The sequence below is a fragment of the Cohnella mopanensis genome (assembly GCF_022352055.1).
GTDB lineage: Bacteria > Bacillota > Bacilli > Paenibacillales > Paenibacillaceae > Cohnella > Cohnella mopanensis.
Genome location: NZ_JAKRWM010000002.1, coordinates 1 through 57,671, shown reverse-complemented (window position 1 = coordinate 57,671; position 57,671 = coordinate 1). Strand labels below are relative to the sequence as shown.

Sequence of the window (57,671 nt, the reverse complement as noted above, 5' to 3'; positions counted from 1 at the left end):
GATGAACGATCATGCCCGTCTCCCAAGCGGCCAACACCTGCTTGCCCATGCGGATCGTTCTGCTGGTCAACTCCTCCAGGTTCCGCGGAGCGGGAAATCCTTTAATCGGCGGACTGACGACTACCGAATCCCCTACGGGCCGTACCCACTTGTCCGGAAGACCTTCGGGTCCGCCGATCATTCCGAGGATCGCGCCTAACGTCGCCGCCGTGCAATCCGTATCGTAGCCGCAATTGACCGCCTTCAATACGGCGTCCTCGAAATCAGCTCCGTATAACCAGCCGAGAATGGTGAAGGCGATATTTTGCGGAGCGTCCGTGAAATTCTCGCTGCCGTGATCCCGCAAGATCAACCTGCGCGCTTCGAGCCAGTCCTTGCCCTCGGCATGCCATGCCAGCAAATCCTTTAAAGCCTTCGCTGTGCGGCTCGTCTCAGGAATATAGGTCAACCCGATTCGGATAAGCTCATCCCGATCCTTCTCGACGAAGATCGCGCTCTGAATCGCGGCGAAAAACATCTCTCCGTAGACGCCTTCTCCTCCCGCGTGATCGACGATCGCATCCTCGTAAGCATAACGCGCCGCGATATGCGGGGCTCCCGGGGCGACCATCGCCCAGATTTCCGAACGGATCGGTGCGCCCATGCAGTCAACGAATGGATTGTTGTACGAACCGGCCACCGGCGCGATCAGACCTCTCCGCAAGTTCGTGACCGCGTAACCGTATTCGTCGAAGGGGAAGAAAATATGCTCGACCCACTCCTGTCCCAGCTCCCGGCTAGTCAGCTTCGGGCCGTATTGCTCCAACGCATGCAACCAGACGAGCTGCAAATCCAAGTCGTCGTTCTCGAGCGGACCATCCGGTAACAGAGGATAGAAGTCCAGATTAAGCAGTTCTTTCTTCCCCTCTACCGGAGCCCCTAGCGTGCCGCCGATATTTTTGCCTAACCACCCGCCGTAGATCGTGCGATAATACTCACGTTCGTTAATTACGTTTATGCTCATTTGTTAGCTCCTCCGCAATACCCGTCCAAGCTATTATTTATTTTTCGCCCATTCATCTAGTTGCTTTTGCTTCTCGGCGATAACCTTGTCCAATCCCGCTGCCTTCAAAGCTTCTCGATACTTCGGAATATAGACTTCAGGATCTACGGATCCCGATATGATCGCATCCTCGAATTGCTTCGATACGTTCGTGATTGCCGCGACTTCGTTCTTCACCGGTTCCGAATCCCAAGCGAATCCAAGCGCGATCGACTTCTCGGCTTGCTTGTTGAATTCGCTAAACGCATTCCACTTGTTCGGATCCTCGTTCGGGAACAAGTAAGTGTTCATCTGATTGCCGAACATCCAAGCCTCGTTGCGATATCCGACGGTTTTCGCGTCTACGCCTTCCGGGTAATCGATAGCCGTATCGGACTTTTTGACGAAATGCTTATTCTCGATTCCGAAATCCAGCATGTTGATGAGCTTCTTATCGCTGTATAGCAGGTTCAAGAACATCATCGCTCTCTCCGGATTCTCGGAGGTTTTGGACAATGCGAGCATAATTCCGGCTACCGTTACCGTCGTCGTATATGGAACATCCAATTGCTTCTGTACGACGGGGAATCCCCACGCCGTCGACATCTCGGCATCCTTGCCCGGTTTCAATTCCTGTTGAACCGCGAAAGCTTTACCCGCTTGCATCAAGCCCCAGTCCTTAACGGTGGCCGCATCTTTATTGATGAGTCCGTCCTTATACCATCTATGGGCGATCTTAGCCACTTCCAAATATTCTGGCACTTCCGTTTTGTCGATAACCGTCAGGGCATCGCTGTTCCTGTTCAACACGCCGAACCCGTCGCCTAGCCCGTCGTATTGACCATTCAGAACGAGAGATCCCACGAAACGGTTGTTTCCTTCGAACAAGGGAGTAATACCCGGTTCTTTCTCCTTAATCATTCGCAGAACCGGCTCCAGATCTTCCAAGGTGTTGATTTGATTCAAATCGATGTTGTACTTGTCGACCAATGCCTTATTAAAGAGGAAACCGTTGGCTCCGGCGAATTCCTTGTTCGTTGGCGTTCCGTAAATTTGGCCTTTTACTTTGAGACCGGAGAGGATTTCGTCCCCCAGCACGCCTTGGATATCTCGACCATGTTGTGCGATTAGATCGTCCAACGGGAGATAAGCCCCTTTGGCGACATTACTGTAATAGCCTAACGTCGCGGCGGAAATTACGATATCGAACTTCTCCTTGGACGCGAACATCAAGTTCGTCTTCTCTAGCCAAGATCCCCAATCGATCGGTTTCAGCTCGATCGTGGCGTTGATTTTCTCCGTTAAGTACTCGCTGATGGCGGATTGTACTTCTTGCAGATCCTTAGGCGTATCGCCCGGATAGACAAGAGTGATCTTGTATGGCTTAAGCTCGGATGCTCCGCCTTCCCCGTTGCCTGTCGCCGCCGATGATTGGCTAGCGCTTGGGCTTGCGCTCCCTTTGGACGAATCCGAGTTTTTGTTGCCGCATCCCGCCATGACCAGGCTGATGCATAAAACGAAGACTGCGATCGTGAACATTTTCTTTTTTAGAGCTGACATGTTTACCCCTCCAATGATGAGTTCATTTCTAACCTTTCACTGCCCCGACAGTTAACCCTTTGACTAAATATTTTTGAAAAAACGGGTAAGCCAATACGATCGGGCCTATGCCTATGATCGCCATTGCCATACGAACCGTTTCTGTCGGCATCTCCGTGAGAAGCTTTCCAACGTTCGAGTTCTGCGTATTGCTCTGAAGAAACTGAATGCTGAGCAACGTCTTCGTCATTAAATATTGCAAGGAGATCAAGCGGTTGTCATAAATGAATACCAAGCTATTGAACCAATCGTTCCAGTACCCGAGCGTCGTGAACAACCCGATCGTGGCCAGAACCGGAAGCGATAACGGCAGCACGATCCGAAAGAAAGTCCTCCACTCGCCTGCCCCGTCGATCTGCGCGGATTCGATCAGGGAACCCGGAATCGAAGTCGTGAAGAAAGTTCGCATGATGAGGATGTAGAACCCGTTCATTAGCAGGTTGGGAACGAGCAACGCAAACAACGTGTCCTTGATATGGAACAGATTCGTGTACACCAGATACCAAGGGACTAACCCTCCATTGAAGAGGATCGTAAAAAACACGAAGAAGGCGAGCAAGTTACGTTGCGGAAAATCTTTACGGGAAAGCGGGTAAGCGAGCAACGAAGAAATGAGAAGGCTGGTTACGGTTCCCACCACGGTGACGAGAATGCTGATCCCGTATGCGTTAAGCAGCCTCTGCGCGTCCCCTAGCAAATAACGGTAAGCATCCAAACTGAACTTTTCCGGGAAAAAGGAATAACCGTTCGCTAGAATCGACCGCTCGTCCGTCAAGGAGACGATCGCGACAAGAATGAGCGGGATCAGGCAGGCCGCGCAGGCCAATACGAAAAAGACGTGGATCAAAAACTGCGCGACCGAAGAATTTTCCCGTATCCGCTTGGGACTGGATTGCGACGATGGCAAGGCCGCGTTAGTTGTTGCGTTCATGGGGTTCCCTCCTCGTAGATGATCTAGAATAACGCATTCTCTCTATCGAATTTCCGTATGAGCAAATTGACGGAGAAAACGAGAAGGAACCCTACGACCGATTGGAACAGTCCCGCGGCGGACGACATCCCGATATCCCCCGTTTGAATCAATGCCCGATATACGTACGTGTCGATGACGTTCGTCGTCGGCAGCAGAATGCCCGTGTTCATCGTGACCTGGTAGAACAGGCCGAAATCCGCATAGAAAATTCTACCGATCAAGAGAAGCGTCATGACAATAATGACCGGCCGAATCAACGGCAGCGTAATTCTAGTCATCTGTTTCCAGCGATTGGCTCCGTCGATCCGGGCCGCTTCGTAGTACTCTTGGTTGATTCCGGCCATTGCCGCTAAATAGATAACGCTAGAGTAGCCGATATATTTCCAAGCATTGACGAGCACGAGGATGAAGGGCCAATACTTGGCCTCCATATACCAGGAGACAGGAGGTAGTCCCAGCTTCTGAAGCACGGCCGAATTGATGAAGCCGTAATCCATGCTCAGGAAACTGTATACCAGGTAACCTACGATACTGAAAGAAATCAAATAAGGCAGCAACAACACGCTTTGATAGACGTTCTGCATATATCTTCTCTTGATTTCATTCAGCAACAAGGCCACCGTCAAGGCGAGTACCAGGTTAAATACGATGAACACCGCGTTATATAGCAGCGTGTTTCTCGTAATCACGTAAGCGTCCTGCGTCGAGAACAGAAATTCGAAGTTCTTGAATCCCGCCCAGCCGCTCCCCCACACCCCATCCGTGTAGTTGAAATCTTTGAATGCGATAATCGTTCCGAACATCGGCAAGTAGTTGTTGATTAGCAAATAGATCAATCCCGGCAATACCATGATCCATAAGGACCTGTATTTGACGAACGTTCTGGGCATTCAAGGCTCACACTCCCGTTTTCTCTGTGAACCCATCATAAAGCAGAACGGGTAATACAAATGTCACCACCGCTAGCACTTTTGTTACACGTTAGTATTAATCCGCTTATCCGTCCCAAAGAAAGCAAAAAGCCCCCATTCCCGGGGGCATTCTAGCGCAAATGCGATTCGGTTTGAAACGGCAAGAGCAACACGACTTCCGCCCCTCCTTCAGGCACGTTGCCGAAGAGAAGCTTCGCGCGCTCTCCATAATTCATCCGTAAGCGCTCATACACGTTGCCGATACCCAGGTGCTCGTGATCTTGCTTGAATTGGCCGCTGTCGAACGTTCCGAGCTGCTCTTCCGTAAAACCCGTGCCGTTATCCGAGATTCGGATCGCGATGCCGTTGCCGGGATGTTCCGAATCGTTCTCCACGTCGATACGGACAAGGAACTTCTGGTTGCGGATCAAGAATCCGTGAATGATCGCGTTCTCGACGAACGGTTGAAACAGAACCGGGGGCAACAAAGCGGATTTAAGCGATTCGTCCACGGTTACCTTGAAGTCGAGGAAATTCGGGAATCTCATCTTCTGGATTTCCAAGTAAGTGACGATATGCTCGATCTCTTCCTCCATCCGGACTAGCGGAACCGCCGTTCGGGTCACGAACCGGAAGTAGTTCATAATGTACCGAATCATTCGCTGAGCGAGCTTGATCTCTCGGGATTCGACCAAGTGAAAGACGACATTCAGCGAATTCAGCAGGAAATGTGGATGGATTTGCAACTGCAATTGCTTGATCTCCGCTTTGTTCAGTCGTAGCTGTTCCTCGTACACATTGATTTTCAAATCATTGATCTCGGATGCCATCGCGTTGAAGTTGCTCGTAATGAGATCGAACTCCCTGGACGAAAAGCGATCCAGCCGATAATTCAAATCCCCTTCCTTGATCCGCTTCATTCCGCGAATCAGCTGATAAATCGGCTTCAACACGACTCCTCTCAGGAATATCAGGAGAATCAGGAGCAGCAGCACGGCGGCGAAGGGCGTCATGTTAATAATTCGCTGATAGGTCATGAGTCGTTGAAGCAACTGTTTCTCGGGGATCATGACGACGAGATTGGCGTCGGACTGCTGCGAAGCATTCGTGACGACAAGCATTTTCTCTTGCTCCAGCGTCATCGTCTCGAAAGACTTGTCCGATTGGCTCAAGATGCGGATGCGCTCGGCGACCGAATGAGGGAAGCTAATACCCGTCGTCAACAGTTCTCCCGTATCTGACAGGAGTAGCGCTTCCCCTGCCCCATCCTTCATGACGTTCCGAATCGGGCTCATTAAAGTTTCTATTCTGATAAGAGCGCCTGTAAAGACGTTAAAATCATTTTTTTCCACGCGCATAAGCCATAACTGGCCATTTAGTCGAATGGCTCCCCATTCCTTGACAAACGTGGACTCCGGCGAAAGATTCTTCATCACCGCAGCCAACTCGTCTTTGATGGCTTTGGAAACATTACGGTTATGCTCTGACGTCAATAATTCCTCGTTCCGCGAAGCATAGACGAACAGCATGCCAACTCGGCTATAGTTAACCAAATCCGAATTAAGCTGGTTCAGAACCTGGATCTTCGTCATCATGTACTCGTCGCTATCCGGCGCGTTCAACGTCAGAGAGGTGATACCCGCGTGTTGAAATGCCGAGCTCAGTAAATAATTGTCCACTTGGACAAGATTAGCGTCCATTTCGTTCGAGTGCATTTTCAACAGGCTTTGCTGGGATTCCGCGACTTGGGCTCGGACGACGTTCATAGCATATCCGTTGATGTACACGAGAAATAGAATAAGCGGAACGGCTACCGCGACGAAAGCTACGGTCAACTTGAAGCTAAGCGAACGTTGCGGCATCATGGCGCGTTCCCCTCCGCTTCGCAGGGGTTCTTCCGATAATCTTGAGGGCTCATCTGATAGAATCTCTTAAACATTTTGCCGAAATAAGAAAGGCTATTATACCCGAGCGATCTTGCCACTTTACTGATCGGTTCATCCGAGAAGGTCAAAGCGTTCTTAGCCATTTTCATTCTTTCCCGCAAAATATAATCCGATAGCGACTCTCCCGTCTCCTTCTTGAACAACCTCGACAAATAACCGGGATTTAGGAATACATGATCGGCAATCTGTTCCCTGCTCACTTCTTCCGTAAGATGCTCGTTAATGTATCTCTTCGCTTTATCGATCAAAGAATCGTCTACTTGTCCGGATTGGAGGGCTTTCGCGAATTGTTCCAAGACTTGTTCCGCCCAAGCCTGCAATTCTCTCAGCGAGCGGGTTACGGAATCCTTCTCCAACAGCTTTCCGCCCTGAAGCTCGGGGGAAACCATTTTTTTCTTATGCAAAAGATAATGCACCATTTGTAACATCCCATGGTAAAAGGAATGCAAAGCGTTCATTCGCAAATTTGACTCCTGCTCCAACCTCACGAAGCATTCGCGAACGTGATCGCGCACTTGCTCGATGCCTCCCAATTCCAAAAGTTCGGACCATTGGAAAAAGTCGGGAAGCGCGTCGAAGTCACCTGACGGATCGGCAGGATCCTCGAGATAACATATGACCTTATGGGTACGTCGAACGTTGTTTTGCTCTGAATACCGCAAAGCCCGGTACATCGTCTGCAATTGTCTGACTTCGGTCTCCTTCCCCAAATAACAACATACCGTGCTGAAAAAATAGTTTGAACAAGAATCGACGAACGCATCGCAGCTCTTAATTCTTTCTTGAATCATCCGGTCTCCGCTGCTGTAAAACAAAATCACGATCATGCCGTCGCGATCCTGAAAGACGATCCCCGGATCGTCTGCCATAATGATCTCCTTCGCGGCACTCCGAAGCGCGTATTCCATGATTTCTTCGTCTCGGGTACTTATTTCTTTGTGCCACTGTTCAACGCTGATCAGAATCGGAAAGACGCGAGTATCCGTAGACAGTTTAGTATCGAAGCTTTCCAGCTCTCCGATCATCCAGCTCTCGGTAGGGGTGTTGCGATAATCCAGCAGCTCCTGCCAGAATCGCTCGATCATGAGCGGCTTCTGCGTTTCCCATAGTTGCAGATATTTGTGATATTCCTTCTGGGCATAGGTTGCTTCTTGCTCGCGAGCGATATTGTTAAGCGCTTTCATAACGATGCTCTCTAATTCGTTGAATTCGACGGGTTTGATTAGATAATTAAGACTGCCCAGTTGCAGCGCCTTCTGCGCGTAAGAAAAATTAGAATGGCACGTCAGATAGATCGTCTCGATCGGATACCCCTGCTCGTTGACCCATTCCAATAAATCCAACCCGCTGCTGCCGGGCATCTCAATATCGCATATCATAACGTCTATCGGCGTGGTGCTAATGATAGCTTGGGCCATCGCCCTATCATATGCCTCATGAACGGCGGAGAAGCCCATGACGGACCAATCCAATCCGGCCTTGATGCCATTAACCGCATAAATTTCATCGTCCACGATAAGGAGACTGTACATAAGGTTCACTTCCTCCTGATGCATGCTGATCTGCCGTAAACCCTAAATTAGGTAATCCGAGTCTACTATAACATCCCGATGGAAGTAAACCCTATTAGGTCAGCGCATTGCGCGTCGCCAGAATGTACTTGGACGTGTCCAGCGGGTTAACGCCCCGCCTCGTCCGTTCCGCGTTAACGTCCGGAGGACAGTCCTGATAACCGTCGAAGAAGGTCGTCAGCGTGCCTCTCCCTTTCGTCATCGATCCCAGACGCGCAGGGAATTCTAGCGAAGTCGCGACGGGCAGCCGGCCTTCGATCTCCATGCGGCCTTGGCGCACCTTCGGCGTATCGAACTCGCCGCGCATGACGACGAGCTCGCTCATGATTTTCCCGCCGTATTCTTCCGGAGTAGATAACCGGAATCGAAGCATCGGCTCTAGCAGCCTCGTCTCCGTATTCACGAGTCCGTCCATGATTCCCATCGGCGTCGCGACGACGAAATTCAACGGATGAGTGTGCCATACATGATGTTCGCCTTCCACTAAAGTGACCTTCAGATCGGTGACCGGCCAACCGCGCAGACCTTGCTCGAGCGCTTCCGGCACTCTTCTGGCGACCTCGTTCTGGTAGCGTTCCAGCAGATTTTCCGTTCTTACGTTCGAACGATAAGTCAAACCGCTTCCTCTAACATCCGGCTCGATGACGAAACGAAGAATGGCCCAGCAAGGCTTAGGCATCGTATAAGCAACGAAACCTTCGGCCTTCCTCACGGGCGTTTCCTTGTAGATGACCGACGGCGCACCGAAAGTGACATCCAGGCCGTAACGGCTCATCAACATATGACCCAGCACTTCCACCTGAATTGGGCCCATGACCCTCACATGCAGTTCTCTATCTTCTTGCAGCCACTGAACGTCCAAGTGCGGATCTTCGTCCGCGAGCTCCTGGAACGCCGCCACGACGGCCGGATATTCAGCATCATTGCGCCAGTGAGCCTGAACGGTGAGCAGCGGCTCCGCGATTCGTCTCTCCCCCGGAACGCCTTCTTGATCGCCGATAACATCTCCGATCCTCACCCGGCTCCACCCGCAAACGACGGCGATATCCCCGGCCTTCAGAATGCCGATGTCCTCGCTCCGTTGCCCTTCCATCTTGCGGATCTGCGTGACTTTCTCCTCTATATCGAGCGCATGATTACGAACCGTATCCCGGTTGCGAAGTGCACCGCCATATAGGCGGACATAAGCCAGTCTCCCCATCACGGGGTCTTTGTCCAGCTTAAATACGACGCCGGACAATGGCGCGCTTTCGTCTCCCTCAGGCGATGGCAGCAGATCAATGACGGCATCCATTAATTGTTCGACGCCGATGCCGCGGTTGGAAGCTCCATATAATACCGGAAACAGCTTAGCTTCCCGAATGCTTTCCCGGAATACCGGAAGCAGCTCCGCATCCGAGAGCTCCCCTTGCTCGAAATAACGTTCGAGAAGGGCGTCATCCGTTTCCGCGATTTTTTCTATCAAACTCCCTCGCCCCTCGACTGTTCGTACCGTCGATGGCGATAGAGCAACTTTATCCGGCTCTTCCACTGTCAGCAACTCGACAGAACCCGAGAACCCCCCTTCCAATCCGTCGTAAGCTTGTATTGGAACGGCCCCAGATGACAAGAGACGATGAATCTCACCTAGCACTCTATCTGGCTCCGCTCCGATCCGGTCCATTTTGTTAATATAGATAAGCGTAGGTATGCCTAAATCTCTTAACGCCTGCCAGATAACTTCCGTTTGCGCCTGCACGCCTTCCACCGCCGAGACGATGAGGACGGCACCATCCATCACCCTTAGCGATCGCTCCACCTCGGATAGAAAATCGACGTGTCCTGGCGTATCGACCAGATTCACCTGGACATCCTTCCACTGAAACCTCGTCACCGCAGACCGCACGGAAATGCCGCGAGTCCGTTCGACTTCCAGCCAATCCGTCTGCGCCGTTCCGTCGTCCACGCTGCCAAGCGTGCGAATCCGTCCGCTGCGGAATAAGATCTGTTCCGTTGTCGTCGTTTTGCCTGCATCGACATGGGCGAATATGCCGACGTTTCTAAGTTTGATCCCCTGCTCCGTCACTCTTGATCACCTCTGTGGTCGTCCAACTTAGTTGTTTAATTACTCTATTCGCACGGAGTACGCTTGTCCCGCTTCCGCGGCCCAAGATAAGGCGCCATCGTCAGAGCGAACGGTACGGATCGCCTGGCCTTGGCAGGTTACCCTTACCGGATAAGGTAAACGTAACCGGCATTCCTGCGCAAGAAACGTACTCAAATTTGCTTCCTCTAGCTTACCATCTATCCATCTGATATCAATACTCCAGTCTCCGCGAGCTTTCAATCCTTTTACGCTGCCTTCCGGCCATGCCGACGGCAATGCCGGCAATAGGCGGATTTCGCCCGCATGGCTCTGAAGCAGCATTTCCGCGATCCCGGCAGCCCCGCCGAAGTTACCGTCGATCTGAAACGGCGGATGCGCGTCCCATAGATTGTCGTAGGTAGAGCAACGCAGTAAGGTCATGACATAATCATGGGCGGCATCCCCATTCTCAAGACGGGCTTGCAGATTAATGATCCACGCGCAGCTCCATCCCGTATGTCCTCCTCCCGAAGATAAGCGGCGCTCCAATGACGTCCGGCAAGCTTCTACCCATGCCTCGTCGCGTCCGGCCACGAATTGATCTCCCGGGTGCAATCCGTACAAATGAGATTGGTGGCGATGACCTGGATCTTCTTCCTTGAAGTCCTCGCACCATTCCATCAATTGGCCATATTGGCCTGTCCGATAAGGAGGCAGCTTATCCAGGGTAGCAGCCAGCTCCTCGCGGAATTCAGCATCGGTCCGCAAAATCTCGCTCGCCTCGATACAATGGCGGAAAACTTCGCGAACCAACGTCATATCCATCGTCGAACCGTAAGACACGCTGCACGCTTCGCTATCCGCAGTGAGAAAATCGTTCTCGGGAGAAGTCGACGGACAAGTGACCAAATATCCTTCCGGGCTCTCCACCAGCCAATCCAGACAGAACTCCGCAGCTCCTTTTAACGCCGGATATAAGCGCTCCTCCAAGAATGCTTTATCTAACGTGTATTCGTACCGATTCCATAAGTGCCAGCACAGCCACGTCGCGCCCATCGGCCAATAAGCCCACTTGGCGTTCAAACCTACGGCCGTTGCGGACCTCCAAAGATCCACATTATGATTAACCGTCCATCCTCGACAGTTGTAATTCACCTCGGCGGCGCGCTTACCTGTCACGCGCAAACCATCGATAAGATCGAATAGCGGCTCATGGCACTCGCTCAGATTACAGCTTTCCGCTAGCCAGTAATTCATCTGTGCATTGATATTCGTCGTCCAGTTACTGCTCCAAGATGCCCTTAACCGGGGATTCCATATTCCTTGCAGATTAGCGGGTTGGCTCCCGGGACGCGAGCTGGCGATAAGCAAATACCGGCCATAATCAAAATATAACGCCGTTAGCGATAGATCCTCTCCGCCTTCTTTAACTTTCCGCAATCGTTCATTCGTAGCGATCTTTGCAGCGTTATCGCTCTCCCTGCCGAGCTTCAAGTCCATCCGATGAAACAAGCTCTGATAATCCGTAGTATGGGAAGCTAGTAGCTTCTCATAGGTTTGATCGGATATGCCGGATAGCATCGAGGCACATAGAATCGACGGGTCAAGACCATTCGTAGCCGGATCTTGATCGAATCCGTTAAAACTAGTTGCGGCTACAAGCTTTAACAGCACCTCATCCGCAGCCTCGATAACGAATCGTCCATCCTTAATGGCGACATCTCCTCCAGCGACTTCGATTTTAACCAGAGCTTGGAAGGTCATCCCTTTGCCGTCGCGATAGATAATAGGTTCCGATTCATGAACGTAATTCGGTGCTACATGAACCGGTGCCCTCCCTTTTAGCGTTAGACGGTGACCGGACTTTTCGGAGGAAGCAAGATCAACCTCATGTTTAAGCTGGCTATCTAATCCGATCTTTAGGGAGATAGAACCGGGACGGTCACATCCGAACTTCATGATCAACGCTTGATCGGGAGCGGAGCAGAACGCTTCGCGCACGAACCTTGCGCCGTCGCATATATAACTCACCTTCGTCACTGCCGTGTTTAAATCCAACTCTCTCGTATAGGAAACAACAGGTCCGCTTTCCTTCCAGTTCATCACCAAATCGCCCATCGGGATGTAAGATTGATTCCAAGGACCGAACATCTCCTGCTCTAGTAAATCTTGCGCTTTACGATACTCCCCGGCAAATACGAGCTTGCGTACCCCGTCAAGCGCGATCGCGGCAGCAGGATTCGTCTTATCAGCCGGCTCTCCCGACCAAAGCGTATCCTCGTTCAACAGGATCCGATCTTCGCCAAGGCCGCCGAATATCATAGCTCCTAACCGACCGTTACCGATCGGTAAAGCTTCCTTCTCCCAGTCAGTCGCCGGCTCGGTGTACCAAAGTTTACGAAACGTTGTTCGACTCATGTTATCGTCATCCTTTCGGGAGATCAATCCTACAATCTTGCTGCTCGATCTCATTCTAAATGAATGGAATGGCTTTCCACCATATAAATATCCGATAGGAAACCTCAATAAATCCGGTAATTTGACTGGCTTGCGGGTACAAAAAAGTGGTGATGCAGAAATGTTTCCTCTGCTCACCACTCCGATTTCGAAACCTTATTTACACCCCAAGCTGTTTCTCCATCTTCAGAGCTTTAACGGTTCCGTTCGGACGGACGACCAGCTCCTGATCCACGATCTCATAGCCCATATTCTGGTACAACACCAGATTGTTCTGAACCGATTGTCTTACTTTGCAGCGGCTAACGTTAAGCCCCTTGGAAATCCCTTGCCTCTCGATCCATTTCACCAATTGTCTCGCGTACCCTCTTCTGCGGCGATTCGGAATAACGGACAACCGGTAAAAGTAAATGGCGTCGTCGATGTATTGAAACCGTACCATCGCCGTAGCCGTATCGTCCTCGTACAAGATGGCCGCGAATTCGGTTTGCTCTTGAAGTCCCTTTAAGATGGACTCTTCCGTCTCTTCCAATGCGCTCGAAGGCGGAATAGCCGTTCTATACTCTTCGAAGGCGATCATCATCAAGGAAAACACGGTATCCGCATCCTCTGGCGTCGCTTCGCGAATGGTCACTACCGGATCTTTCTTCAGTCTCGGCGTCGGCTTAACCGGGGCATCGTCTGGATCTACTAATGCGGCTTGCTCGGCTTCGTCCGCTTCCGAAGGTTGTTCGTTAGTACGGGCAGGCTGGATGTTCTGGCCGCGGAAGTAATCTCTTGTTTGCTTTAAGAAGAACAACAAGATTAACACTAAAGACGATACCAACTGGATCATATCAATGCGCGTAAAGAGGAATATGACAAAAGCCAATATCATGGAAAGGAACATTTTTCTTTTGTTGATGGTCACAAGCATCAAGCCCATCGGTACAATCGCCGCTACAAGAATGATAACGATGTTACTAACGGATACATTAGAAAAGTCTTTCGTATTAAATAGAGATACAACCAACATCATAAGCAGCATCGCAGTCTTGAAATAAAGGATAAAACGCATGGTACGGATAGTAGTTGGATTTAACAAGGTGAGTCCTCCCTAATACCTGATCTAATCGATAATTATAACAAAAAAAACAGCCACGCGGAGCATAGCATTCCCGCTTTGGCTGTTTTTTACCGATTTATTTCCACGAACGCTATTTTCCCGCCAACACTTGATACCAGATGCCTCGCTTGGAATATAACGTCTCCTTCACTTTATCCCATCCACCCAAGTAGTCGATCGTGAACAACTCGGGAGGCTGAGGATAGTCCGCTTGCATCTGGGCGGAAAGTTCGTCGCTGACCGGTCGGAAGCCATGCTTGGCGAATAGCTTCTGCGCCTCATCCGAATATAAGTATTGAACGAACGCCTGAGCCACTTCGCTTACTCCATGACGATCCGCATTGCGGCCGACGACCGCGACCGGGTTCTCGATCAATATCGTACTCGGCGGTACGACGATATCGTATTGAACGCCTTGCGCAATTCTTGCGAGCAGTTCGTTCTCGTATGTCACGATAACGTCTCCGACCCCGTATTCGAAAGCCGCCATAGAGGCCCGGCCGCTCTTGTCCATCGACTCGATATTCCGATGAACGTCCTCCAGGAATTTCTTGGCCGCAGCGGGATCCTTCGTTCCGGTAGCCGCTTCCGATTTCTTCAAGCCCGCTCCATAGATCGCATTGATGTCCCATTGCGCTCCGCCTGAAGTTTTCGGATTCGGATAGAGCACCTTCACGCCGGGTTTAGTCAAATCCTCGAAATCCTTGATCCCCAAAGGATTGCCCGCCCTCGTTCCTAGAACGACGATCGAGCGGGTGACCATCCCGTTATGAGCTGCTTGTTTCCATTCCGGCGCGACCAATCCGGCTTTCACCAGCTTCTCCATATCTCCTTGGAGCGCTAACAGCGTCACGTCGGCTTCAAAACCGCCTATAATCGAGCGAGTTTGCGTTCCGGACGCTTCATACGATTCTTGAAAGGCAACGGTTTGCCCGGTCTTCGATTTCCATTCCGCTTTGAAAGCAGGCAAAATATCCTGCAAAGCGTCCTTGGCAACGGAATAAGCTCCGAGAACTAGCGTTACGTCTCCCTTAGCAACCGCGTTCTCGCCATCGCCCGGTGTCGCTTGGTTCGATCCACCGCAACCGGCTAAAGTAGACGATAGGAAGATAAGCATGAGTATACTAAATAGTCCAGATCTACGGCCAAGCTTTATTTTACGGTTACCCGTGTTCATTGCTGTCCTCCCGAGGTGCCTTCGTAGGCTCCCACCAAATCTTAAATATGAACCGGCAACGGATCTTCCTTCAACTTATTCTCCATTACCCAGCTATCGTTATCGTTAAATAGATAAGCTCGATGGATCAACACTTGAACCTCGTCGCCCGGATGAAGAATCTCCTTTTCCAACGAACGGTAAGTGACAAGACGGGTAGAACCTACCTCGACCTCGACCAGCCACTCGCTTCCGCGGAAATGGACATGGCGAACGATTCCTTTCTCCGTTGCCGATAGCAGATTGAAATCAGACGGTTTGCCAACCTCCACGTATTCCGGGCGAATAAGGGCTTTCGTTCCCGGCCAGTCGGTAGCATTGCCGAATCCGCGCAGCGAGGAAACGTCGTCGACGATCGTCGATTCGCCGATGAAGCTGGCGACGAACGGAGATTCCGGGTTTTTATAAATTTCCCAAGGGGTACCTTTTTGTTCAAGACGCCCTTTGTTAATAATCATGATTTGGTCGGCAACCTCGATCGCTTCGTCTTGGTCATGCGTAACGAAGATGGAGGTGATGCCCAAGCGATCGATCATATCCCGCAACCAAGAACGCAATTCATGGCGGATCTTGGCGTCGATGGCCGCGAAGGGCTCATCGAGCAACAGCAATTGCGGTTCGGGAGCCAAGGCCCGCGCGAAAGCGACGCGTTGACGCTGTCCTCCGGACAGTTGGTGAGGATAACGCTTCTCGAAGCCGGACAAGCCCGTTAACTCCACGAGTTCGGCTACCCGAGCTTTAATTTTCGGCTTCGACCACTTCTTCACTTCTAAACCGAATGCGATATTGTCCTCAACGGACATATGTTTGAACAGCGCATAGTTCTGAAAGACGAACCCGATGCCTCTCTCTTGAGGAGGAAGATCGTTCACCCGTTTGCCGTGAAACAGGATATCCCCCTCGTCAACGGATTCCAAGCCGGCGAGCATACGCAGAATCGAGGTTTTGCCGCCACCGCTCGGGCCTAGCAAGCCAATCAACTGCCCTTTCTCAATCTCGAAATTAACATTCGTGACTGCTTGAAAATCGCCGAATTTCTTGTTCAATCCGCTGACTTCGATATGCATCTTAATGCACTCCCCTTCTCGATTTGGCCCATTCCATGAGCAATAGTAACGTTACAGAACCCGCAGCCAATACCAATGCGATCGAATTCGCGGCGGTAAGATTAAAGTTCTCGACATCTTGATAGACGAGAGTCGTTGCCGTTTGAGTCTTGAACAAAATATTGCCGGATACGACAAGCACCGCTCCGAATTCTCCTAAAGCTCTGGCTACCGTCAATACGACTCCGTAAACGACGCTCCATTGGATGGAGGGCCAAGTGACGCGCCAGAACGTGGTCCATGCGCTTGCACCGAGCGTAGAAGCCGCTTCTTCCTGCGCGCTTCCGATTTCCTGCAGCACAGGCATCACTTCGCGAACGATCAACGGGAACGTTACGAATAAAGTCGCGATGATCATCCCCGGCAGCGCATATACGATATCTACCCCCGCTTTGTTGAACAGGGCGCCCAGCGCCGTCTCCGGCCCGAGCAGCAGCACGATCATCAAACCTCCGATAACCGGCGAGACCGCAAAAGGCAAATCGACGATACTATTGAGCAGTTGTTTAATTCGTCGTCCTAACCACGTTGCTCTTACCAGATAGAGCGACAACATGACTCCGAATATCGTATTGATAATCGTAACAATGATCACTATAAGAACTGTCATGTATAAGGCATGTAACGTTTCCGGCCTGGACATTCCATTCGCGAACCCGCCCCAGCCTTCATTGAAAGCCCCCATAGCGATACGCACGACAGGCACGATGAGCAATAGTCCGAATACGGCTACGGTCAAACCAATCCATAAGCGTCTCATCCGTTCTTCCTCCTCATCTGCACGTAATTAACCGTCCATAGAATAAGGAAAGAGAAGGTAAGCAGCAATACGCTGACCGCCGTAGCTCCGATCGTGTTGTCGCTCTCGATCTCTCCGAAAATGTAAACCGAAGCAATCAAGGTTTTGCCCGGAATATTCCCCGCGACGAGCACGACGGCACCGAATTCCGCTAACCCTCTGGAGAAGGCAAGCATCGCGCCGCTTAGAATACCCGGCAACATATTCGGCAGAATAACCCGCCAGAAGGTTGTCGCTTTCGTTGCGCCTAGCGTATAGGCGGCCTCTTCCTCTGAAGCGTCCATTTCCTCCAGTAGAGGCTGAACGGCACGGATGACGAAAGGAAACGTCACGAATACCATCGCGATAATAATCGCCGGTTGATGAAACAGAATCGTAAAGCCGAGTTTCTCCGCCCATTCCCCTACGAAGCTATGCGGCCCGAGCAGCAATAAAATCATGAGGCCAGCCACTGCCGTAGGCAGAGCAAAAGGGAGATCCACCAGGCTGTTCAACAGTCTGCGTCCCGGAAAGCGGTAACGGATTAGAACCCAGGCCGACATCGTGCCGACCAAGACATTGATCAACGTACCGATGACAGCCAGCTTGATCGTCAGCAATACGGCTTTCCAAGCTAGCGGCTCCGTGATATTATCCGCGAAAGCCGTCCAACCGGCGGACAAGGACTGCCCATAAATTCCAAGAATAGGAAAGACGATCAATATCATAAAATAAAGCATGACAGCGCTGCGAAATCCCCAGCTCCACCAGCGACTCTGTAGCATGGAACTCACGTTGACGTGTACCTCCTGAAGCTTTGAGAGCTGAATATTATATAATTCCTATTAAATTAGTCGGTATTGATACTTTACCAGAAAAACGCTAATTTCGTCAATGCTAAATAGGGTAGGCAAACGCCTTTTTATCAAAAAAACTAATACAGCCTATTCTTATTGCTTATGGGAGGTGAATTGTCATCATCACTCGAACGAGCTCGAATGTTATAATTCAGGATGAGAAGAGGAGGGCTCTGCTATGTTAATCAAGGAAAATCTCCGAACGACAAACCGCGACGAACTGATCGACATCACTAGACAAGTGGCATCCGTCGTGGCCAAACAAGGAATTCAGGAAGGTATCGTCGTAGTGTATTGCCCGCATACGACAGCCGGAATCACCATCAACGAGAATGCCGATCCCGATGTTAAGAAAGACGTTCTGATGCGCCTAGACGAGGTGTATCCATGGAATCACCCCCAATATCGCCATGCCGAAGGAAATACCGCTTCCCATCTCAAAGCGATAACAACGGGAACATCGCAGACGATCATCCTCACCGGAGGCAAAATGTTGCTCGGGCGTTGGCAAGGAATCTACTTCTGCGAATTCGACGGCCCCCGGCAGCGGGAGTACTACATTAAGGTTGTTGAAGGCTGAACGGAGCTTCTCTAACTCGTTCGCTCGCCATAGTCGGTTTTTGCGACTATAAGGTGCCACATTTCTCTCGTTCGCTCGCCATAGTCGGTTTTTGCGACTATAAGGAGCCACATTTCTCTCGGTCGCTCGCCATAGTCGCTTTTTACGACTATAAGGAGCCACATTTCTCTCGTTCGCTAGCCATTGTCGCTTTTGGCGACTATAAGGAGCCACAGTTCTCTCGTTCGCTCACCAGAGTCGGTTTTTGCGACTATAAGGTGCCACATGTCTCTCGTTCGCTCACCATAGTCGGTTTTTGCGACTATAAGGAGCCACATTTCTCTCGTTCGCTCGCCATAGTCGCTTTTTGCGACTATAAGGAGCCACATTTCTCTTGTTCGCTCGCCATAGTCGGTTTTTGCGACTATAAGGAGCCACATTTCTCTCGGTCGCTCGCCATAGTCGCTTTTTGCGACTATAAGGAGCCACATTTCTCTCGGTCGCTCGCCATAGTCGCTTTTTGCGACTATAAGGAGCCACATTTCTCTCGGTCGCTCGCCATAGTCGCTTTTTGCGACTATAAGGAGCCACATTTCTCTCGGTCGCTCGCCATAGTCGCTTTTTGCGACTATAAGGAGCCACATTTCTCTCGGTCGCTCGCCATAGTCGCTTTTTGCGACTATAAGGAGCCACATTTCTCTCGTTCGCTCGCCATAGTCGGTTTTTGCGACTATAAGGAGCAACATTCCTCTAGTTCGCTCGCCATAGTCGGTTTTTGCGACTATAAGGAGCCACATTCTTCTCGTTCGCTCTCCATAGTCGGTTTTTGCGACTATAAGGAGCCACATTTCTCTCGGTCGCTCGCCATAGTCGGTTTTTGCGACTATAAGGAGCAACATTCCTCTAGTTCGCTCGCCATAGTCGGGTTTTGCGACTATAAGGAGCCACAATTCTCTTGTTCGCTCGCCATAGTCGGTTTGTGCGACTATAAGGAGCCACATTTCTCTCGGTCGCTCGCCATAGTCGGTTTTTGCGACTATAAGGAGCCACATTCCTCTCGTTCGCTCTCCATAGTCGGTTTTTGCGACTATAAGGAGCCACATTTCTCTCTTTCGCTCACCATAGTCGGTTTTTACGACTATAAGGAGCCACATTTCTCTTGTTCGCTCGCCATAGTCGGTTTTTGCGACTATAAGGAGCCACATTTCTCTCGTTCGCTCGCAATAGTCGGTTTTTGCGACAATAAGGAGCCGTATTTCTCTCGTTCGCTCGCTATAGTCGGTTTTTCAGACAAGAGAAGGAGTGCCAGATTAATCTACTCTCCATCAATGAAATAAAGCTCTTCGCCGAGCGCGATAATCGCCTGCCCCTGCGTAATATCCGTAATCCAAGCTTGGAAGCGCTCGGCTTCCCCGGCTTCAGGCAGACAGGTGACCAGCACCCGGTCCGTAAACGAAACGTCGCCGACCCTGAAGCCTCTCCCTCTCAGCTCGTTCTCCAGCTTGCCGTACCAGGTATAATCTACATCGACCAAAACCTCGCGATGCAGTACCTTTATGATGGGCTCGGCGGCATCGATACCGGTAACCGCGCCATCCGTATAAGCACGGACTAAGCCGCCCGCGCCTAACATAATTCCACCGAAGTAACGGGTTACGATGACGACAACATTTTTCAAACCGCGGTTCTTGATCACTTCCAGGATCGGCTTGCCCGCCGTTCCGCTCGGCTCCCCGTCGTCCAGCGCCTTCTGGAACTGATCTCGTTCTCCGATTAAATAAGCCGAGCAGTTATGCGTCGCGTCCCAATATTTCTTCTTGAGCTCCTCTATGAAAGCAACCGCTTCCTCTTCGGTCTCCACGGGTTTCGCGTGCCCAATGAAGCGGGATTTCTTGATCACGATCTCGTCAGAGCCAAATTGCCTTACCGTTGTATATCGCGCAAGCATGATGTCCCTCCGATTATGCTAGTATTTCCATACCGTATACGCCTACAATCATACCCAAAAGAAGCGCGCATGCCAAAGTAATCAGGATTAATACCACGACGTACAGAACCGGGCTCAAAATCACAACCTAAATTTAACCATAAAAAAAGAGTGCTGGGAAGCACTCTTTTTCGATATTCCGTTTCCATATTCCGTTTCCATGCAAGCTCTTACAGACGAGCTTCCAAAGCTTTCTTCTCTTCTTCGAAGCCCGGTTTGCCAAGCAACGCGAACATGTTCTTCTTATACGCCTCTACGCCGGGTTGGTCGAACGGATTGACGCCGAGCAGGTAGCCGCTTACGCCGCACGCGATCTCGAAGAAGTATACCATGTATCCAAAAGTGTACGGGCTCGTATCCGGCAAGTTAACGATCAAATTCGGTACGTTACCGTCGGTATGCGCCAGAAGAGTTCCTAAGAATGCTTTTTTATTGACGAAATCAAGGGTTTGTCCGGCAAGGAAGTTCAATCCGTCCAAGTCGTCCTCGTTTTTCTGGATCGTAATTTGTTCGGAAACGTTCCCCACTTGCAGCACCGTTTCGAAGATGATCCGGTTGCCCTCTTGGATGAATTGTCCCATGGAGTGCAAATCGGTGGAGAAGTCTACGGAAGAAGGATAAATGCCTTTGTAATCTTTCCCTTCGCTTTCTCCGTAAAGCTGTTTCCACCACTCCGATACGAAGTGCAATCCAGGCTCGTAGTTCACGAGAATTTCTACTGCTTTGCCTTTGCGATACAAGGCGTTGCGAACCGCAGCGTATTGATAAGCTTGGTTCTCGCTCAGGTTAGGATTGTTGTACTTGGTCGCCGCGTCCTGCGCGCCCTTCATCATCGACTCGATGTCGATACCCGCAGCCGCGATCGGCAACAACCCGACAGCCGTCAATACGGAATAACGTCCGCCCACGTCATCCGGGATGACGAATGTCTCGTAGCCCTCTTCCGTTGCCAGCACTTTTAACGCTCCGCGCGCTTTGTCGGTCGTAGCGTAAATACGCTTGCGAGCGGCTTCTTTGCCGTATTTGTTCTCCAACGCTTCGCGGAAAATACGGAAAGCAATTGCAGGCTCGGTCGTCGTACCCGATTTGGAAATCACGTTGATGGACCAATCTTTGCCTTCAAGCGCTTGTAGCAAATGAGTTACGTAAGTTGAACTAATATTATTGCCTGCATAGAAAATTTGCGGAGTTTTGCGTTGTTCCTTGGATAGCGTGTTGTAGAAAGAGTGCTGCAACATTTCGATCGCTGCGCGCGCTCCGAGGTAAGAACCGCCGATTCCGATGACAATAAGGGCGTCGGAGTCGGATTGAATTTGTTTGGCCGCGCTTTGAATGCGGGCAAACTCTTGCTTGTCGTAATCGAAAGGCAGGTTGATCCAGCCCAGATAATCGGAGCCAGCACCCGTTCCGTTATGTAATTGCTCATGCGCCAGCTTTACGGCAGGTGCCAGGTTGTCGATTTCATGCTGTCCGACGAATTGTAGCGCTTTGGAATAGTCGAATTGAATGTTGTTGCTCATATCCATCTCCCTTTCGCGACCTCGAGCGGTCTTTGCACATTAGCTATAGAATACTGAATAATAGCGGCCGGCACAAGCAAGCTTCGATGAAGGTTTGATGAAGATTGTGTAAAAACAACGAAAAGGCCAGCCATCGCGTTCTAGGCTGGCCTTATTTCCCGATCCGATTATTGTTTGCGTATATACCAAGTCACGCTCTGGAAATCCCCGTGTAGAGGAGGCAAGTTAAGGCCCGAGTGCTCTAGCTGATCCCCTCCAATAACTTGTTTTGACTCCTCCAACACGTAATCGCTCTCCTTATCTAATCCTTTTAACCGTAGCATCCCCGACTGCTCATGCGGTTCGGCCAACACCCTGTAATAAGAAACGTAGGCTTCGCTACGATCTTCAGACACGACCATCCAAGCTGCGTCGTTCCCTTCGAAGGGACTTCTCAACCGGTAGAACTCACCGAATTGAATGAGCTTGCGATGCTTCTTATAATGCTGTACCTGGGCTACGACTTCCGCTTTCTCCAGAGGAGTCATCGCCGTGAGATCAAGCTCGTAGCCGAAATTGCCGGACATGGCAACATCCCCACGCATTTTGAGCGATGTCATTCTATGCACTTGATGATTTGGAACGGCGGATACATGAGCTCCCATAGCGCTGATCGGATAAACGATACTCGTCCCATATTGTATTTTCAATCGCGAGACGGCATCCGAATTATCGCTTGTCCACGTTTGCGGCATGTAATGCAGCATTCCCGGGTCGAAGCGGCCGCCTCCGCCCGAGCAACCTTCGAACAGAACGCTAGGGTGCTTGGAAGTAATGACGTCTAAAATTCGGTACAAACCCAGCATATATCTATGCGCTGTCTCCCTCTGGCACTCTGGTGGTAGAGCCGTCGATCCGATTTCGGTCATATGGCGGTTCATGTCCCATTTTACGTAAGCGATTGGCGCGGAAGACAGAATATCGCTAATCCCTTTAATGATATATTCACACACTTCATCCCTAGACAAGTCGAGGATCAGTTGATTTCGTCCTTCTGTACGCCGTCGTCCCGGCACGTGAAGGCACCAATCGGGATGTGATCTGTATAATTGACTGTCTACCGATACCATTTCCGGTTCGAACCAAAGACCGAACTGCAAGCCCAACCCATTAACGCTAAGAGCCAATTTATCCAGACCTTCGGGAAGTTTCCGGCGGTTAACGAACCAATCGCCGAGAGAAGTCGTATCGTCCTCCCGCACCCCAAACCAGCCATCGTCCAGCACGAACAACTCGATGCCGAGCGCACTAGCTTCGCGGGCTATGCTCGTAATTTTCTCCGCATCGAAATCAAAATAAGTGCCTTCCCAATTGTTTACGAGTACGGGCCTCGCCCTATCGCGATGCTCGCCTCTACATAACCGAGTACGGTATAGACGATGATATATTCTGGACATTCCGCCTAATCCCGAGGATGAATACACGAGCACGGCTTCCGGCGTCTGGAACGACGCTCCGGGATCGAGCCGCCATTTGAAGTCGAACGGATTAATGCCCATAGATACCCGTGTCGTATGAAACTGGTCAACCTCGACATGCGCAGCGAAGCTTCCGCTGTATACTAGGCTGAATCCATATGCATCTCCATCATCTTCATTTGTATCCGGCGATAAGAGCGCTACGAAGGGATTTTGCTGATGGGAACTGGCCCCTCTTCGGCTTTCCGCGCTTTGCGTACCGGAAGAGAGCTTACGTCTTTCCACATACCTTTCTCTAGCCCAAGAGCCCGGTAATTGTAACAGATCGTACGCTGAATGTCCGAAATCTATGCTCATGCTCGATGCCCGTAAGAGATCCATCGGCGCTATCCCGTCGTTAATGAATTTAGCGGATCTTGCTATGGCATCATGGTCCCTAAAGACGGTATAGCTCAGAATGACCTTTAAGGATGCCATGGGATCGCAAAGCTCCAACTCCAACGTTTGGGCTTCATCGTCGTTCTCCACGTAAGTAGACGGAAGTCCTTCAAGATTCGGTTTGCCCTTGAAAATCCGATGCGCGACATAAACCAGCTCGGTAACGGTGGTTCCGCTTGATAATTCCGCTTGATACGCGGGATGGCGATAATCGCCTGTTCCATAACCGGGGTATTCTTGTTGTATTAAGTCAAAAGCCACGTCCGGAAACGGATTGGGAGAGAAGCCCGTACTTACGATGGCAGGCTTTTTCTCTCTCCAACTATAACCGCGAAGCTTCGGTCCCCAGTAGACGTGAGAGGGATAAGCACCTTTAATCAACTTGAATACATAACTCATATTCGGCGTTTGCAAATGAAAGGTTTGTTGAGACTCCTCATACCGGATTGACATGTTGTGCATTCCTCCTTTTCACATCGCCCGTTTCAACTCGACATTTCTTATCTAGCCTTTAACCGCTCCATCGGCCATTCCTTTTATGAAATATTTTTGTAGGAAAAGATAAGCTACCGTCATAGGCAGCATAGCCACTAGGCAACCTGCCGCTACCCAGTTGATGTTGCTATGATACTGCGTAATGAATCCAGAGAGTGCGACCGGTATCGTCTTCACTTCAGGCTTCTGAAGGAAGAAGACCGAGAACTGATAGTCATTCCAAATCTGAACGCCTAGCACGATAACAATCGTTGCAATGATCGGTTTCAATAGAGGCATAATGATTCGCAGGAAAATGGAAAACCGGCTGCAGCCGTCAATCAGCGCCGCTTCGTCCAGCTCTTTAGGTACCGTTCCCATGAATCCTGTCATTAAGAAGATAGTCAACGGCAAAGCAAAGGTGACCTGTACGAGAATAACCGCCCAATACTGATTCATGCCACCGATATCCACCATGAATTTGTATAAGGGAACCAATATCGTAAGTCCGGGAACGACCAAGCAAGAGATGCTCAGCATGTATACGAAGTTGTTCCATTTTGTTCTATGGCGGGCTAGCGGATAAGCCGCGAAGGAACCGATTAAGACGACAAGTAGGATTGAGCACACCGTGATAATCAGATTGCTCGTGATTGCCCTGGCCAGATGGGCCTCATTCCATGCGCTGGCAAAGTTAGCCAAGGACATCGCACCGGAAGGCTTCCACTTGCTGCTTGTATCCGTTAAGGGCTTCAACGACATGTTAAGAAGCAAATAAAAAGGAACGAGATGAACAATACATATCATAAGTAAAGAGAATCGACTCGCGAACTTGTTCACATGCGCACTTCCCTTCTGCGCAGTATAAACAAGACGGTCAAGCTAAAGATGCAAATAAACAAGAACATCACGTTACCAAGTGCAGCCGCATAACCCGCATCCTGTCTTGCAAAATACAAATTGTACATCATCGTCGACAGCGATTGCGAAGCGTAACCCGGACCTCCGTTGGTCAAGGCGACGATAACGTCGAACAGCTTCAAACCGCCGATGATGTTTAGGACGATATTAACCGTTATAGCCGGAGCTAGAAGCGGCCAAGTCACGTTGGCAAACTGAGACCACCATTTGGCGCCTTCCATTTGCGCTGCTTCGTAATATTCCTTGGAAATGGACTGCAAGCCCCCCAAGTAAATGATCATGGCAATTCCCATGTACTGATAAGTATTGATAAAAGTAATGATCCACACTGCGCGGGGACCGCTCGATAGCCAGTCGACGGGTTCTTTGCCGAACACGGCAACCAAGTCGTTTAACGCACCTCCGTCATATTGAAAAATAAAATAGAAAATATATCCCATAATCAGCGGGCTTATAATGACCGGCATATAGACTATCGTGCGGGCGAAGCCTAAGCCGCGAATTTTTCGATCCAAGAACAAGGCATAAGCAAGTCCGAGCAAGTTCTGCAGCAAAGTGCTGCCCAAGCCGTAAATTAATGTATTCTTAAACGTCGTTATGATTTTCTTATCATGGAACATCAAGGTGTACTTCTTAAACCCTGCCCATGTGTAATTTTGGGAATACCCATCCCAATTCGTGAATGAAATCTGTACTCCCTTGGCGAGCGGATACAAAATAAACACCCCAAAAAGGATAAGTGCCGGCAAATACATAAGATTAAGCGCGGAAGCTGATTGAAAATATTTACGAACGAAGCCCTTTTTGGCCGCCGTTTGTGTTTTATGGATTGGATGCGTTTGCGAAGACGGCATGATTTCTCCTCCTATCTGTGCGCCAACTGCGACTAGCGATAAACAAAACATCCCTTAAGGGAAGACAGCCCGCAGCATTCGAGTGCCGACGGGCCATCCGTAATTATTGTTGTGCTGCGCGAAGGCGTTCGTATTCTTGCTTCATGTTCTCGGAAAATTCGCTAACCTTAATTCCGCCGGCAAGCAAATCTTGTCCGTTCTTGCACATAACGTCCCACATGCCGTTCGGCAAGTACACGCGGTCGAAGTACGGGATCACGCGAAGATCTTTGTATTGCTCGAAATCGTCCGTCAAATCTCCCGCATCAATATTGACACCCTTCAACCCTGGCGGCAAGATTTCGGAAGTAGCTACTTTAGCGATATTTTCAGGTTTAGCATAGAACGCTACGAATTTCTTGGCTGCATCGATGTTCGGGGAATCTTTCCATACGCCCCAAGTCGATCTTTCGCCTCCTGCCAACGTAGGTTGATCGCCTGCGGCGATGGAAGGAATCGGCATCAAGCCGCCTTTGAGGTTCGGGTTAATCTTCTGAGCTTCGTCAATCAGGAATGGACCGTAGATTCCGAATGCGACTTTACCTTCGGCGAACGCTTTTGCGGAATCGGAATACTTCGCCGTCAGAACATCCTTGTTTAAATAACCCTTCTGCTGCAGCTCAAGGAACATTTGCGGCAGCTTGTCGAACTTAGTCCAATCAAACGTACCGTCCAGGAATTGGCTAGCGTTGTTATCGGCTGCGCTGATGAAAGCAGGCGTAGCGAAGAAATCGAAGAATTGTCCAATCGGCCACGTATCCGCGCCGCCGATATGGAATGCGGTCACTTTGCCATTGCTTTTTGTTTTGATCGTTTCCGCGGCTTGCATCAACTCGTCCCAAGTCTTCGGCACTTCAACGCCGTATTTCTCCAATACTTCCGCATTGTAGACCGGTCCGGATTTGTCCTGATCCATCGGAAGTACGTACACTTTGCCCGCATCGTCCGTTACCGCCGGTTTAATTGCGTCGTCGATCTGGCTGACCCAAGCTTCGTCCTTCAAATCCGTCAAATAGTCGGCATAACGGATTTTCGACCATCCATGGGTGGAGAATACGTCCGGCATCGAGTTGGACGCCATTTTGACTTTCATAATATTCTCGTATTCCGCGCCGGGGGCGGTAAATTCGACTTTGATGTTTGGATTTTCTTGTTCGAACGCTCTTGCGATGTCCTCTAAGACTTTGGCTTGTTGATCGTTAATGTTTGTCATGACGTTCAGCGTGACTTGTTTGCCGTCAACTTTGTCTCCTGAAGCCGGAGCATTAGGCGAAGCGCTAGAAGAAGTTGAAGCCTCGTTAGTGTTGTTGGAACCACAAGCAGCTAGCGTCCATGTCAGCAATAACATGATAGCGAACAAGAACAGTTTTGATCTTTTCATGTACATCCCCCTATGTGGTTAAAGTGTGATACGCTCCTCACGAACCTAATCATAATCCGTTTGAGAACGCTTCATAATGATGCAAATCTACGATGAAAGCGCTCTTTTCTACAATTCCTTCGCTGAATGTTGACCCGCTCGATTCAGGAGGCTATGTTTAATAATAGAAAGGACGATGCACATGAAGCTGCTTCATACGCTCCGCTTCAAGTTAACGCTACTCTACTTGCTATTCATCGTAACGCCCTTCATCATATCGGCATTCGCATTGCCTTATTATATCCAAGGGCTACTCTCCAGCGAAACGAAGAAGCTGACGAGCGGCACCTTGAATGCGCTTTCAAGAAACATCGAAACCTATCTGGACGATCTTGACCGATTGTCGACGTCTCCTTATCTGAGCGACGACGTCATGACAGCGCTGAAGATCAAAGCGAACCACCGTTATCAGACCGCCAATGCCTATACCAAGTTAAAAACAGACCGCGCTTTAAAGGGAACTCTCCCGAACTATTTAATTAACACTCGTCCGGACATCCTAAGCACGATAATTATTCCGAACGTCGGGCCCGCCTATTTGACGAGCAAGGATAATCAATTCGGATTGCTGGATGACTTTCCATTCCGGGACGAAGAATGGTTCCAAGCAGCTCTGCAAGCCAATGGAAAAGCCGTATTCACTAGCTCCCACAGTCAAAATTACTTAATGAATAGCAAGGAACGGCAAGTATTCTCCGTTGCCCGCTTGATCAAGGATCCGGATACGAGACAACCTCTTGCTGTCATTCTAGCCGATGCGGATAAGAAAATTCTAGAGAAGATAACGAAGGACATCACGTTTAACGTCTCGTCAACCGTGGTAATCCTCGATCAGAATCAACAAGTGCTCTATTCCAATCATCTATTGCCGGAGGAATTGCAATCCCAGCTATCGCAGTTCAGAACGAAGGATGTTTATGAGAGCGCATCCTACAATGGAATTTCTCGGAACGTTAGCCCCGCAGATTGGAAAATCGTCGTTTTTCTATCCAACGAAGAGCTTAAATCCAAAGTTCGCTGGATCTATATTATCGCCTTCCTGTTATCCGCTGGCGCGCTAGTCGTTACATTCGGCGTATTCGTCTATTTCTCTCGCTGGATCGTCAAACCGTTCAAGAAAATGAATCTGATCATGAACAAAGTAAAGAAGGGCGACATGTCGGAAAGGTTTCAGACGAGAGGTCAAGATGAAATCGGGCAACTAGGGATCTCGCTTAATAACATGATCTCTCGCCTGGACGAGCTCATTAACCAAGAGTATCGCTCCAAGCTCGCTCAGCAGAATGCGGAGTACCGTGCTCTGCAATCGCAAATTCAGCCGCATTTTCTATACAACACCTTAAACGGGTTTATCGGATTAAACCGGGAAGGATTGACCAAAGAACTGGAGACCGCTATCCTCTCGTTAAGCTCGATGATGCGATACAGCTTGGAGGACAATCAACAAACGACGATTGAAAAGGAATTTCAATTTCTTGAGAAATACGGTCATCTGCAGCAGGTCCGATTTCAAGAAAAGCTGTCCGTTCATATTCATTATGATGAAAGCTTGTCTTCCGTCGCGATTCCCAAAATGCTTATCCAACCTTTGGTCGAGAATGCGATTATTCACGGCGTAGAACCAGATGAGAAAAATAATGTCGTAAACATAAGCGCAGTCAGGATACAGAAAAACGGCCAAGCATTCGCGAAAATAACCGTCGAGGACAATGGGATGGGCTTTAATCCGCAAGCTCCTCTCTCTTCCGCTCAGATCGGGCTCATCAACGTCAAAGCCCGGCTGCAGATGAATGATCCTGATTCCGTGTTTCAAATCGAGAGCAGCCCGGGACTAGGAACTGCTATTAGCATAGAGATTCCCCTAGGAGTGATAGATGATGAACGTGATTCTAGCGGATGACGAGCGGCTTGTCCGCTCCAGCCTTAGAAGCATGCTGGAAGAAATGAATATTCCGATTCAGGTCGTAGGAGAAGCCGGCAACGGCGATGAATTGTTGCAGTTGCTTCAAACCTCATCACCGGACTTAATCTTCGTGGATATCAGGATGCCTAGAATGGACGGTTTGGAAGCCATTCGGCAAGGAAAGCCCTATGCCCCGGATGCTAGCTGGGTTATCGTCACGGGATTCTCCGAATTCAACTATGCCCAAGAGGCCGTTCGCTTGGGCGCGAGCAATTATTTATTAAAGCCCGCGGAGCCTGAAGAATTGGAAAAATGCGTACGCAAGGCGATCCAAGAGCAGCATAAAACCGCTTATTACTTGAACTGCGAATTCGAGCACTGGATGACGAAACAACTTCGCAAATCGAGCTCCGAAGGTTCCCATAGTTCCGATCAGAACAATCTATCTTACAATGATCACAGCTTTGCGGGCATTACGCTGATCTCGAACCGTCCAAGCTCGGATATCATCGCTTCAGATCAATTGCAGCAGTTAGCTCAAGATGTCCAACGAGCGATCGTTCAGCAGGCCGAATTCAAGGACGTACGCAGTGCAATCTTAAGCTTGCGAAACGGCAGCTTGTCCATTTTCTGCGCACTGCCCCGTGCGGGCGCCACAAAAGACGAGCAGCTTCACGCTTCGATCGAACGACAGTCCCTATCCCTTGCGAACAAATCCGAAGGGCTGTCCTTATATGCGCTAAGAACGAATCTCTGCGAAGATTTCACGGCGTTGTTTAATGAGTTGGAGGAATTACAGGCGTTATCTTCTTTACGCATGTTTTTCCCGCCTCGTTCCTCCGCTTTAACTCTGGATACGTTGCGAAGCGAATCCGTCAAAACAAACGCAATAGCCATCGGGGACAATCTCGTTCAGTTGGTCGATAGCTATAATACGAAGGACTATGTCGGCTACCAGCAGAAAATTTCTGCCTTGAAGAAACAGGATAGCAGAGCCCTATTCGAGAATGCCGTCTTTAAGAACGTTTGCCATTTCCTCACGGTCGCCATTAACGTGAATATTCATGCAGCCATGACACCAATGGAATGGTACGATTCCCTGCTCCATAAGGGAGATGATCTGCTATCGGCCCCCGATGGATCTCCGATCACCGACAAAACGGATATTATCCAGCGGGTTATCGCCTATGTGGACAATTCCTTCATGAAGGAAATCGCAATCGGCGCGCTGGCCAGCGAATTCAACGTAACTCCGAATTACTTGAGTACGTTGTTCCACAAGAGAAATGGGGTCACTTTCGTCAAATATTTAACGAATATCCGCATGCTTAAAGCCAAAGAATTACTGTTAACGAAGCCCGAGCTTAAAGTACAAGACGTAGCCCAAGCAGTCGGTTATTTCAGTTCCCGTCATTTCACGAAACTATTTCAGGAACATTTCAAATGTTACCCTTCCGAAATTCGCGAAAAAAACGGATAATAGACGGATAGGTGTAATAATCGACGAATAAGGAGATGATCAGATGAAATCAATCGGATTTATTGGACTTGGTACGATGGGCGAGCCTATGGTTGCCAACTTATTGCGCAAAGGATACTCCGTACTTGTATATAATCGTACTCCGGGCAAGGCGGAACAGCTGCTGGAACTGGGCGCGGATGAAGCACCCTCCCCATTGGAAGTAGCCAAAAGAGTTGACGTCGTCATCACGATGATCAGCAACGACCAAGCGATTGAAGAGGTTTACTTCGGAGAGAACGGTATTCTGAAGGAGATCAAGCCCGGAACGACTATTATAGACAGCAGCACGATTTCCCCTTCGCTCGCAAGGAGGCTTGCTTCGGAGGTCGCGGACCGCTTCTGCGATTTCATAGATGCTCCGGTCACCGGCAGTAAGCCGGCAGCTATCGACGGAACGCTGCTGTTCATGGCAGGAGGCGACAAGCAGACGATTCTGGACCATCAGGATATTCTGCTCGCGATGGGCCGCGAAATCATCTATGTAGGAGAGAATGGGAGCGGAGCTACCGCCAAACTCGCTCATAACACGATCGTTGGGATCAACGCCGCCGGTTTGATTGAAGGAATGGCCATCGCCGCCAAAAGCGGTATCGATGCTTCGTCTTTCCTGCGCATCGTTCAGTCCGGAGGTGCTGCCAGCAAGCAAGCTGATCTGAAGGGCAGGAAAATTATCGAGGGCGATTACAGCGTACAGTTCTCATTGAATCTTATGCTGAAAGATTTGCGCCTGTCCGCCGTTCTAACCGATGCTCTTGAAGTATCGTCTCCGATGCTGGAGACCGCCCAAAACTTGTTCCAGCTCGGACAAGCGGCAGGCTACGGAGAATCTGACCTTGCCGCGTTAGCCCATGTTTACGAGGACTGGATCGGCCAGAAAATCGGTCATCCTGCCGCCCCGACGACCGTAGGGAAGAGTAGCTCAGAGCGGAGAAAGAAAATCCGATTGCCGCTCGATATTCCGCTGATGATGTCGATCTACCAATGGGAAGGCGACGGAGGCTTTAAGGGACAGTCCGTCCATGGCCATCTGCGCGATCTGTCCGAAGATGGCATACAGATCGAATCGGAGTTTCCGTTGGAGCAGGATATGTTCGTCGTGCTGCACTTCCTGCAAGAGTCCGAGCTCCCACCGATGACCGCCCGGATCGTCCGAATCGAACGCAATAACGGTTCGTTCAAATACGGTTGCATGTTATCCGCCCTGCCTCTGTATCAGCGCATTCAGTTGCAGGAATACATCAATAATCAAACTAAATAAAAACAAGAGCCTCCTTTCGTCCCTAATCGGGCAAAAGAGGCTCTTATTTTTTGGTCATGCCATGAATGAAACGGTGTAACGATTAGTCGATATACGAGCAAATGTAATCCGTTACCGTCTTCACTTGCAATTTGAAGCTGGAGTTAGCAGGGACTTCGAACTTCGTCGGCTCCTTGATTTCTAGCCATTGGTCGTTACCCGGAAGCAGAACCGAAAGCTCGCCTGCTTGGATGTCCATGATTTCCTTCTGCGCTGTACCGAACTCGTACTCTCCCGGGAGCATAATGCCCAGGGTAATTTTCGTTCCGTCTTCGAAAATGACTGCACGGCTAGTGACTTTGCCTTCGAAGTATACGTTGGCTTTTTTCACTACGGATACATTATTAAATTGCGACATCGTTTCTCTCCAGCTCCCCTGATTGAGTTACACTAATTTTTTGAACTGGGCTACGACGTTATCTACCGTGAAGCCGTATTCTTGGATTACGCGGTCGCCCGGAGCGGAAGCACCGAACGTGGAGATGCCGATAATCGCGCCGCTGTCCCCGACATAACGCTCCCAACCGAACGGATGAGCCATCTCGATTGCAAGACGGGCTTTGATCGCTTTAGGAAGGACGCTTTCCTTGTAGCTTGCATCTTGTTTTTCGAACAGATCGAAGCTTGGCAAGCTAACAACGCGGACGTATACGCCTTGCTCAGCCAAAGCTTTCTGCGATGCGACGGCAAGCTGAACCTCGGAACCGGTCGCGATCAGAATACCTTGAGGCTGTCCGTTAGCCGCTTCGGAAACGACATAACCGCCTTTGGAAATGTTGTCGCGAGCGGAAGAAGTACCTTCGAGAATCGGCAAGTTTTGGCGAGTCAGCACCAACGCAACCGGATTGTCGTTGTTTTGCAATGCGTATGCCCACGCAGCGGACGTTTCATTGCCGTCAGCAGGACGGATAACCGTCAAGTTAGGAATGATACGGATGGAAGCCAATTGCTCGATCGGCTCATGCGTAGGACCGTCTTCGCCTACCGCGATACTGTCATGCGTCAGAACGTAAACGACCGGCAGACCCATAAGCGCAGCCAGACGTACGGCAGGACGAAGATAGTCGGTGAATACGAAGAACGTACCGCCGAACACTTTCAGACCGCCATGCAGCATGATTCCGTTCATTGCGGCAGCCATGCCGAACTCGCGAATACCGAAGTAGATATTGCGGCCGTCATAGTTGCCGGCCTTGAAGATAGGAAGGCCTTTCAAGTGCGTCATCGTGGAGCTTTCCAAATCCGCAGATCCGCCCACGAGCTGAGGCACGTTTTTCGCCAAGCCATTAAGTGCGTTACCGGATGCTACGCGAGTGGACAACGGCTTGTCTTCGGTAGTGTAAACCGGAAGATCCGCATCCCAACCGCTAGGCAATTTACCTGCAAACGCATCTTCGAACTGCGCAGCAAGCTCTGGGTGTGCCGCTTTATACTTCGCGAACAAAGTGTCCCAAGCATCATTCGCTTGTTCTCCTGCTTTTTTCACTTCCGCGAAATGCGCGCGAACTTCTTCCGGCACGTGGAATTCTTCATGCGGCCATTCATAGAAGCCTTTAGTCAGTTTCGCCTCGTCTGCTCCGAGCGGGGAACCGTGCGGGCCTGCGTGGCCGCCTTTTCCGCCTTTGTTAGGAGAGCCGTAACCGATAACCGTTTTAACTTCGATAAGAGTAGGTTTAGAGAGATCCGCTTTCGCTTCCTCGATCGCTTTCGCCAATGCGTCAAGATCGTTGCCGTCCTCTACGCGGAGGTATTGCCAGCCGTAAGCTTCGAAACGCTTGCCTACGTTCTCGGAGAACGAAAGATTCAATTCTCCATCGAGGGAAATATCGTTGGAATCATACAGTACGACCAATTTGCCTAGCTTCATGTGACCCGCCATCGAAGCCGCTTCGGAAGAAATCCCTTCCGACAAATCGCCGTCTCCGCAGATGGAGTAAGTAAAGTGATTAATGACTTCATAACCGTCACGGTTATATGTAGCAGACGTTTGAGCTTCGGCCAACGCCATACCGACAGCCATTGCAACCCCTTGACCGAGCGGTCCAGTCGTCGCGTCTACGCCAGCCGTATGTCCGAACTCTGGATGTCCTGGCGTCAAAGAACCCCATTGACGGAAGTTTTTCAGTTCTTCGATTGGAAGATCGTATCCGCTCAGATGAAGCAATGAGTATAACAGCATGGAACCGTGCCCCGCGGACAGAACGAAACGGTCGCGGTCGATCCATTGCGGCTTGGATGGATTATGTTTCATCGTCTTCGCGAACAGTTGATACCCCATTGGAGCTGCACCCATCGGCATGCCGGGATGGCCGGATTTCGCTTTCTCGATAGCATCGATGGAAAGCGTACGAATCGTCGTTACGGATAGTTGGTCGATTGCTTTAGTGCTGACAGTCATTAAAAAGTACCCTCCTCAGTTCTATTCACGTACGTTCAATGCAATAAAGCGCAGAATCGTACAGTTATAACCCCTATTTCAACATGCTATTCTAACCTGTTTATTGTAACATGCTCTTTTTGCGAATGCCATAACATGTCCGTACAAGTCAACCCGCTTCCCGGACGGATCAGGTAATTGGCTAGCGACCAAGTTTCGGGAGGTTTTCACCGCTCTGCCGGCTGCCCCTGCCCTGGAGAAGCTCTGCGAAGATTAACTTCAAGCTCATCCCCGGATTCCAGCGGAGGTAACCCTTCCTCCGCCAATTGCCGATTGACGGCAGCGTACAGATCGCCCATCGGCACGAAACGATCGTTCAAGTACATGACCCATTCGTCGTTCTCCACGTCGTAAGCAACCCGGCCGGCAATAATAGAGGTTTGCCTTTTATCGCCCATCCGTCGCCTTACACGAAAGCAACGGTCTTATTTTGATAGACGAGCAATCTGTCTTCCACATGCCATTTGACCGCGCGGGCCAGAACGATTCTCTCGATATGGCGCCCGATACGCTTCAGTTCAGATACGTCGTCGCGATGAGTAACGCGCTGGATATCTTGCTCGATAATCGGTCCGCCGTCCAGTTCTTCCGTTACGTAATGCGCCGTTGCTCCGATCAGCTTGACTCCGCGATTGTAGGCTTGCTGATACGGCTTGCCGCCGACGAACGCCGGCAAGAACGAATGGTGAATGTTAATGATGCGGTTATGGTACTGCTCGATGAATTTCGGCGAAACGATTTGCATATACCGGGCAAGTACGATCAGATCGACTTTCCCTGCCGTTAACTCCCGCTGTTGTTGCTCCGCTTGCGCTTTCGTTTCGGCCGTAACCGGAACATGGTGGTAAGGAATGCCGAAAGATTCGACTAAACCTCTCATATCGTCGTGGTTGCTAATGACCATGCTGATCTCTGCGTCCAGGTCTCCCGCTTGCCATTGCCACAACAGCTCCGTTAAACAGTGATCTTCCTTGGATACGAAGATCGCGATTCTCTTGCGCCTAGCTGCGCGGAAAATACTCCATCTCATCGTAAAGCGATCCGCGATACGCGTGAAATCCTCTTGAAGCGAAGACAAGCGCTGCTCCAATTCTTGCAGATCGAATTCGATCCGCATGAAGAACATGCCGCCTTCCGGATCCATCGTATATTGGTCGGATTGCACGATGTTCGCGCCTTGCTCATATAGAAATTGCGACACCGCCGCTACGATTCCCGCCTTATCCGGACAGGAAATCAACATTCGAGCCCGTATGCTTTTGTCATCATGCCGTTTGGATTCTTGTTGCTTGTAACTCTGACTCATCGTCCCTACTCTTCCTCTCTACATAACGCATCTATACTCTGTGTAATTTATTGATTAGACAACCAATCCTGGCCTGCGAGAAATCCGAGCAAGCGGTGATTAACCGCTTCTTCGCTGTAATCGCCAGGCAGAACGCGATGCTCCATAAGCATATCGTACAGACGTTCCATCGGTTCACGAGGATCCGCCTTTCTTGCTTTAGCGTCGGATTTCAGCAACTCCCACGTATTGAGCACGTACAGACGGGAATCGATGCCCACTTTATCGTAGAAATGGTGGAGGCGCTCCACATCCTCAAGAAACTCGCCGCCGAATCGCTCTTCCGTATCTCCGCGAAGCATAGCGATCTCTGCCTCGTACATTGGACGCTCGTCCTTTTCCTGTTTCCCGATCCAAGGCGTCTCCAGAATGAACGGCTTGTCCTTCAGCAACTCATGCCCGACGACTCCCGAGATTCCTTCGTACCCAATCCAACCAGAACCGATGGGAGCATGGCGGTCTTTACCCGCTCCTACTGGGTTTTTGCTATCATTAACATGCACGACCGCGATCCGGTTAAGGCCGACGATGTCGTCGAACTTACGAAGAACGCCGTCGATGTCGCCTACGATGTCATATCCCGCATCATGAATGTGGCACGTGTCCATACATACGGTCAGACGGTTATTTAATTGAACCTTCTCGATAATTTGCGCCAGCTCCTCGAAGCTGCGCCCGATCTCCGTGCCTTTGCCCGCCATCGTCTCCAAAGCGATATTCACGTCGGTTTCTTTCGTCGCTTCGAGCACCTCGTTTAATCCTTCGGCGATACGGGCGATTCCGTATTCCGCATCTTTGTCCGTGTAGGCACCTGGATGCAATACGATATTTTTGACGCCGATTTTGTGCGTACGGCGAATTTCTTCCTGCAGGAACTCGACCGCTAACCGGTACGTATCTTCCTTATAAGATCCTAGATTAACGATATATGGAGCATGAACGACGATTTCGTTAATCCCGTTGCCCGCCATCATCTCTTTACCTTCCGGAATATATAAATCCTCGATCGGTTTACGGCGGGTATTCTGAGGCGCTCCCGTGTAAATCATGAAAGTGTTGGAACCGTAAGTAACGGCTTCTTTCGTTGCCGTCAACAAACCCTTATCGGAAAATGAAACGTGCGATCCTATCTTCAACATTTTATGGCTCCTCTCACTGGACGATCCGTACCCCGCAAACGTTGTCGGGGCCTGTTTTGACAATACTTCCTTTATTGTATCGCGAACGTCGAAATAAATCTAGAAATGCGATATAATTTCAAGACGAGGTGATAGTTATGAAATCGACGCCCGACTGGTTTATGTACTTCATTGGATTCTGGACCATCGTGCTCGTGTTGTTCATGTGTATTGGCGGTTTTTTCATGTTCCGCAAGTTTCTGAAGGTGCTGCCTCAGAGAGACGGAAAGTCAAAGCTGGATTGGCAAAATTATTGGGTAGATCGTAGCCGCGAGCTATGGACGGAAGAATCCAAGGACATGCTACATAAGCTGGTTTCTCCTGTACCCGGTCCTTTCCGGGACATCGCCAGCCATTCCATCGCTGCCAAGATTGGCCAATTAGCCGTGGAAAGCGGCTCGTCCGAGGTGACGAAAGACCATTGCATCGAAGGCTATATTCGGGCGACGCCCCCTCGAGACCACCGCAGTCTGAAGGACTTTCTGGAGAAAAATAAAATCGATTATTCGGCCTACAACCACCTGCTGAAATAAGGCAGGTTGGCGAGCCTCTATCGGAAAAAACGAAACCTTTAGTATTTTGTCACGTCTAACCTCTGTAGGAGGTGTAAGTCACATGACGAAAAAACACAGCAAAACGGCTATGGCCATGAGCGTTGCCGTACTTACCTTGGTTCTGATGGGTACGGCGTGCAGCAGCAACAATTCAAACTCTACGCCATCTGCCAGCCCTTCCTCTTCGGCAAGTTCAAGCCCAAGCTCAAGCGGAGCGCTTGAGACGGAAAGCGCCAGCCCTTCCGCCGAGCCCGAAACGATTACCGATTCCGGTAAATACGTAGGCTTGCAGGATAGCCATTCTATTGAAATCACGACGGACAAGGGGTCCATGGCTTTCCAAGTCAGCCCGGAGATCGCCGAAAAGGTAGATCTATGGGAAGAAGATACCGCCGTCAAATTCCAATACAAAACGGAAACATTAGAAGCGAACGGCGAGAAAATCGAACAACGGACGATCGTTTCGATCGATAAGCAGTAAGCGACGTGAGGAGGGGCGCAATGCGCCTATTGTTGTGCGGGGGAACCGGATTCATTGGAAAAGCTCTGACGCATGCGCTATTGTCCCGCGGGGACGAAGTGTGGATCATTACGAGGAACAAGCCTTTGAAGCCTTTATACGATGTTACCCTGCCCCATCCTCAATTCGTGACCTGGGCGGAATGGGGCGCAAACCCCGATAATCTGAGCGACATTGATGGTATCGTGAACTTGACCGGGGAGTCTATTAATCAAAGATGGACCTCGAAGGCCAAAGAACGAATACGATCTTCACGCACGGAAGCCGCGGATCGAATCGCGCTCAACTTGAGCCGGATGAGCTCGCCGCCAAGCGTTGTCGTAAACGCATCCGGAATTTCGCTTTACGGCCACTCTGGCGAGCAGATCTTCGATGAAAGCTCACTGGCTAAGCCTGCGGACTTTCTCGGAACGACCGTCGTGGAATGGGAAGCGGCTGCGGATCGGATACCCGTTAAGCGGCTGGTTAAGCTGCGAATCGGTCTCGTCTGTGCTCGCGACGGAGGAGCTTTTCCGCTCATCCGCCTGCCTTATCGCTTATTCGGAGGCGGCCGGATCGGTAGCGGAAAACAAGGACTGCCATGGATTCATCTGCAGGATATGGTCGCGCTCATCTTATTTTGCTTGGATGATCCGACCCTATCCGGACCAGTGAATGCCGTTGCGCCGGATCCGGTATCCAACGACGAGTTCGGCCGTATGCTGGGACGCGTCACAAAGCGACCTCATTGGTTTCCGGTGCCTGGCTTTTTACTCAAATCCTTACTTGGAGAGATGAGTACGCTCGTGCTAACCGGACAGAAAGCGATGCCGCGTAAACTATTGGATCACGGATTTGAGTTCGCGTTTTCGAAGTTGGAAGGAGCCCTGCGGGATATTACCCGCTAGGGCTTCTTTTTTTGTTCCAAACTCCCTTCCAACCCTTCATTATCCTTCTGCATGCTGAAAGCAGTATTGCGAGTTCGCGAGCGTTAAGCAATCCCCGATTTGCAAGGGATATAATTCATAGGGAGCCATCGGTTTATCATTGAGCCGACTTCCGTTACGCGAACCTAAGTCCTTCACTTTCCACTGCTCAGCCTCTCTCACGAACTCGACATGCGCTCTTGAAATTCCCATCGTCTCGTCTACGTGCTGGGCAGCTTCAGATGACCTTCCGATGACCATAGACTTACCTTGCAGAGGGATCCGGTAGCCGGCTTCTTTGGTTTTCCATATCAAACAATACTTTTCCTGTGGGGAAATTTGTTTGTGGTTGAGATAAGCCGTTTGATCGTTCGGCGTAGAAATCCATGAAGTTTCCGCTAAGTAAGGGTTCTCTTGATTAGCGCTTTCCTTCACTGAACGATCCGATGGGCTATTGAATCGTTCAAAGGATTGTAGCGACGAGTTCGCATTTCCGTATTCATCCTTGTTTACATTTGAATTTATATTCGGGAATCTCGGAATAGCCCGATGATGAGGTTGATTATCCCAATCGTTATCCGCCTTAGCGGACTTAAACGAATCGTCGATTTCTCGGCTGCTCGGCTGCACTGCCCCTTTTTGCGTTTTCTTGAATCGATTAGGCATTCCATTCCATAAGTAAAAGATTCCCGCGGTCAAAATCAAAGTTAAACAAAGACAGGCTAACAACTTCTGGTGGCTAGGTTGGTTTAAGTAGATAAATCGCCATGCAACGGCCACCAAGAACAATGACACACACACGACCACGATACGCCATCGCCCGATATCCATGACTCTATCTTCCTGGGCAGGCTCCATCCTGTTCCCCATCGCGGAAAAAAAACCTCCAAGCTTAGACTCAGGCCCATCTCCCCATATTTCGGATACGGGATGAAGGTCGCCGGAAATCGGATGTAATAAGTCCCATGAATGTGGCGATTTCGTATGGCTCGGTTTTATCGAATTTAACGGCACCTCCGGGCGAGCTGCCGCAGATACCGAGGAAATTCCAGGCTTCAATTCATCCGCGCCTTGCGATCTTGCTAAGTATTGTCTTATGTATCGGATAAGTACGATAGGCGTGAATCCCGAGGAAGCGACGAGTCGTAAGATCGATTGCAAAGCATGTCCATCCGGTTCCTTGACTTTCATCATCCAGCGGATAATAAGCCTTTCCAAGTCATCCGCTCTATAAAGCGTCGGCATATCAATTGGAAGGTACGTTAGCTTCAAATCATGCCATTCTTCTCCGATAAAAATAAACTCATCTAGCAACCTAACCCGGTCCGCATCCAGTAAATATAATCTGCACTCTTCCAGCACTTCCGCAAGCCGGCACAAAGCTACTAGCATTTCAGCCATCGACCAAGTCGATGTGCGCAAGGCTTCCGTCAGCATACGTTTGCCAGACAACGCATATCGCAAAGAAATTTGCCCGTCGCACTCTTCCGTCTCCAGAGATAAGAGCCCCGGAATATCGCATTGCTTCAGCATGCTAAGCTGAGTTTCATTTAATTCATCCCGGATAAGCGGAGGATTTCGTTCCAAGATCATCATATGACCTCTCTTCTGCTCAAACCTAACCGACAAAGGCTCCATATTTTCTCTACCCTTTCCCCAATAAGGTCATAAAGCCAGGAGCAACCGCCAACATAAAGGGAAACCGAACACCTTTCCCTGCGGCTAACGGGTGCTTGCCCCAAGGCCACTTCATCTTCCGCCCAACAGATTGTAATCCCGGAAAACGGAGCAACAACAGGACACACGCAATTCCCCCTGCAATAACAATCGAAAGGATGAGCAATTGAAACGTGATCATGGGACCTGCCCAAGCTCCGAATGCACCGAACCACTTCACGTCTCCGCCGCCAATACCTCCAAATCGGTTCATCACATACAGTGGCAGGAATCCGGTCAACGCCCCTACAACAGCTAAACGAAGTCCATTGCCTCCATCTGCAACCCCATGAAACAGAAATCCGCTCACCGCGAACAATGCAGTTAGTTCGTTAGGTATTTTCATTTTCCGCAAATCCGTCCAACATGCCGTAACGAGCAACACGCTTACGGCTGCTAATACCCAGACGCTCATTATTCACCCTCCCCCGCTAGCAACTGCTTGTTTGCCTGCAACTTCGAACGATTGCTCCCATACTTGGCCATTTGCGTTCGATACTTGCCAACTCCACTGCCCTGGAGTCGTTCGACCCGAAACATGCCATGTCCACGTAACCAATCCGGAAGCGTCCGCAGTAGCGCTACCCAGATGTTTAGCTTGGCTTAAGCCGCTTTTGTAGAGGACGGATAGATCAACGACGGTTCCCGGTTCTACACGCAGGACTAGAGTCGCTTTACGTCCCGGTTTCACGGGGTTCGGCTCCAAGGATACGAACGAAACGTTGAACGGGGCTTGATTTTCTTCGTCCACGATTCTGGAGGATGAAGGGCTGCCGCCGATCCAAACCCGCTCCCTTGCAGACTCTCGAACCCTTAATCGCCGACCAAGGAACGGAACTTGAACAGGAAGAACATACTCGGCTTCAACGGTCAGATAAGCTTTACTACGATCATCGAGCTCCGGTAATCCAATGGAACGAATCGTTAATCTCGAGTCGTCCAATATCCGCTCATCCAAAAACTGCTTTACCAGTTGGCTGAATGCCAGCCTAGCCGCATGTTGCTCCAAAGAAAACGAACCGCTTGCGGCTTGCTCCGCCCATTCCTTCATCGGCGAAGGCAAATATTGCCCATACTCGCTAAGTGTTTCTCTGACGCCAAGCCATTTGTCATTCCACTGCTCTATCTGTTGATTGATTTCGGAGCCCCTTACCTGATCGATTCCAAGCGAGATGGGATACCATGCTGATGCAGCCTGTCTCGTAGTTTGCGACAGCGCACCATGCAAAGCCATAGAAATCACGGCTGTCTGCACCATGAAGATTAAGAACAGTACAAACATCATAAATACCGGCATGACAAGCGCTGTTTCTACCGTTACTCCTCCGTGGCAATTATCCGAAAACCTCTTGCTCTTATTGATAAGAACTATCGGCGCTATACGTCGCCTCATAGCGGTTCCCCTTTACCGTTCCTCCTAGATTCCCCATGCGTCCCATCACCTTAAGTAACCCAGGAAAAAACCATAATCTAATGGAAGCACTACCTTCTCCGCTTGCGTAAGTATAGGCTTTACGGAAATCCAAACCTGAAGCATGCTCCACTACGGCAATCGTTCTAGACGTTTGATTAGCCGAACCGCCGTGGACGAGCATGAACAGTCTCAGATAATCGGTGTAATACGTATCCACTTTAATATATTTGGAAAGTTGAATTTTCCCCGTGTTGATTAATAGATTCATATCGAGCAAAGCCTTCGTGATCCCATAAACCAACGCGGCGGCTAATACGAGGAGAGGATGTCCCATCGCTCTGCATTCAATCAGTCCCTCCATAGTTCGAACAGCCAAACGCAATGCGAATATTTCTCCGTAGGCGGCCGCGATATTTCCTGCAGGATTGTTTATTCCATACAAAATATATTCCGCTTCCTGCAAATGAATATTTAATGACGTATCTCCTCCCCCCAGCATTTCTTTAACAAAACCGGGGTCATAGTGAGACAGCCTAGACATCGTATATTCAGAGAAATACAACTGATCTCTGGCACCTAATACGGAGTCTTCGAGAATATCCATAAGCCCGCTAGTTGCCGACATCGCCGCATCCCGACCATCGGAAGGATCGTTTGCCCGGGTCGCCGTAGCATGTTCCTCTTCCGCTAGATTCCATTCTCTATTGCTGGCATACAAAGCGGACGTTCGCTCGAATGCTTCTTTCTCCTCCGCAGATCCGGAGTTCCCTGACAAGGACCCGAGAAAATTCGATGCTCCTGACCAAGCCGTCTTCGCTTTTTCCTCCTCCTGTTTACGTTCGTTATCGTGCGAACGATGAGCCTCGAAAGTCGCTTTGCGGGCGGCAAGAATTGTTCCGCCCGAACCGTAAGCCGCTCCAAACTCATTTAGCATACTTTGCATTTTTGAATATCCGGATTGCAATGACGAGCCCATTCCCGTGGAACCCGGAACGGAAGCGACTAGGGAAGAACAGGATGCCGCCTCGCTTGCAACCATTAAAGCTTTCATATGTTGAGTCCTGATTTCATCAAAGTAATGGTCGAAGAAAGCTGGCTCCAGCACTAAATCCTCTGCTGATTTACGAAGCTCTTTCATCGTCTCGATATGCCCCGAGTCTATACCCGAGCCATCTCCTTCCGATGGCTCATTATTAGAAATCTGCGGCATTGAGTTGGCTTGGTCAATATACGCTTTCATTTCATCGTTAGCTGTTTTTGCTTTCGTAACCGCTTCGTTAGCTTCCCGCAGGAATCGATCCGTTTCTACCCTAATCGCGGCAGCACTCTGACTTAAGGAAACAGACAGGCTTCGTGCGCTCGCTTCATACGCTGCAACTTCGGCTTCGTAACGGGGGCCTTCCGGTTTGTTGGCTTCGTCATCCGGTTCTTCTCCATTTTCTTCTCGCTTTCTTTGTTCCTCTTCCCAGGATTGCACGGATTTTCGGCGGGCTTCGTCATCTAATCGCTTCACAACATAATCTTCATACGAACCTACGATACCGCTCATGGAACCTACCTCTGACGCTACCAATTGCTGAACCGTCGAGCCTTGCTCTCTCTGTTTGCTCAACGCTTCGTCGAAGGCCGACTCGCGACGATCGTATGCCTTCCTCATTTTCTCAAGCAAGTCAACGGTTCTCGTCGCTTCCTTCACGGCCCCCGACACTCCGCGAAAGCGAGAGGCCACTTCAAGCGTAAGATCGATCGGAGCCTTGTATTTCATTTCCTCGAGAATTTGCCTCCTGAACACCTCGTGAGTCGCTAACGGACGGCTTTCGGTAACTTCCGTCGCCTCCCACTTCGTATCAAGGAAAGTGAAGGCCCCCTCACCCTGAGATGCCGTATTCCCCTCTACGGTTTCCCGGAACAGTTCATTTGCCTGTTCTCCTCCTCTAATAAATAATCCATATCGCGCATAGATGATTGGATCGAAGGAAGACATCGTTGAACGAGCGCCCGATTTCACGGCCAACTCCGTTTGCTTACGAAATGCCGCAACGCGGGCAAAGTCGATAAGCAAAGCGGTTAGCAATATAAAAGCAGCGGTAACCGCGATGAAGTATATCGTAACGGAACCAGCCGTCCCCTGAATGCGCCGAGCATCGGGAGAACGCTCGTCTCGATTATGTAACCCCTCCATTCCCGCTGCCTCCTCACCCATAATCAAATGAATTATTTCTTTCGTTTATTCAGTACTTCTCCCGCTTTATCACGGTAAGCCGATGCCCCTTCGGACGAGTTCTTCATCTTGGCGGCGTAATAGCGGATCAAATCGAACGTGCGAAGAAATTCCGTCGGTTCAACGACCAAAGCGGTCACGTCGGTCTGTGCAGCCCCTCCCCCGCGTAACCATATTAAGGGCTGTGCGACCCAGTCGCTCGTTAAACGAACCCCGATTTCGCGTTTGATCCCGACATTGCGATAGCTCATGTCTCCTGTACCCACGAGAGAGGAAGAAGCCGAGTCATACCCCGCTCTTCTTAGCTTGTCCACCGCTGCGTAGCCTTCTCCTCCAGACATTCCCGGATATACGTCGACTTCTGTCCCTTCATTGCCGGACACGAGCCCGAACAAACCTTGAACAAGGTTGTCGTCGGTTAATCGCCAATATAAACCGTCGTATTGTCCTTCCGGATAAGCTCCCGTTATCGAATTTTTAGCCGAGTTTGACCAAGTGAATGCCGCTCTCTCTGCCATAATGGACGAACTATAATAGAGCAACGCACCTTGAGATATGAATAGAGAGAAAAGAAGCAACAAGAAGGTCATCATCAATACCCAGGGAAATACGAGAGAAGCTTCCAGCGAAATCGAGCCCGACGCATTTCCCCAGCCTTTCTGATCTACCGATAGATTCATCATTTCGTCGTGAACACTTCGTCGGCTTGACCCTCGACCTTTCCCATTAGTTCGCCTAGAAACTCCATAATCCAATCCTTAAAGAAGATAGCGAGAATAATAAGCACCGCTGCGATAAGCACAAGCTCTAACGTCCCCAAACCTTCTTCATCTTTCCATATCGAATCAGCTGACTTTTTACCTAATTGAAATAGATTACCGAGCATAATAAGCATATTAATCATCCCTTCGTTAAAATATCGTTGTTACATCATAAAAATCGTCGGTGCACCAACCAATACCATAATTAACAGAAAAACGATCGTGAGCGGAAATGCCAGCCGAGACGACGCTTGTTCTCCTAACGTTCGGGCAATTGCCTTTCTCTTCTCCCACATCTGCCTTGTTAACTCCCGCAAAGCGGGAACGAAAGCATCCCCTCCTCTTCTGGCATTAATCAGCAAGGTCGTGGCGAATAACTTCACTTCGGGCACGGCACATCTTCGTCCCATCTCTTCCAAAGCGATAGATAAGCTTTCCCCGCGTTTCATTCCTTCGATAGCCGCAATTAACTCGGTATATAGCGGGTTTGAGCTGTTCTGCTTCTGTTCCACCGTTCTTGCTAAAGCCCTCATTACGTTCTCCCCCGCATTAACCATTAGTAACAGCTTACTTAGCAGCTCCGGCAATTCCATGACGATCGACTGCTGCCGCTTCTTCACTTTTCCTGACAGCTCTCTCGCTCTCAGGATCGGAATGCAACCGGCCAGAATGAGCCCAATCAAGAGTAATGCGTGGTTACCTGAACGGATAGCTAGCAATCCCGTAATTAGCAAGACCATGTAACTTAAACCAATACATTCGGCTGCCCAGACGACGATTATCTCTTGGGTACAAGTTCCACCGTTCAATAGGGCTAACGATAATCTCTGCCTATTCAACAAGGGCTGTATCCTCTTCCATATGGATCGATATCTTATAAGAATGATAAAAGGCTCTACTTGCAGACGAAACTTGCTTTGCCGTCGCACTCTCAGCGCATATACGGTCAACCAAGCGTAGAAAGCCGCGATGCCGATCATCCAACCGTTCATCAGCCATCCATTCATAGCCTAATGTCCATAATCCGAAGCATCCACCAACTACAAGCCGCCAATAAAAGCAAGCAGAACGTTAAAAGCAAAATGCCTATTCCTTCATGCAAGGGCTGCATGTAATCCGCAGCCATAAATCCGAGAATTCCGACGAAGGCGAACGGCATGCCCATCATGATCCGAGACTCGAATTTCTTCTGGGAGACCAGTACGGAAACTTCAAGTTCGACTTCTAGTTTCTCCCCGATCAACTGCGAGGTTCGACGGACAACCTCCACTAAATCTCCCCCGGCTCTTTTGCATATCGTGATCACGTCCGCGAAATTCCTCACTTCCTCCAAGTCCGACCGCCTAGCAAAATCCTGCAATCCTGCTTCAAGCTGTTCGCCATTGTTTAATCGATTGGTTATCGCTCTTAACTCCCTCATTAAATCGGACTGGGTATCTCCGATCAGAAGAACAAGATCATTCTCCAACGCCATAAATGCGTTCTCCACCGATCTCCCCGCGGATAGCAGCGAGGATAACGACTGAAGCGCTTCTTTAAATTGCTGCCGCAACTTATCTCTCCTTCTCCTGCATAAAGAACGTGAATACATGCGAGGATACAGCAAGCCTAGAGGAGCCGCCACGGCGGCAATGAATGAATTTCGATACATCATCCATACGGCAATGAAACAAACCGTACAGCCCAAACCGATTGCCCATAAGCGTTCAATTTTGCTTAAATGATACACATGATATTCCGTCATCCCTCCCCCTCCTTCACGAGTCCCGCATCGCGTAGCTTTCGCTTATTCATGAGCGGCTGTATCTGTTGCAGTCGACCAACGAGACGTCCATTGCGTTCGCCCTCTTCCTCGAACCGGAACAACGTGCTTAGTTCGATTTCGCCATTCCGCATCCCCGTCACTTCGCAAATTTCCGTTATTCGCCGCGAGGAATCGCGGTATCTCCCTAATTGGACGATGATATCCAGCGCCGAAGAGATTTGCTGCCGGACGACGGCAACCGGCAAATCAGCTCCGCTTAGCACCATCGTTTCGAGACGGGAAAGCATATCCTTAGCCCCATTGGAGTGTCCTGTGGATAAGCTCCCTTCATGCCCGGTATTCATCGCCTGCAGCATATCAAGCGCTTCCGCCCCCCTAACCTCGCCGACGATGATTCGGTTGGGACGCATACGCAAGGAAGCTCGGATCAGCTCGCGTATTCCGATTTGCCCTTTGCCTTCGCTGTTGGCGTTACGCGTTTCCAGCGAAACTAGATTAGAGACTCCTCGAATTTGCAACTCCGCCGCATCTTCGATGGTAATGACCCGTTCATCCGGAGGTATCCATTGGGAAAGCGCGTTTAAGAAAGTGGTCTTGCCCGATCCTGTCCCGCCGCTGATGAACAAATTGTATTTGGCAAGGACCATCTGACGAAGGAACTCCGCGGCTTCAGCCGACAATGCCTCCTTAGTAATCAAATCCTGGATGCTGAGAGGGTTACTTGGGAACCGGCGAATCGTCACGGTTGGACCCTTCAGAGCGATCGGCGGCAACACGACGTGCACCCTAGAGCCGTCCGGCAAACGGGCATCCACGATCGGAGATGCCTCATTCACGATCCGATTCACTCGCCCCACCATGCTTTGGATCAAGTCCTCCAATCTCTCGGAGCTTTCGAAACCCAATTGGACCGCGCTCAACTCCCCCCTTCTCTCGATATAGATCTCATCATGGGAATTGATCATGATTTCCGTAATTTCTTGATCCTCTAATAAAGGCTGTAACGCATCCAGTCCGCGAAAGGAATGAAACAGCCTCATAACTGCCGCTTTGCGTTCCGCAGCCGTCATTTGTTTCGTCCGTTCCCTTCGAAACAGCTCGCTTTCGATCAACTGTCTCAATTCCTCATCCGAAACCGAGCTATCCCAAGACAAACGGGACCGAACGGAATCTCTTAACTCAGACAGCTCCTCTAACGTGAGTCCGCTGTATTCCATGAGCCCCCTCCCTTCTTCGTCTATCGTTAGAACCTCCTCCTTCTAACTCTAGACCGTTTAGTAATTGGTCGATTGCCCCGGAATAAGCTGGGGAAGCTAACAATCTTCCCGGTTGGTCAATCGCTTTCCATTGGGGGATATACGGCAAGATGAATGCCGGCGAAGAGCCAGGTAATGGCCAATGATTCAGCAACCCGTTCGTATTTCCTTTGCTCAATACAAATGAAAGCTTGTGCATGCGTCCGTTGAAAGGCTCCTGCCAATAACGCAGTAATTTCTCGCTCTTCATCAGCGATTGCGCATCATCAAGTACTAGCCAAATCACCTTGTCGCTCATCTGAAGCAAGCTGCAATGCCACTCTCCCGCACCTGAATCCGGATCAACGACGATAAGATCGTAACGCCCCGTCTCACGGATTTTATCCAATAACATCTTCAAGAGCTCGGAAGTAAGAGCTAGCCGTTCTCCGGGATGATCGGGTGCATCCAGATAGTCTGCTCGCAGCTGCGGTTGATGACGGCAAAGCTGTTTCAGCAAGGGCTCCCACTGCTCGGGATAAGTTTGCATAGCATACAGCAGCCTGGATAAACTATCCGGCTCGCCTTTGCCGAACAGCAAGGAAGTCGCGTTCAAAGCTTCCAAATTCAAATAAAAAGTTCTTAACCCCCGTTCACCGGCTTGTCGAACTAGATTTAACCCTGCAGTTGTTTTACCTGTTCCTCCGGAAGGGGAATACATCGTTACGATTTGACAGCCTGATATCGCAGAGACAGCTGATGGGCCCACATCATCCCGAATGTTAGATAAGATGAGCGGAAGCGGTTGGTACTGCATGATCTCGGTCCATTGCCCTTTAGCAGCCCCCTTCTCCTCTACTAACGCCAAGATTGTCCCAACCTTGCTGATCTCTCCGACCATCGCCCTCAGGAAATCCGGCTGTCCGATCAATAAATCGACAGAGCGATTATCCAGCAATTCCCTACGCAATGCACTATCGTGCGTATAGGCTGCAACTTCCCACGTTGGCTCCTCTTCCCTCAAGTATTCTGCAAGCTTTGCGACGTATTCGCGCTGTGATATAGCTAAAACAACTCTCTTCATCGCCAACTGACCTCCTATCGGAATAAAACAAAAAACCGCAAACCCCGACGAGATTTCGTCAGAATTTGCGGTGCTTCCGCTTAACTTTTTTTGATGTATCGATAAGATACCATGGGTTTCCATTTTCGTCAACAACCGTTTTTTCGGTCGGCGGCAGTGGGGGAGGCGATTAATCTATTTGCTTTTCCCCTATTAAGATCGGCTAACGTAATCGGCCATCGACGATACTTCAAGCTTGCCGGGAGATGCCGGCGCAAATGCCTTGCCTCCCGAATTCCTCTTCAGAAACTGCACCGTCCTCGGGATTCCCGGCAGAAGATCGAAGAAATTATCCGAGAACACGCCCTCTTCCTCGGATTGCAACCATACTTGCTTCGCTAGGCTGCGCGATGTCAATACAAACGTCGAGCCCGAGCTCCCTTCGACCTCCGTTGCTTCAATCTCCGGTTCCCATACTAATTGCAAATCCTTCGAGTAACAGAAATAATGCTCTTTGCTATCCAGCACTTCCCCCTCGTGAAGGAGCCTCGCGACTAACACGGTCCGATTCGAATCATATTTATCCAATAAATCGCCGATGGATAGGTCTAGCAATTGAACGGCCGTGTTGGCTGGCACTTGAATAGGGTACAACGCCTGCTCCAGCACTTGGCCTTGGAAATCGTGCAACCGCCATTCCAAAGTTCCTGATATCGGCTCCAGAATGTCCGATACGACGTGGAACTCTAACCGATCGTCGTTCTGATCAATCGATAACAGCACGTCTCGGAAGCTTCTCCGCGCATAATATTGGACGGCTTTCCATCTCCCGAGATAATCCATGCTCGACCAAGAAGCGACCGGCCAGCAATCGTTCATCTGCCAATATAGCGTGCCCATGCAATAGTCCTTATTTCTCCGATGGGCCTCGATTGCCATCTTCATTCCTTCCGCTTGAAGCACTTGGCTCATATAGAGGAACGAGACGAAGTCCTTCGGATCTTTCAGATACTTGTCGGAGTACTCTTTAATCAAGAAATTTCCCCGACCGTTCTTCTGATGATGAAGCATGACCTCCGAATCCAAAGCCATCTGATCCTCGTTTGCGTATGTCCGAACGGTTTTATACTCGGGGAACGACTGGAACCCGTACTCGCTCATAAATCTTCCCACGTTATGCTTGTAATTCTCGAACGGCTCGGAGGCATGCCACACGGCCCAGAAATGAATGTCGCCGCTTGAGGACCTATTCGTTGCATGTTGAGTAATATCATTCGTAACGGCTTGCATCGGAGAGGAAGGCCAATAATCCGTTTCAGGTGCAAGCTCGGCTACGACTTCGGGAAGCAGTTGATGGAAGATCGCTTCATAATCGGCCCACAACTTCTCGCGAAGCTCCGGTGAATACTGCTTCTTCCAGCCCCAGCCTCCATCTTCGTCGAAATGCGACCATGCTCCGTCGATTTCGTTATTCCCGCACCATAGAGCGATGGAAGGATGATTCCGCAATCTTCTGACGTTATCGACGGCTTCCCCTCGAACATTGTCCAAAAAGGCCTGATCCCCCGGATACATGCTGCATGCGAACATAAAATCCTGCCATACGAGAATACCGTACTCGTCGCACAAGTCGTAAAATACATCCTGCTCGTATATACCGCCGCCCCAAACCCGAAGCATGTTAAAATTCGATTCCACCGCGCTCGCGATTTCATGCCGATAGCGCTCTGGAGTTACCTCCGTAAAGAAGCTATCGTTGGGGATATGGTTAGCGCCTTTGGCAAAGACGGGAACTCCGTTCAATTCGAAATAAAAGGACGTCCCGCGCTCATCCGGTTTACGAATCAGCTTTAACGAGCGCAGCCCCGAGCGAACCAAGCGGTTGGCACTCTCGTGCTGCCCCGAACTGAGCTTCGCCAGGAAGGAATATAAATTAGCCTCGCCCAACCCTCTGCTCCACCATAGCTTAGGATTCAAAATCTCTATCGCTACTTCAACGGTTTGGACACCCGGAACAAGCTCGACGGTTTTCTCCCAATGATGCCCTTCTTCCGTGACGACCGATATTTCGCCGATTCCCGCTATCTCCGACTGAATTTCTAAGACAGCTTTTCCAATGGCAGAACGTGCCGACACTTCCGACTGATGAATGTACAAATCCTTTATCCGATAACCTGTCCAACCTTGTATAAGGATATCCTTACAAATGCCGCTCGTGACGAACCTCGGTCCCCAGTCCCAGCCATAATGATAAGGAGCTTTCCGGGAAAATACGCTTAGCTTCCGATCTCCTAGTCCTCCCGTTACCGAATCGTCATTCGACGCAGGATATCCGAATCCGTTAGCTTCCAGCTTGGTCAACCCTTCTTCAATAGGCGAGCGGAAAACGATCCTCAGACGATTACCTTTCGCGATAAGCTGCGATTTGACTTCGATTGTCCACGTACGGAACATGTTATTGGCGGAAAGCACGTGGATATCGTTCAAATAAACTTCCGCATATGTATCCAAGCCATTGAATACGAGCTCCGCATGAGAGTGTGCAAGAAGCTCCAGCGGGGCATCGAACTCGACGGCATATTCCCAATCCTTGCGGTCTATCCATTGCAATTGCTTCTCGTTCGTCCCTTCGAAGGGATTCGGAATAAGTCCGTTGTTTAGTAAATCAGAATGAACGCATCCCGGAACGCGAGCCTGTAACCAAGCATGATCGTCGACCGATTTGAACTTCCATTCCGTTAGCGCCAGTTTAAACTCAGACATGCGAAACCTCCGTTAGTACATAAGTTATAATTGTTATGCTAATATTATTAAATAACAATAACAATTACAATACTAACATAAGAAAAAAACCGCGATACCTACGTCATAACGTTAGGAATCGCGGTTTATTTGGTAAGCTTCCGGCTAATCTTTGTCCACCAAGTCGCGTTGCAAATAGGTTTCCAATGTATTCGTAATCTCGTACGTCGTTTGCCCTAAATCATAATTCTCGAAGGAATGCTCGCATGAACCGCGATACTCCATCTCAAGATCGTAGTGGCTGAGATGTCTAGCAATAACATCCTCCGCCAAACCTAACTTGCGTTCTCGTTCTTCCACCGTTCTGCGATCTGCATACAGGAATAATCGAATAACCTTGTCTCCATATATCTTCTTCAATATACTAGCGCCTTCGTGATTCAGAATAAGGTACAGCGATTCATGGTCGTCAAGCTTGCTCTCGATATCCAAGCTTCGGATGCCGTAGAAATTGCCGTCAATCTCAACGCTTTCAAGAAATTCGCCTTGCTCCTCCATTGTCCTATAAGCGTCATGTGAGATGAAATGATAATCCTGGCCGTTCACTTCACCCGGTCTTGGCAAGCGAGTAACGAAAGAAACTATCTTATCCATCCCGAATGTTTGTCCTACCGCTTCCGCCACCGATTTCCTTCCCGACCCGTCCGGCCCTGTATAGACAATAATCTTGTTCCTATCTTTACGTTCGTACATTAGCACCATCTCCTCTACATGAAAAAGATGAATCCTCAAATGCAGAATTTTCCGATAATTATTAATTATAGTGGATATACGTCCATATCGTCAATTGTAAGCGTGTTATTGGGCGATTAACGGTAAATCTCTCGGTAAATCGACGATTATCACGCTTTTTGGCTTATCGGCAGTCTCTTTTAATCGCTAACGTCCACATATTCCCAACATTAAGAAGCCCTCAATTTTCGATTTTACGGACAAGCCGCATGCTATACTTCCACTTGTCACACAGATCAACCAGAGGAGGATTTATATGACTAAAAATAACCAATTCAAAAAACTGATCATCGGCGCCGCTTGTTTCATGGTAATTGCCACAGGCGTCGGCATGGGTCAACATTCCACATATGCGGCAACATCTGCTTCTACCTCAGTAGCGAAGGCGGGCGTAGCCACTGCCAGCGCGGCTTCCGCGAAGAAAATTGACGCGGTCATCTCTTTTGCCAAATCGTTGCAAGGTAAAGTAAAATACAAATTCGGCGTGAACAATCCAAGCAAGCTGTGGTTCGATTGTTCCTCCTTCACGAAATACGTATTTGCCAAACAAGGAATCAACCTGAAATGGGGCTCCAGCGCTCAAGCGAAGCAAGGCGTCTACGTATCCAAAAGTAATCTAAAAAAAGGCGATCTCGTGTTCTTCAGCGTCGCGACGCCCGGTAAAATCAACCATGTCGGTATCTATATCGGTAACGGCAAATTCATTCAAAACACAATCGGAAGCTCCGTCAACGGCGTTATTATAAGCGACTTGAGCAAATATTCGAAACGTTACATTACGGCTCGCAGAGTAGGTTAAGTCAACCTATGGCAAACCCCCGCCAGCTTAAGCTGTCCGGGGGTTTGTTCGTCATTTATTCCGATTTTCTAGTCTTGAAAACCTCTCCGATCGCCCCAATGCTTCCTAACGTATCCACCGCGCTGACCGGTAGGAATACTTTATTGGAAGCTCCTTTGGATATCTCGTTTAAGGTTTCGAAAGAATAATAAGCAAGGACCTTCTCGTCCAATCCCGCCGAGCGTAACAACTCGATTCGGATTTTCTCCGCTTCCGCGACCGCTTGAATGGCTTTCGCTTGACCTATCGCCTCAAGCTCTTGGGCTTGGCGCAGGCCCTCGGCTTGGCGAATGCGCGCCTCCTTCTCCCCTTCCGCCTTCAGGATTTTGCTCTGCTTGTCGCCTTCGGAACGAAGAATCAAGTCTTGCTTGGCTGCCTCCGCCTCCAATACGATCGCCCGCTTGCTCCGCTCCGCCTTCATCTGCTTATCCATCGCTTCTTGAATATCAGCCGGAGGTTTAATGTCGAGCACCTCTACGCGTTCGATTCGAACGCCCCATTTCTCCGTTGCTTCGTCTAACGCAAGACGAATGTTGGAGGAAATACGTTCTCTGCCGGATAAAGTCTCATCGAGCTCCATGTTACCGATAATTTGACGTAACGTCGCCGTCGTAATGTTGCGCACGCCATATACGTAGTCAGAAATGCCGTATGTAGCCTGATCCGGAGCTACGATCTGATAGAAAATGATCGTATCGATCTGTACCTGTACGTTATCCTTCGTGATTACGGTCTGCGGTGGAACGTTTGCCTGTTGAATTCGCAAATCGTGATTCACGCGAACGTTATCGATGAACGGAACGAGGATGTTTACCCCCGGCGTTAACAGCCTGTTGTATTTACCGAGCCTCTCCACTACGCCGACTCTTTGTTGCGGGACGATCTTAACCGATAAAATCACAATAAATAAGATCACGATAAGAATCAGTACAACGACATAAATCATTCCATTGAACCTCCCCATTTTTGAACTTCCAATACGGTCGTCCCTCGACTAATTACCCTAACCGGGTCATCCTTGCTCAATAAGTCCAACGAAGTGGCACTCCATGTTTCATTTCCTACTTTCACGATGCCTGGACTTCCAGGGGAGATGGCTTCAACCACGATTCCTTGTTTGCCCACCAGTTCATGAATCGCATCCCGATACCCGCGGGATTCCCGGGCACGCCGCGTTAGCCGCTTCGTGAACACGGTTAATATCAGCGCAGCGAGCCCTCCTGACAGCGCCTGCACCGCGACCCCTTCTGGAACGATCGAAGCGACGGCTGCCGCGATGACAGCCCCGGTTCCGAGCCAGAGCAAATAAAATGTCAGCGTCAGCATTTCCGCTATGAGCAACACGCCCGCGACAATGATCCAGATCGCCCACCATTCCATCCCGTCGCCCCCCTTTGCTCCTTCTTACATATTTACGATTTCTTATTCTTCATTATGACAACAGAAAAAGCTCCCCGGAGATGTAGGTAACATCTCGGAGAGCTAAGGTTAGCTTGTCTTTATTAATTATGGGTTTGCCGCAGAGGCAGAGGCGGATTCCGATGCTGCCGGAGAAGGGCTCTCCTTCTTGGCAGCCTCTTGTTTCGCAGCTTCCTTCGCTTTAAGCAATTCGGCCTGGCCTTTTTGCTGGATCTCCTTCACCGCCTCATCCACCGACTTCTTGTCCGTCATTACGGCGTCAACCTCATCCTTGACGATAGTGCTAAACGTCCCGAAGAAGCTAGTTGGAGCTTTCATATATTCGTTGTTCGTATTCGCCTTCGGTTCGAGCTTATAGAAAGGCTCCATACTCCGGCCGTCTTTGTCCGCGTTATAAGCTGTGCGGCTCATTAGATTGCCGTAACTGGATTTGGACTTTAATTTTGCGAAAGCATCGCTATTGATATATTTCACAAACTCCCACGCCGCACGAGGACTGCCGGCGTTTGCGCTTACCGCAAAAGTATTGCCAAGGCTGAAGTAGCTGCTTTGATTCCGGTTATTCGGATCGACGGGTGCCGTAACGATTCCCCAGTTAACCGGAGTTACATTCTTCAATTGTTCCTTCGCTTGAATGATCTGCTGAACCTCATAGCTATACTTGAAAGACATAGCGGATCTACCCATGATGAACAGATTTTGCTTGAACATATCTTCCATAGTTGAGAAGTTGAAATTACGATCTGCCTCTGAAGGAACATACAGCGCCCCGGACTTCGCGGCATCTACCGTCGACTGAAACACTTTTTTCCAAGAATCCGTATTGATGTTTAGATCGGAAGCGTCTCCGTTTAGAATTCTGAGATCTTGCGCCGAACCGATCGTCTGGATCAAATTATCAAGCGTCATATAAGTATCCGTTGTCAGACCGTAAATTCTCTTATCTTTGTCCCCGTCTGTAGGAAAACGTTTCGCAAGGTCGAAAATCTCTTCCCAGCTCATCGAATCGCGAGGCAGATCTACGCCGTACTTCTTAAACAAATCAACATTATAAAATAGGGCAGCGCTTGAGAAGTCAGTAGTCAGACCGTACAGCTTGCCGCCCCCTTGCTCCCGTAACAACTTTAAGATAGCCGGATGGATACCCTCAAGGTCGAACTTGTCCTGCTCGATTACGGAATCCAACGCTAACAACTTACCGTCTTGCGCAAACTTTTCATACTGGTCTGGTTGGAGCAATAAGACGTCCGGTTTATTGGTTTCAATAAACTTATTAAATCTTTCTTCCATCGTATCCGTTGAATCTTCGCTATAAATTGATTGCATATTAACGACTTCGATCTCTACATTCGGGAATTGCGTGGCGAACATATTCCCGTATTCCTGGAAGAAATAATTGCTATCCCAGAACATCACTTTGATTTTGACTTGTTCGTCTTTGCCTAACGGCTCCAATTTGCCTTCGCTTTTGCTTCCTCCTCCGCAGGCGCTCAGAAGCACGATCACCAGAGCAAAGATCAAAGACATAGATAATAGTTTTCTCAAACCATATTTCCCCCCTCTTTATAAGTACAATCTCTCCAAATATATACCAATTTTGTAGTTTGTACCTTAATTTTTTCATAAATTTTCTAAAGTAATTGTAAAATGTTACATTTCATTTAAAAATATAAAAAGCCCATCACTAAGGATAGGCTTACTATTCGACGTGTTACGACTAATGAATACTTTTCTTCTCGATGTTGCCTCCAAGCACGTCCGCAACGTTCGAAATGGAGATAAAGGCACTCGAATCGATCTCGTGCACAACAGCTTTCAGCTTTGCAACTTCGAGTCTTGTGACCACGCAATAGATCATCAACGTGTCCTCTTTGGTATATCCGCCCTTCGCATAGATAAGGGTCGTATTTCTTCCCAGTCTAGCCATAATCGCTTCGGATATTTCTTCGTGCTCCGACGAGATGATGGTTACCGATTTCGATTCATCTAGACCTTCCACTACGATATCCATAACTTTAGCCGCTAGATAAAAAGCAAATATAGAGTACATGGCAGAGTCCGCGCCGAACACGAATCCTGCTACGATGAAGATAAATACATTAATGAACATAATGATCTGACCCACGGGAATACGCAGCTTCTTGGACAATAGTATCGCTACGATCTCCGAGCCGTCAAGAGCGCCGCCAAAGCGAATGACCAACCCTACCCCTAAGCCCAGAATAAGTCCGCCATACAAAACCGCCAATATTTTTTCATTCGTAAAGGGCTCCACATGGTGTAAGAAAGCAGTCGTTACCGACATGACGGCAACACCATAGAGCGTCGATACCGCAAAGGTTTTCCCAATCTGCTTATACCCGATAAATAAGAAGGGCAAGTTGATGATGAAAATGAAAACTCCAAGAGGAACGGTCGTTACTTCCGACAACACAATCGAGATCCCCGTAATTCCGCCATCGATGATTTCATTAGGGACCAAAAAGATTTCGAGAGCTACGGCCATCAAAATGGCACCGACGGTAATGAAAATAAACTTCCTTAGATAGTCTGCAAAGGTTGGCTTTTTGTGGGTTCTGTTTCTGGGCATGTTTAACTCCTTTTCAATTCATCTAAATTTTTCTAATCGGAATAGGTTGTGCGAACTTCCGTTGCATTAAACATCATAGCGCACAATAATTCCATTCGATGAAACAAAAAAACACCCTTAGGGGTGTTTTCTTCGTTCTCCGGCCTGGCAACGTCCTACTCTCCCAGGACCCTGCGGTCC

Annotated in this window: 49 protein-coding genes (1 of these 49 running past the window's edge); 8 read left to right on the top strand and 41 right to left on the bottom strand. The window is 49.6% G+C overall.

Annotated features, from left to right (window positions below; genetic code table 11):
• The 13 genes from L3D05_RS04420 to cysT all read right to left on the bottom strand — a co-directional run.
• Window positions 1-1,003: the 5' portion of an ADP-ribosylglycohydrolase family protein gene (locus L3D05_RS04420; RefSeq protein WP_239614803.1), read on the bottom strand. The gene continues 887 nt to the left of window position 1, outside the view; 1,003 of the gene's 1,890 nt are visible here — the first part of the coding sequence; its start codon is at window positions 1,001-1,003; its stop codon lies off the left edge, out of view.
• A gap of 33 nt (window positions 1,004-1,036) precedes the next feature.
• On the bottom strand, window positions 1,037-2,581 hold the full coding sequence (locus tag L3D05_RS04415; protein ID WP_239614802.1) for an ABC transporter substrate-binding protein: 1,545 nt from the start codon (window positions 2,579-2,581) through the stop codon (window positions 1,037-1,039).
• A gap of 28 nt (window positions 2,582-2,609) precedes the next feature.
• Window positions 2,610-3,551 carry a carbohydrate ABC transporter permease gene (locus L3D05_RS04410; RefSeq protein ID WP_239614801.1) on the bottom strand — a complete coding sequence of 314 codons (942 nt, stop codon included), beginning with the start codon at window positions 3,549-3,551 and terminating at the stop codon, window positions 2,610-2,612.
• 23 nt (window positions 3,552-3,574) lie between these two features.
• Entirely contained in the window at window positions 3,575-4,483 is a 909-nt protein-coding gene (locus L3D05_RS04405; RefSeq protein ID WP_239614800.1) for an ABC transporter permease, read from the bottom strand.
• 152 nt (window positions 4,484-4,635) lie between these two features.
• A complete protein-coding gene (locus L3D05_RS04400; RefSeq protein WP_239614799.1) occupies window positions 4,636-6,369 on the bottom strand; it encodes a sensor histidine kinase in 1,734 nt (577 codons plus the stop codon).
• Entirely contained in the window at window positions 6,366-7,982 is a 1,617-nt protein-coding gene (locus L3D05_RS04395; RefSeq protein ID WP_239614798.1) for a helix-turn-helix domain-containing protein, read from the bottom strand. The genes L3D05_RS04400 and L3D05_RS04395 overlap by 4 nt, the downstream gene beginning before the upstream one ends.
• A 94-nt stretch (window positions 7,983-8,076) precedes the next feature.
• A complete protein-coding gene (locus L3D05_RS04390; RefSeq protein ID WP_239614797.1) occupies window positions 8,077-10,086 on the bottom strand; it encodes a GTP-binding protein in 2,010 nt (669 codons plus the stop codon).
• A gap of 39 nt (window positions 10,087-10,125) precedes the next feature.
• Window positions 10,126-12,504: a glycoside hydrolase family 95 protein gene (locus L3D05_RS04385; protein ID WP_239614796.1), complete on the bottom strand. Its 2,379-nt coding sequence runs from the start codon at window positions 12,502-12,504 to the stop codon at window positions 10,126-10,128.
• 199 nt (window positions 12,505-12,703) lie between these two features.
• Window positions 12,704-13,627 (bottom strand): GNAT family N-acetyltransferase, encoded by a 924-nt coding sequence (locus L3D05_RS04380; protein WP_239614795.1) that lies wholly within the window; start codon window positions 13,625-13,627, stop codon window positions 12,704-12,706.
• Between the two features lie 112 nt (window positions 13,628-13,739).
• Complete coding sequence (locus tag L3D05_RS04375; RefSeq protein WP_239614794.1) at window positions 13,740-14,825, bottom strand: sulfate ABC transporter substrate-binding protein; 1,086 nt, start codon at window positions 14,823-14,825, stop codon at window positions 13,740-13,742.
• Window positions 14,826-14,866: 41 nt separating this feature from the next.
• The gene (locus tag L3D05_RS04370) at window positions 14,867-15,931 is read right to left on the bottom strand and encodes a sulfate/molybdate ABC transporter ATP-binding protein (protein WP_239614793.1); all 1,065 of its coding nucleotides are present in this window, start codon (window positions 15,929-15,931) and stop codon (window positions 14,867-14,869) included.
• Between the two features lies 1 nt (window position 15,932).
• A complete protein-coding gene (locus L3D05_RS04365) occupies window positions 15,933-16,730 on the bottom strand; it encodes a sulfate ABC transporter permease subunit (protein WP_239614792.1) in 798 nt (265 codons plus the stop codon).
• Window positions 16,727-17,533: a sulfate ABC transporter permease subunit CysT gene (gene cysT, locus L3D05_RS04360; RefSeq protein WP_255807375.1), complete on the bottom strand. Its 807-nt coding sequence runs from the start codon at window positions 17,531-17,533 to the stop codon at window positions 16,727-16,729. Before cysT ends, L3D05_RS04365 begins: the two co-directional genes overlap by 4 nt.
• Before the next feature lie 250 nt (window positions 17,534-17,783).
• On the opposite strand from cysT, the gene L3D05_RS04355 reads away from it, so the two are divergent.
• The gene (locus L3D05_RS04355; protein ID WP_239614790.1) at window positions 17,784-18,185 is read left to right on the top strand and encodes a secondary thiamine-phosphate synthase enzyme YjbQ; all 402 of its coding nucleotides are present in this window, start codon (window positions 17,784-17,786) and stop codon (window positions 18,183-18,185) included.
• A 176-nt stretch (window positions 18,186-18,361) separates the two neighbouring features.
• Here the strand turns inward: L3D05_RS04355 and L3D05_RS04350 are convergent, their stop codons facing one another.
• The 7 genes from L3D05_RS04350 to L3D05_RS04320 form a co-directional block, all read right to left on the bottom strand.
• On the bottom strand, window positions 18,362-19,369 hold the full coding sequence (locus L3D05_RS04350) for a hypothetical protein (RefSeq protein WP_239614789.1): 1,008 nt from the start codon (window positions 19,367-19,369) through the stop codon (window positions 18,362-18,364).
• Between the two features lie 110 nt (window positions 19,370-19,479).
• Window positions 19,480-20,112 carry a YigZ family protein gene (locus L3D05_RS04345; protein ID WP_239614788.1) on the bottom strand — a complete coding sequence of 211 codons (633 nt, stop codon included), beginning with the start codon at window positions 20,110-20,112 and terminating at the stop codon, window positions 19,480-19,482.
• 209 nt (window positions 20,113-20,321) lie between these two features.
• Window positions 20,322-21,671 carry a glucose-6-phosphate isomerase gene (locus L3D05_RS04340; protein WP_239614787.1) on the bottom strand — a complete coding sequence of 450 codons (1,350 nt, stop codon included), beginning with the start codon at window positions 21,669-21,671 and terminating at the stop codon, window positions 20,322-20,324.
• Window positions 21,672-21,838: 167 nt separating this feature from the next.
• The gene (locus L3D05_RS04335; protein ID WP_239614786.1) at window positions 21,839-24,019 is read right to left on the bottom strand and encodes an alpha-galactosidase; all 2,181 of its coding nucleotides are present in this window, start codon (window positions 24,017-24,019) and stop codon (window positions 21,839-21,841) included.
• Between the two features lie 51 nt (window positions 24,020-24,070).
• A complete protein-coding gene (locus L3D05_RS04330; protein ID WP_239615337.1) occupies window positions 24,071-24,847 on the bottom strand; it encodes a carbohydrate ABC transporter permease in 777 nt (258 codons plus the stop codon).
• Window positions 24,848-24,876: 29 nt separating this feature from the next.
• Entirely contained in the window at window positions 24,877-25,815 is a 939-nt protein-coding gene (locus tag L3D05_RS04325; RefSeq protein ID WP_439647932.1) for a carbohydrate ABC transporter permease, read from the bottom strand.
• Window positions 25,816-25,918: 103 nt separating this feature from the next.
• Entirely contained in the window at window positions 25,919-27,235 is a 1,317-nt protein-coding gene (locus tag L3D05_RS04320) for an ABC transporter substrate-binding protein (protein ID WP_239614785.1), read from the bottom strand.
• Between the two features lie 181 nt (window positions 27,236-27,416).
• On the opposite strand from L3D05_RS04320, the gene L3D05_RS04315 reads away from it, so the two are divergent.
• Genes L3D05_RS04315 through L3D05_RS04305 form a run of 3 tightly spaced genes read left to right on the top strand, consistent with a single transcriptional unit; the run spans window position 27,417 to window position 31,957 of the window.
• On the top strand, window positions 27,417-29,174 hold the full coding sequence (locus L3D05_RS04315; RefSeq protein ID WP_239614784.1) for a cache domain-containing sensor histidine kinase: 1,758 nt from the start codon (window positions 27,417-27,419) through the stop codon (window positions 29,172-29,174).
• Window positions 29,149-30,657: a response regulator transcription factor gene (locus L3D05_RS04310; RefSeq protein WP_239614783.1), complete on the top strand. Its 1,509-nt coding sequence runs from the start codon at window positions 29,149-29,151 to the stop codon at window positions 30,655-30,657. The genes L3D05_RS04315 and L3D05_RS04310 overlap by 26 nt, the downstream gene beginning before the upstream one ends.
• Before the next feature lie 43 nt (window positions 30,658-30,700).
• Window positions 30,701-31,957: an NAD(P)-binding domain-containing protein gene (locus tag L3D05_RS04305; protein WP_369417946.1), complete on the top strand. Its 1,257-nt coding sequence runs from the start codon at window positions 30,701-30,703 to the stop codon at window positions 31,955-31,957.
• Window positions 31,958-32,039: 82 nt separating this feature from the next.
• Here L3D05_RS04305 and ppnP read toward each other — a convergent pair whose 3' ends face one another.
• From ppnP to L3D05_RS04275, 5 genes are all read right to left on the bottom strand, one after another.
• On the bottom strand, window positions 32,040-32,354 hold the full coding sequence (gene ppnP / locus L3D05_RS04295; protein ID WP_182299607.1) for a pyrimidine/purine nucleoside phosphorylase: 315 nt from the start codon (window positions 32,352-32,354) through the stop codon (window positions 32,040-32,042).
• A gap of 27 nt (window positions 32,355-32,381) precedes the next feature.
• The gene (gene tkt / locus L3D05_RS04290; RefSeq protein ID WP_239614782.1) at window positions 32,382-34,394 is read right to left on the bottom strand and encodes a transketolase; all 2,013 of its coding nucleotides are present in this window, start codon (window positions 34,392-34,394) and stop codon (window positions 32,382-32,384) included.
• Window positions 34,395-34,600: 206 nt separating this feature from the next.
• Complete coding sequence (locus L3D05_RS04285; protein ID WP_239614781.1) at window positions 34,601-34,831, bottom strand: hypothetical protein; 231 nt, start codon at window positions 34,829-34,831, stop codon at window positions 34,601-34,603.
• Between the two features lie 8 nt (window positions 34,832-34,839).
• Window positions 34,840-35,739 carry a formyltetrahydrofolate deformylase gene (gene purU, locus L3D05_RS04280; protein ID WP_239614780.1) on the bottom strand — a complete coding sequence of 300 codons (900 nt, stop codon included), beginning with the start codon at window positions 35,737-35,739 and terminating at the stop codon, window positions 34,840-34,842.
• A gap of 47 nt (window positions 35,740-35,786) precedes the next feature.
• Window positions 35,787-36,917, bottom strand: a complete 1,131-nt coding sequence (locus tag L3D05_RS04275; RefSeq protein WP_239614779.1) for a deoxyribonuclease IV — start codon at window positions 36,915-36,917, stop codon at window positions 35,787-35,789.
• Window positions 36,918-37,054: 137 nt separating this feature from the next.
• Between L3D05_RS04275 and L3D05_RS04270 the strand changes: the two genes are divergently transcribed.
• The 3 genes from L3D05_RS04270 to L3D05_RS04260 all read left to right on the top strand — a co-directional run bounded on the left by L3D05_RS04270 (window position 37,055) and on the right by L3D05_RS04260 (window position 38,917).
• Window positions 37,055-37,489 carry a DUF2621 family protein gene (locus L3D05_RS04270; RefSeq protein WP_239614778.1) on the top strand — a complete coding sequence of 145 codons (435 nt, stop codon included), beginning with the start codon at window positions 37,055-37,057 and terminating at the stop codon, window positions 37,487-37,489.
• 82 nt (window positions 37,490-37,571) lie between these two features.
• Window positions 37,572-37,991 carry a LytA/YqiH family protein gene (locus tag L3D05_RS04265; RefSeq protein WP_239614777.1) on the top strand — a complete coding sequence of 140 codons (420 nt, stop codon included), beginning with the start codon at window positions 37,572-37,574 and terminating at the stop codon, window positions 37,989-37,991.
• A gap of 20 nt (window positions 37,992-38,011) precedes the next feature.
• The gene (locus L3D05_RS04260; protein WP_239614776.1) at window positions 38,012-38,917 is read left to right on the top strand and encodes a TIGR01777 family oxidoreductase; all 906 of its coding nucleotides are present in this window, start codon (window positions 38,012-38,014) and stop codon (window positions 38,915-38,917) included.
• 39 nt (window positions 38,918-38,956) lie between these two features.
• Here the strand turns inward: L3D05_RS04260 and L3D05_RS04255 are convergent, their stop codons facing one another.
• The 12 genes from L3D05_RS04255 to L3D05_RS04200 form a co-directional block, all read right to left on the bottom strand.
• Complete coding sequence (locus L3D05_RS04255; RefSeq protein ID WP_239614775.1) at window positions 38,957-40,573, bottom strand: DUF6382 and FHA domain-containing protein; 1,617 nt, start codon at window positions 40,571-40,573, stop codon at window positions 38,957-38,959.
• Between the two features lie 7 nt (window positions 40,574-40,580).
• Window positions 40,581-41,066 carry an A24 family peptidase gene (locus tag L3D05_RS04250; protein ID WP_239614774.1) on the bottom strand — a complete coding sequence of 162 codons (486 nt, stop codon included), beginning with the start codon at window positions 41,064-41,066 and terminating at the stop codon, window positions 40,581-40,583.
• Window positions 41,067-41,069: 3 nt separating this feature from the next.
• Window positions 41,070-42,044 carry a TadE/TadG family type IV pilus assembly protein gene (locus tag L3D05_RS04245; protein ID WP_239614773.1) on the bottom strand — a complete coding sequence of 325 codons (975 nt, stop codon included), beginning with the start codon at window positions 42,042-42,044 and terminating at the stop codon, window positions 41,070-41,072.
• Window positions 42,007-44,247, bottom strand: a complete 2,241-nt coding sequence (locus L3D05_RS04240; protein WP_239614772.1) for a hypothetical protein — start codon at window positions 44,245-44,247, stop codon at window positions 42,007-42,009. Before L3D05_RS04240 ends, L3D05_RS04245 begins: the two co-directional genes overlap by 38 nt.
• A gap of 32 nt (window positions 44,248-44,279) precedes the next feature.
• Window positions 44,280-44,969, bottom strand: coding sequence for a hypothetical protein (locus L3D05_RS04235; protein ID WP_239614771.1), 690 nt, complete (start codon window positions 44,967-44,969; stop codon window positions 44,280-44,282).
• Window positions 44,966-45,181, bottom strand: coding sequence for a Flp1 family type IVb pilin (locus L3D05_RS04230; protein ID WP_239614770.1), 216 nt, complete (start codon window positions 45,179-45,181; stop codon window positions 44,966-44,968). Before L3D05_RS04230 ends, L3D05_RS04235 begins: the two co-directional genes overlap by 4 nt.
• 30 nt (window positions 45,182-45,211) lie before the next feature.
• A complete protein-coding gene (locus L3D05_RS04225; protein WP_239614769.1) occupies window positions 45,212-46,054 on the bottom strand; it encodes a type II secretion system F family protein in 843 nt (280 codons plus the stop codon).
• Window positions 46,051-46,791 carry a type II secretion system F family protein gene (locus L3D05_RS04220; RefSeq protein WP_239614768.1) on the bottom strand — a complete coding sequence of 247 codons (741 nt, stop codon included), beginning with the start codon at window positions 46,789-46,791 and terminating at the stop codon, window positions 46,051-46,053. The genes L3D05_RS04225 and L3D05_RS04220 overlap by 4 nt, the downstream gene beginning before the upstream one ends.
• Window positions 46,788-48,029 (bottom strand): TadA family conjugal transfer-associated ATPase, encoded by a 1,242-nt coding sequence (locus tag L3D05_RS04215; protein WP_239614767.1) that lies wholly within the window; start codon window positions 48,027-48,029, stop codon window positions 46,788-46,790. Before L3D05_RS04215 ends, L3D05_RS04220 begins: the two co-directional genes overlap by 4 nt.
• The gene (locus tag L3D05_RS04210; RefSeq protein WP_239614766.1) at window positions 47,992-49,131 is read right to left on the bottom strand and encodes a P-loop NTPase family protein; all 1,140 of its coding nucleotides are present in this window, start codon (window positions 49,129-49,131) and stop codon (window positions 47,992-47,994) included. The genes L3D05_RS04215 and L3D05_RS04210 overlap by 38 nt, the downstream gene beginning before the upstream one ends.
• 192 nt (window positions 49,132-49,323) lie before the next feature.
• On the bottom strand, window positions 49,324-51,873 hold the full coding sequence (locus L3D05_RS04205) for a beta-mannosidase (protein WP_239614765.1): 2,550 nt from the start codon (window positions 51,871-51,873) through the stop codon (window positions 49,324-49,326).
• A gap of 144 nt (window positions 51,874-52,017) precedes the next feature.
• Window positions 52,018-52,605, bottom strand: coding sequence for a guanylate kinase (locus tag L3D05_RS04200; RefSeq protein WP_239614764.1), 588 nt, complete (start codon window positions 52,603-52,605; stop codon window positions 52,018-52,020).
• Window positions 52,606-52,900: 295 nt separating this feature from the next.
• Here L3D05_RS04200 and L3D05_RS04195 point away from each other — a divergent pair, with 295 nt between their 5' ends.
• Complete coding sequence (locus tag L3D05_RS04195; RefSeq protein WP_239614763.1) at window positions 52,901-53,443, top strand: C40 family peptidase; 543 nt, start codon at window positions 52,901-52,903, stop codon at window positions 53,441-53,443.
• Window positions 53,444-53,498: 55 nt separating this feature from the next.
• Here L3D05_RS04195 and L3D05_RS04190 read toward each other — a convergent pair whose 3' ends face one another.
• The 4 genes from L3D05_RS04190 to L3D05_RS04175 form a co-directional block, all read right to left on the bottom strand.
• Window positions 53,499-54,428, bottom strand: a complete 930-nt coding sequence (locus tag L3D05_RS04190; protein WP_239614762.1) for an SPFH domain-containing protein — start codon at window positions 54,426-54,428, stop codon at window positions 53,499-53,501.
• Window positions 54,425-54,862: an NfeD family protein gene (locus tag L3D05_RS04185; protein WP_239614761.1), complete on the bottom strand. Its 438-nt coding sequence runs from the start codon at window positions 54,860-54,862 to the stop codon at window positions 54,425-54,427. The genes L3D05_RS04190 and L3D05_RS04185 overlap by 4 nt, the downstream gene beginning before the upstream one ends.
• Window positions 54,863-54,988: 126 nt before the next feature.
• Complete coding sequence (locus L3D05_RS04180) at window positions 54,989-56,446, bottom strand: ABC transporter substrate-binding protein (RefSeq protein ID WP_239614760.1); 1,458 nt, start codon at window positions 56,444-56,446, stop codon at window positions 54,989-54,991.
• A 172-nt stretch (window positions 56,447-56,618) separates the two neighbouring features.
• Window positions 56,619-57,491: a YitT family protein gene (locus L3D05_RS04175; RefSeq protein WP_239614759.1), complete on the bottom strand. Its 873-nt coding sequence runs from the start codon at window positions 57,489-57,491 to the stop codon at window positions 56,619-56,621.
• Window positions 57,492-57,671 lie beyond the last annotated feature (180 nt).

Excerpts from the sequence above, each read along its gene's own strand:
- ppnP (WP_182299607.1), bottom strand. The coding sequence starts at position 32,354 with ATGTCGCAATTTAATAATGTATCCGTAGTGAAAAAAGCCAACGTATAC.
- L3D05_RS04235 (WP_239614771.1), bottom strand. The coding sequence starts at position 44,969 with ATGATGAATCTATCGGTAGATCAGAAAGGCTGGGGAAATGCGTCGGGC.
- L3D05_RS04350 (WP_239614789.1), bottom strand. The coding sequence starts at position 19,369 with ATGTGGCTCCTTATAGTCGCAAAAACCGACTATGGCGAGCGAACAAGA.
- L3D05_RS04175 (WP_239614759.1), bottom strand. The coding sequence starts at position 57,491 with ATGCCCAGAAACAGAACCCACAAAAAGCCAACCTTTGCAGACTATCTA.
- L3D05_RS04250 (WP_239614774.1), bottom strand. The coding sequence starts at position 41,066 with ATGAGCGTCTGGGTATTAGCAGCCGTAAGCGTGTTGCTCGTTACGGCA.
- L3D05_RS04260 (WP_239614776.1), top strand. The coding sequence starts at position 38,012 with ATGCGCCTATTGTTGTGCGGGGGAACCGGATTCATTGGAAAAGCTCTG.
- L3D05_RS04210 (WP_239614766.1), bottom strand. The coding sequence starts at position 49,131 with ATGAAGAGAGTTGTTTTAGCTATATCACAGCGCGAATACGTCGCAAAG.
- L3D05_RS04200 (WP_239614764.1), bottom strand. The coding sequence starts at position 52,605 with ATGTACGAACGTAAAGATAGGAACAAGATTATTGTCTATACAGGGCCG.
- purU (WP_239614780.1), bottom strand. The coding sequence starts at position 35,739 with ATGAGTCAGAGTTACAAGCAACAAGAATCCAAACGGCATGATGACAAA.
- L3D05_RS04265 (WP_239614777.1), top strand. The coding sequence starts at position 37,572 with ATGACGAAAAAACACAGCAAAACGGCTATGGCCATGAGCGTTGCCGTA.
- L3D05_RS04270 (WP_239614778.1), top strand. The coding sequence starts at position 37,055 with ATGAAATCGACGCCCGACTGGTTTATGTACTTCATTGGATTCTGGACC.
- L3D05_RS04205 (WP_239614765.1), bottom strand. The coding sequence starts at position 51,873 with ATGTCTGAGTTTAAACTGGCGCTAACGGAATGGAAGTTCAAATCGGTC.
- L3D05_RS04340 (WP_239614787.1), bottom strand. The coding sequence starts at position 21,671 with ATGAGCAACAACATTCAATTCGACTATTCCAAAGCGCTACAATTCGTC.
- L3D05_RS04335 (WP_239614786.1), bottom strand. The coding sequence starts at position 24,019 with ATGTCAATCCGGTATGAGGAGTCTCAACAAACCTTTCATTTGCAAACG.
- L3D05_RS04365 (WP_239614792.1), bottom strand. The coding sequence starts at position 16,730 with ATGAGACGCTTATGGATTGGTTTGACCGTAGCCGTATTCGGACTATTG.
- L3D05_RS04405 (WP_239614800.1), bottom strand. The coding sequence starts at position 4,483 with ATGCCCAGAACGTTCGTCAAATACAGGTCCTTATGGATCATGGTATTG.
- L3D05_RS04400 (WP_239614799.1), bottom strand. The coding sequence starts at position 6,369 with ATGATGCCGCAACGTTCGCTTAGCTTCAAGTTGACCGTAGCTTTCGTC.
- L3D05_RS04220 (WP_239614768.1), bottom strand. The coding sequence starts at position 46,791 with ATGACGGAATATCATGTGTATCATTTAAGCAAAATTGAACGCTTATGG.
- L3D05_RS04325 (WP_439647932.1), bottom strand. The coding sequence starts at position 25,815 with ATGCCGTCTTCGCAAACGCATCCAATCCATAAAACACAAACGGCGGCC.
- L3D05_RS04195 (WP_239614763.1), top strand. The coding sequence starts at position 52,901 with ATGACTAAAAATAACCAATTCAAAAAACTGATCATCGGCGCCGCTTGT.
- cysT (WP_255807375.1), bottom strand. The coding sequence starts at position 17,533 with ATGCTACAGAGTCGCTGGTGGAGCTGGGGATTTCGCAGCGCTGTCATG.
- L3D05_RS04190 (WP_239614762.1), bottom strand. The coding sequence starts at position 54,428 with ATGATTTATGTCGTTGTACTGATTCTTATCGTGATCTTATTTATTGTG.
- L3D05_RS04230 (WP_239614770.1), bottom strand. The coding sequence starts at position 45,181 with ATGCTTATTATGCTCGGTAATCTATTTCAATTAGGTAAAAAGTCAGCT.
- L3D05_RS04320 (WP_239614785.1), bottom strand. The coding sequence starts at position 27,235 with ATGAAAAGATCAAAACTGTTCTTGTTCGCTATCATGTTATTGCTGACA.
- L3D05_RS04410 (WP_239614801.1), bottom strand. The coding sequence starts at position 3,551 with ATGAACGCAACAACTAACGCGGCCTTGCCATCGTCGCAATCCAGTCCC.
- L3D05_RS04370 (WP_239614793.1), bottom strand. The coding sequence starts at position 15,931 with ATGCATATCGAAGTCAGCGGATTGAACAAGAAATTCGGCGATTTTCAA.
- L3D05_RS04185 (WP_239614761.1), bottom strand. The coding sequence starts at position 54,862 with ATGGAATGGTGGGCGATCTGGATCATTGTCGCGGGCGTGTTGCTCATA.
- L3D05_RS04375 (WP_239614794.1), bottom strand. The coding sequence starts at position 14,825 with ATGAACACGGGTAACCGTAAAATAAAGCTTGGCCGTAGATCTGGACTA.
- L3D05_RS04245 (WP_239614773.1), bottom strand. The coding sequence starts at position 42,044 with ATGAGGCGACGTATAGCGCCGATAGTTCTTATCAATAAGAGCAAGAGG.
- L3D05_RS04315 (WP_239614784.1), top strand. The coding sequence starts at position 27,417 with ATGAAGCTGCTTCATACGCTCCGCTTCAAGTTAACGCTACTCTACTTG.
- L3D05_RS04345 (WP_239614788.1), bottom strand. The coding sequence starts at position 20,112 with ATGCTTGCGCGATATACAACGGTAAGGCAATTTGGCTCTGACGAGATC.
- L3D05_RS04275 (WP_239614779.1), bottom strand. The coding sequence starts at position 36,917 with ATGTTGAAGATAGGATCGCACGTTTCATTTTCCGATAAGGGTTTGTTG.
- tkt (WP_239614782.1), bottom strand. The coding sequence starts at position 34,394 with ATGACTGTCAGCACTAAAGCAATCGACCAACTATCCGTAACGACGATT.
- L3D05_RS04355 (WP_239614790.1), top strand. The coding sequence starts at position 17,784 with ATGTTAATCAAGGAAAATCTCCGAACGACAAACCGCGACGAACTGATC.
- L3D05_RS04415 (WP_239614802.1), bottom strand. The coding sequence starts at position 2,581 with ATGTCAGCTCTAAAAAAGAAAATGTTCACGATCGCAGTCTTCGTTTTA.
- L3D05_RS04255 (WP_239614775.1), bottom strand. The coding sequence starts at position 40,573 with ATGGAGCCTTTGTCGGTTAGGTTTGAGCAGAAGAGAGGTCATATGATG.
- L3D05_RS04395 (WP_239614798.1), bottom strand. The coding sequence starts at position 7,982 with ATGTACAGTCTCCTTATCGTGGACGATGAAATTTATGCGGTTAATGGC.
- L3D05_RS04385 (WP_239614796.1), bottom strand. The coding sequence starts at position 12,504 with ATGAGTCGAACAACGTTTCGTAAACTTTGGTACACCGAGCCGGCGACT.
- L3D05_RS04310 (WP_239614783.1), top strand. The coding sequence starts at position 29,149 with ATGATGAACGTGATTCTAGCGGATGACGAGCGGCTTGTCCGCTCCAGC.
- L3D05_RS04330 (WP_239615337.1), bottom strand. The coding sequence starts at position 24,847 with ATGATATGTATTGTTCATCTCGTTCCTTTTTATTTGCTTCTTAACATG.
- L3D05_RS04240 (WP_239614772.1), bottom strand. The coding sequence starts at position 44,247 with ATGGAGGGGTTACATAATCGAGACGAGCGTTCTCCCGATGCTCGGCGC.
- L3D05_RS04305 (WP_369417946.1), top strand. The coding sequence starts at position 30,701 with ATGAAATCAATCGGATTTATTGGACTTGGTACGATGGGCGAGCCTATG.
- L3D05_RS04225 (WP_239614769.1), bottom strand. The coding sequence starts at position 46,054 with ATGAATGGATGGCTGATGAACGGTTGGATGATCGGCATCGCGGCTTTC.
- L3D05_RS04215 (WP_239614767.1), bottom strand. The coding sequence starts at position 48,029 with ATGGAATACAGCGGACTCACGTTAGAGGAGCTGTCTGAGTTAAGAGAT.
- L3D05_RS04285 (WP_239614781.1), bottom strand. The coding sequence starts at position 34,831 with ATGGGCGATAAAAGGCAAACCTCTATTATTGCCGGCCGGGTTGCTTAC.